Below are 57,671 nucleotides of genomic sequence, written 5' to 3'. Positions count from 1 at the left end.
GCATCGCCGTCGTCGGCCCGACCGTGAAGCTGGAGCTGGACGTCCAGGCGATGTACCGCAGCCACGACACCCCGACGCCGCCCGAGTGACCCCGCCCGAGTGACCCCGCCGCGGGGGGGGGCGGGGGGGGGGGGGGGCGGGGGGCCCGGGCGCGCCGGCCCCCCGGCGGCGAGCCCCCCCCCCCCCCCCCCCGCCCCGCCCCCCCCCCCCCCCCCGCCCCCCCCCCCGGGGGGGGGGGGGGCCGCGCCCCCCCCCCCCCCCCCCCCCCCCCGGGCCGCCGGGCGTCATCCCGCCGCGGCCCGCAGCGCGTCCGCGACCTCACGGAAGAAACGGGTGTGCGCGTGCTTGCTGGACGGGGCCTCGGGGTTCCACGGCACCAGCCGGGCCGTGGACTCCAGGTCGCGCCAGTGGGCGTTGGTGCGCAGCGCGCCGACGGGCGCGGCGTTGGCGCGGACGTCCGTCAGCACGATGTCGGCCCCCAGAGAAGCGGCCTCGGCCCAGCCGACCGTGCACCAGTTCGCGCCTGGCCCTGCGGCCGGCTCCACCAGATCCACGCCGTGCTCGGCCAGCGTCCGCAGATCGGGCCAGGCGCCGGGCCGCGCCAGATGCGCCTGCTCGGGCCCGGCGGCGGACAGCGCCAGCACCCGGGGCCCGCCCCGGCCGCCCGCACTCTCCCGCACCGCGTCCTCCGCCGCGTCCAACTCCACGGCCGCCGACGCCGGTTCGCCCGCGCCGAGTGAGCCGGCGAGCGCGGCGAACCGCTCGCGTACCGCCGCGAGGCCGCGCCCCGGGCCGACACCGAGCGCCACCACCGGGACATGTGCCTCCAGTTCCTGCGCGGTCTTCGACTCCAGGCCGTACACCGCTTCGCCGTCGTAGGTGACGGCCACCACCAGATCCGGCGCCGTCTCCAGGACGGAGTCCGGGTGCAGGGCGCTCCCCGCGCCCAGGTACGGGATCTCCCCGAGCGGCAGTTCGCCGCTCTTCGTCCGGTCGGGAGCCGGGCCGTCGTGCTGGGAGCCGAAGAGCCCGACGGGGCGGATGCCGTGATCCCACAGCGTCGCCCCGGCCGGTATGTACGCGACGATCCTCGACGGGCGGGCCCCGGCCACCACCAGGCGCCCGCGGTCGTCGGAGAACTCCCACGGTGTGCTCCGTTCCATGACGTGCCGCCTTTCTGTACTGATCTGCTCTGATTGCTGCCATGCGCTGTCCCTTGCCGCGCGGTCCCGCCGGTCGGGCGGGGACGTCACCGAGGTGTGAGGGGTGCGTCCGGGCGGCGTCGGTTACCTGCCCAGCCCGTGGCTCCCGCACCCCTCTGTTGCCGCCTTGGTACGTACCGCCCAGTACGCCGGCGTGCACCGGTCCGGTGCGCGGTGTCGCGCTCCGCTCCGCACCCCGCGTGCGCCGCCCCGCGGTTGCACCGGCCGACTGATCGCCGACGCAACACGGGCACCTGACGAAACAGCAGTCACGGTCTTGCCGCCATGGGTGACATGCTTCTACGGTCTCCTTCTTCGCCGGAATCGCCCGGTGCGGACGGATTGTGACGTGGCGTCAGATAGGCGGGCGTGTCCGGGAGACGGCGCACGGCGGGCTCCGCCTTCCGGTGCCGCCCGGTGACGCCGGTGTGGAAGGAGCAGGGACTATGAGCCGTACGGTCATCCTGGGCGGACTTGTCATCACCGCCGCCGACGAGATCCATGCCGATGTCCTGGTGGAGGACGGCAGGGTCGCCGCGCTCGCCGCCCACGGCAGCCAGGCAGCCGCCGGCTGGAGCGGGGCGGCCGACCACGTCATCGACGCCGCGCAGAAGTACGTGATCCCCGGCGGCGTCGACGCCCATACGCACATGGAAATGCCCTTCGGCGGCACCCAGGCGTCGGACACCTTCGAAACGGGAACCCGGGCCGCGGCCTGGGGCGGCACGACGACCATCATCGACTTCGCCATCCAGTCCAAGGGCGGTTCCCTCATGGCGGGAATCGACACCTGGCACGCGAAGGCGGAAGGCAAGTGCGCGATCGATTACGCCTTCCACATGATCATGTCCGACGTGAATGCCTCTTCGCTCAGGGAAATGGACCGGCTCGTCGAATCCGGCGTCAGTTCGCTCAAACTCTTCACCGCGTACCCGGGGGTCTTTCTCTCCGACGACGGGCAGATCCTCCGGGCGATGCAGCGCGCCGCGTCGAACGGCGGCCTGGTGATGACGCACGCGGAAAACGGCCCCGCCATCGACGTGCTCGTGGAACAGGCACTGGCACGCGGTGAGCGGGATCCGCGGTATCACGGCGAAGTCCGGAAGGCGCTCCTCGAAGCGGAGGCCACGCATCGGGTGATCCGGCTCAGCCAGGTGGCGGGCGCCCCGCTCTACGTCGTGCACGTTTCCGCCCAGGAAGCCCTGGCCGAATTGACGCGCGCCCGGGACGACGGACTTCCGGTGTTCGGCGAGACCTGCCCCCAGTACCTTTTCCTGTCGACCGGCAATCTGGCGGAGCCGGATTTCGAGGGCGCGAAGTACGTGTGCTCCACCCCGCTGCGCCCGGCCGAGCATCAGGCGGCGCTCTGGCGTGGGCTGCGCACCAACGACCTCCAGGTGGTGTCCACGGACCACTGCCCCTTCTGTTTCAAGGGACAGAAGGAATTGGGCCGGGGCGACTTCTCGAAAATCCCGAACGGCATGCCGGGCGTCGAGAACCGCATGGACCTGCTCCATCAGGCCGTCGTCGACGGGCACATCACCCGCCGCCGCTGGATCGAGATCGCCTGCGCGGCACCGGCCCGGATGTTCGGCCTGTACCCGAAGAAGGGCACGATCGCCCCGGGATCCGACGCCGACATCGTCATCTACGACCCGCACACCGAACAGGTCATGTCCGCCGAGACGCATCACATGAACGTCGACTACTCGGCCTATGAGGGAAAGCGGGTGACCGGGCGGGTCGAGACGGTGCTCTCCCGCGGAATTCCGGTGATCGACCACCGCGATTACGTCGGCCACGCGGGACACGGGGCGTATGTGCCGCGGGGAATCTGCCAATACGTGGGGTGAGGGATCCGTGACACCGCCGGGCCGCCGCGTTCCGTGCGGTTTTCCGTCCTCGACGGGCGGGCGCGGGAGGGCGACACTGGAATATGAGGAGGTGCCTCATGCGCAAGGTGATCGACTGCCGTAATTTCCCCAGCGAATCGGGATGCACGCTCACCATTTCCGGTGAGGAGGAGGAAGTGGTCCGCGCCGCCACGGAACACGCGGTGTCCGTCCACGGACACACGGCGAGCAGGGATCTGCGTGAGCAGATCAGGGGCGCGCTCAAGAACGAGATGCCGCAGCACGCCTGAGCCCGCGGCCCGCGCCGGCCGTCGCAGCGGTGGACACCGCTCCGGCGGCCGGCGCCGCGTCTCAGGTCAGCGACGTCGCCCTGAAGTCATCCGGGACCAGCTGCAGCAGCTCCTCGCGGCTGGGCGCGGCGTGCCGGCTCAGGCGGCCTGCCTGGCGCGTCACGAGCGACTCGAAGACCTTACGGGCGTAGCGGGCGTTGCCGAAGGAACGGTCGCGCGGGACCGAGGCGAAGTGCTCGTGCAGCAGCGTCTCCAGCTCCGGAGCGCAGGTGTAACCCCCCGCCTTGGCCTGCCGGTTGATGATCACCACCAGCTCGTCGGCGTCGTAGTTCCCGAACTCGACCCGCTGCGAGAAGCGGGAGGTGAGCCCCGGGTTGGAGGCGAGGAAGGACCCCATCTCCTCCTCGTAGCCCGCGGCGATGACGACGACGTCGTCGCGGTGGTCCTCCATCAGCTTGACCAGCGTGTCCACCGCCTCCTGCCCGAAGTCGGAGCCGCCGCGCTCGGACGGCGTCAGGGTGTACGCCTCGTCGATGAACAGCACCCCGCCGCGCGCCTTGTCGAACGCCTCCGTGGTCATCTGCGCCGTGTGCCCCACGTACCGGCCGACCAGGTCCGCGCGGGCCACCTCCACCACCTGGCCGCCGGCCAGCACGCCCAGCGCCTTGAGCAGCTTCGCGTAGAGCCGGGCGACGGTCGTCTTGCCCGTACCGGGAGGGCCGACGAACACCAGGTGCCGGCTCAGGGAGGGGGACGGCAGGCCGGCGGCCTCCCGCTGCCGCGCGTTGGCCAGCAGGTGCACCAGGTCGGAGACCGAGCGCTTGGCCTCGGCGAGACCGACCATCTGCTCCAACTCGCCCAGCAGCACCTCCAGTTGGCCCTCGTCGCCGCCCGCCGCGTGCGCCCCGACGCCGGGCCCCGCCACCTCGCCCAGGTCCTGCGCCAGCAGGCGGACCATGTCGGCGGGGGAGGCGTCGGGCTCGTTCGCCAGACGGAACGCCTGCCGGTCCACCATCTCCTCGAACACGCCGCGGGCGGCCCGCGCGTTGCCGAAGGTCTCGTCCCGCGTCATCTGCCGGAAGAGCGCCGACAGACCGTCCTTGGCGGCCGGGTCGAGGGCGTACTGGTGCCGGGCGCAGATGGTCTCGACGATGGTCACCAGCTCCTCCACCGTGTAGTTGGGGAACTCCACGGTCCGGTTGAACCGCGAGGCCATGCCCGGGTTCGACGACAGGAAGCTGCGCATCTGCGAGGAGTAGCCGGCGGCGATGACGACGACGTCGTCGCGGTGGTCCTCCATCAGCTTGACCAGGGTGTCCACCGCCTCCTGCCCGAAGTCGGGGCCGCCGGAGCCGGACTGGGCGGTGAGGGTGTACGCCTCGTCGATGAACAGCACCCCGCCCAGCGCCTTGGTGAACGCCTCCGTCGTTTTGATCGCCGTACCGCCGACGACCTGCGCCACCAGGTCCTGGCGCGCCACCTCCACCAAATGCCCGTACCGCAGGACCTCCAGCTCGGCCAGGATCGTGCCGTACAGGCGGGCCACGGTGGTCTTGCCGGTGCCCGGCGGTCCCGCGAACACCAGGTGCCGGCTCATCGGCGGCACCGTCATGCCCATCTCCTCGCGGCGCCTGGCCATGCGGTTGAGGCTGACCAGCGTGGTCACCTCGTGCTTGACGGACGCCAGGCCGACCAGCTCCGCCAGCTCGTCCAGCGGGGAGGGCGGCGCCTGCTTGCCGCCCGCGCCCTTCGTGCCCTGCGCGTCCTGACCGGTCGCCGCGGGCCGCTGCTCGCCCGTGTTCCCCGTGCCCCCCGTCGCCTCGTCCCAGGCGGCGCTGCCGGCGCCGGGCACGTCGGCCCCGGCGTTGTCCTCGTCCCCGCGCCCGGCGCGCGGTGCCTCGTCCCGGGTGTCGTCCTGGTCCGTGCCGTGCGCCGCCGCGAGCCCGGCGTCGCCGTGGATGTCCGGCACGCCGTTGCCGCGCGACATGACCTGCTCCAGCACGGCGTTCTCGCTCACCACCGTGCGGTGCACGCCGGCCCGGCCGTTCTCCCACGTCGACACGTCCCGCAGCGCGAACTGCTCGCCCGTGTGCGTCAGGACGCCGTCCCCGCGGTTGCCGAAGACCTCGCAGCCGGTGAACGTGCCCGAGCCGCCGGCCGCCACGAGGATGCCGTTGCGGTCGCCGTCGTGGAAGCGCGAGCGGGCCACCACGACGTGCGCGCCGGAGCCGACCGAAAGGCCGTCGCCGCCGGTCCCGGCGACATCGCAGTCCCGCAGCCGCACCGACGCCTTCCCGGTGACGGCGATCCCGGCCGCCCCGCTCTGCCGTACGACGATGAGGTTCAGGCGGGCGCGGGCCTCGCCGGACACCTGCACGCCGCCCCGCCGGGTACCGGTGATCTCCACATCGTCGAACCGCCCCTCGCTGGTGTCGCACACCTCAAGCCCGTGTGCGCCGCCGCCCGTCAGCACCGCGCGGCGCAGCGTCGGCCGGGCGTCCTCGGCCACCCGCAGACCGACGCCCAGGGGCTCGGTCACCGTCAGCCGGTCCAGCTCGGGTGTGCAGTCCTGGGTCAGCTCCACGCCGGTTCCGCGCACATCGGCGACCCGCAGGTCCATGAAGACCGGCCGGGCCGCGCCGCCCACCCACAGGCCGGTGTCCTCGCTGGCGCCGACCTCGCAGTCCTCGAACCTGCCGCGCGCCGAGTCGGTGACCTTCAGGCCACGCCCTGCGGTGCGCGCCACCCGCAGCCGCCGCACGAGCGGGTCGGCGTGCTCGGTGACCGTCACGCCCTCCTTGCCGGTCTCCTCGACGTGGCAGTCCTCGATCAGCACCTGGTTGCGGCTGGCTATGTGCAGGCCGACGGCCTTCGTGCGGTGGATGCGGCAGCGCAGCAGTCGGGTCGAGCTGTCGTCCTCCAGGGCGACGGCCGGCTGTGCGGTGCCGGAGAAGTCGCAGTCCTCGATGGTGCCCTGGCCGTGGCCGCTGACGAACAGGCCGTTGCCGCGGGCGTCGCGCACGGTGCACCGGCGCACCAGCGGATCGCCGTGCTCCCCGATGACGATGCCGGATGCGCCCAGGTCGGCCAGCCGGCAGTCCTCGACGACGCTCTCGGCCTCGCTCGTGATGACGATGCCGGCGCCCTTCGGGTTGGTCACGTCGCAGTCGCGCATGGCGAGCGTGCCCGCGTCCCTGGCCAGGACGGTGGACCAGGCCGTGCCGCTGATCTCGCAGCCGTCCAGCTCCAGTTGGCCGTCGGCCACGTCCACGGCCGGGCGCTCCTCGTCGCTGCCGTGCACGACGAGACCGGTCAGCTTCACGGCCTCGGCGGCCACGGTGACCGCCGACCCCGTCCGCGGAGTGATCCGCACCGTGCCGCGGCCCTGTGCGGCGATGACGGTCACCACACCGGTGAAGACCAGTGCCTCGGCGTACCGGCCCGGAGCGACGGTGATCAGCGCGCCGTTCGGCGCCGCCTGCACCGCCTCCGCGATGGTGGTGAAATCCCCGGACCCGTCTGGCCCCACGGCCAGCACCTGACGGCTCATCGCCGCTAACTCCCTCCAGGGCCCGGCGCCGTGGCGGCGCCGGACCCGAACGTGCTCACTCTGCGCGGCATTCGGCCTTCACCTGGGAGGCGGCGACGTGTGCCTGCGTCGGCCCGTCATCGTCCCAGTCCTGCCCGGCGTTGGTCAGACGGAGGGTGAACCGGCCGCCCTCCACGTGGACCGTGGTGCCGGGAACCCAGCTTCCCTTGTTGTGCGGCTGGTCGATGTGGAAGCCGGCGAGGTCGCCGCCGTACGCCTTGGTGCCCTTGTGCACCGAGTATCGCGCGGCGGAGCCCCCCACCTCCAGCGGGCTCTTGCCCTGGGGTATGTAGACCGAGATGCGGCAACTGGCCGATTTCATCCCGGAATTGAACTGCCAGTACGCGGTCACGTCCGAGTCCGGCTTGTCCGCGTCACCGGACATCGGCAGCGCCCGCACCCCGCCCTGGCAGCCCCCGGCCGACGAACCCCCGGTCCGCGTCAGCCAGCCGTCCTTGCCGTCGCCGTACGCGCCGATCTCGTGGTACGAGCTGCTGCCGCTCGCGCCGCAGGTCGGACCCGCGTACGCGGTGAACGTGTGGGCCGCCGTGGTCTGCGAGCGGGTCTCGGCGTGGGTGCCCTTGTCGTCCGGCGCGTCCGCCTTCTTCCCGTGGTCGTCCCCGCCGGTGGCCGCGTGGGCGCCCGCGTTGCCGTCGGTGTGCGGGCCGCTCCCGCCCCCGCCGCCACTGGTTCCGCCGGTGCCGCCGGTGCCGCCGCTTTTGTCCCCGGCGCCGTTCCCCGAGGCGTGGTCGCCCGCCTGGGGTGCCCTGCCGCTGTCGTTCTGGGCGGCGCCGGGGACCGGCACGAAGCCCCTGCCGCCGTCGCCGCCGTCGTCAGGCATCGGCAGGGCCGCGTTGCCGGTGGCGCCCGCGTGCGAGGAGGCGAAGGCGTTGCTCAGCGCGGAGATGGCGAACGGGGCGGCCAGCAGGACCACACCGGCCAGTGCCGCGCCCGCCACCACGCCGGGGGAGACCCGGCTGCCGTCGGCCTTGGCGTCCGCCGCCGCACCGGCCGCCGCACCCGCCGCGGCGTCGGTACGGCGGAACAGCCCGAGGCCGCGCCGCCCGCCCGCGGCTGCCGCGCCGCCCTGCTTGCCCGCCCCCCTCCCGGCCTGCTGCGGGGGCGCCTCGGATGCCGCCGCCGCGGAAGCGTCGGACGCGGCAGGCGCGGCCGACGCCTGGGCGGCCTCGTCCCCGGCGTCCCGCACGGCTGCCGGAGCCTCCAACTCCGCTGCTGCTTCGGCTGCTTCCGTTGTTCCCGTCTCTTCCGCCGCGCCGGGCAGGGGTGCATCGGGGCGCAGCACGGTCGTACCGGAGCCGGAGCCGGAGCCCGCCGGTCCGCCCTCCGCGCCGTCCGAGGGCGCGTCGGGGCCCGTGCCCGCAGGTGCCTCCGTCTCCGGCCGCCGCTCCGGGCGCAGGGTCAGGCCGTCGGCCGACCCCTTCACGGTGTCCGCGGACGCGGACGACGTGCGCGCGCCCGAGGCAGCGGTGTGCCGGTCCTGTTCCTGCCGCGGCGCGGCGGCTTCGGACGCGTCGGTCACGGGCGCGGACGCCTCGCCGGTGGCACCGGCGCCACCGGCTTCTTTCGCGCCTCGGGAGTTCGCCGTCTCGTCGGTCATGGTGAGTTCCGCTTCACTCGTCGGGTGTTGGGGGGTAGGTCGCCGTCGAGCGGGGCACGGGGGAGTCCCCCGGCCGACGGCGGCGAGGACGCCGCTCAGGAGTACTTCTGGAGCACCTGGTCCAGATCCACGTTGAGTGCGTCGGCCCACTTCTTGAGGCCGTCCGACCCCTGGCCGGCGTCCTGTTGGCTGGTCTGCTGGTCGGTGACGTCGTGGGGGACGTCGTCGGTGGTGTCCTCCGGTTCCACAGGGGGTGAGGGGTTCGGGGGCTGCGGGCGCGGCCCGTGCCGGCCGATCGCGTCCGTCGGCACGTCGAGGTGGAGGAGCAGCGCCGCGCCCGCCCCGCCGCCCTCCCAGTGGATCAACTCGGCCATCGCATCGGCCTGTTCGGGAGAGAGTCGCGGTCTGAGGTAGCGGTCGGCGAACTCCTGCCGGGACAGGCGCTCGCCGCGCACCAGGACGCCGCCGTCGTCGGTGGCGGTCAGGTGCCAGGTCTGCCGGCCGTCCGTCACCTGTGTCTCCTGGGCCGTCAGCAGGGCGTCGAGCATGGTGTCGAGTTGGGCCCGGTCCGCCTCCTCGGGGCGGTGCGGCGGGAAGTACCAGCCGGAGTCGACGCGGACCGCGCCCTCCCGCACGCCGCCGGTGCCGCGCAGCACCGCCTCCGGGGAGAAGCGCAGTTGCAGGGCGTCCGTGAGGGTGAAGGTCTCCTCGAAGACGTCCTTGCCGGAAATCTTCGGCAGCCCGAGGGTGTCGAAGGTGTCGTAGGTGGACAGCTTCACGACCAGGTCGACGGAGGTCGGCTCGTGCCGCAGCCAGTGCACGGTGCGGTCGACGGAGTTCTTCTGCAGCGCGAGCTGGCCGCCGGAGTCGTGCTCCAGGGACCGGGTCAGCCCCGAGGAGAACGACAGGCCCTGGGTGACAGGCCCGCCGAAGTTGCCGGTGGCGCCGCCGCTCACCTTCGTGCCGCGGCTGTCGACGTACGCGTCGATGTCGTTCTGGAAGTCGTAGTCGGCCCGCTCGCCGGTTCCCTTGTGCCAGCCGTCCGCGTAGCCCTGGTACCTGGGGACGAAAGAGACGCTGAGCTGTCCGTGCGTGAACGTGGCCACGCCGCCCTCGGCCGACAGGCGCACCCGGAACGTCGAGGTCTGCGTCGTCGGGGTGCCGAGGCCCGCCCTGGCCACGTGACGGGCCATCTCGCGGGCGCCCATCAGGTACTTGAGCTGCGTGTGACCGCCGTGCGCGGGGTCGGCGAAGAGCCCGGGGCCGCCCTGGTGCCGGGCGAGCCGTGCCATCAGTTCGGTGAACAGCGCGGGCGCGGCCGTCTCGTCCATGTCCACCAGCACGTCGTGGCGCTGGAAATCCCGCGTGCCGATGGGGGACAGCGGCGCGCGCTCCTCGATCAGCGGGTCCGGCAGCTCGGACCGCGGTACGAGGACGTCCTCCCGCACCGGCAGGGTGATCTCGTGCGGGGCGTCCTTGCCGGGCGAGAGCCAGTCGGTGGCCTTGGCGATGCCCGCCGTGACGACGTGCGCCTTGCCCAGCAGCAGGGCGTTGACCAACTGCGAGGCGTGTGAGGAGGTTTCCACGGACAGCGTGAGCGTCCCGTCGGCTCGGTACAGGCACAGGTCCTCTTCGGATGTCGTGTACGCGTCGTGCCTGCGGATCATGACGCTGCTGTTGTTGGAGCTGCTCGTGGACTTGCTGAACGTGAGGGCGGCCGACCCGGAGCCGCCCTGCGACTTCGTTCCCGACCCGCCGAGCGAGATGCCCTTGGCGCTGGTGCTGCCGTGGGTGAACTGTTCCTCGACCCGGGTGTTCGACTGGAGGTAGCGGGAGAGGACGCCGGGCGCCGTCTTCCCCGCGAAGCGGGCGTCCGCCGGGTCGCGGTCCATCCGGATGGAGACGTCGACGTAGGTGTGGTGGCCGACGCCGTCGGTGCGCACCCGGACGGTCAGCCCGGTGTCCAGCAGCAGGCTGGACAGCGTCCGCAGCGATCCGCCGTCCAGGATGCTGTCCCCCATGGACGACAGCGCGCTGCCCGGCTCGTTGAGGGAGTGGACGGGGCCGAGCGTTCCCGGGGCGGCCTTGGCCAGCAGGGTGACGAGATTGCTGATCACCTGGTGGGTGAGGGTCGGCGGCAGCGCGGTGTGCTGCTCGTCCTGGGACAGCTCGGTGCCGGAGAGGTCCTGCGTGCGCTCCTCCTGCCCGCCCCGGTCCCGGTCGGTGACGGGGGCGAGTCCCGTCGTCATCGACATGACCGGCAGGCGCCGCAACGTCTGCGGCACGCCTGCCTCTTCGGCCGTCCGCACCGTCATCTCGGGGCGCTGGAACGTCGCACCGCCCGGCAGGTGCAGCGTGCTGCTGAGCCCCTTCGTCTGCCAGGTGCCCAGCATGTTGTGCTGCGTGACGGCGACGTTCAGCTGCCAGACGACGTCCATGGCGTAGTGCTTGTTCGGCAGGGTCATCTCGAAGAACTGGCCGGGGTGGGTGTCGTCCACCTCGATGCCGGCCCGACCGGTGGAGCGGCTGCGCGATGCCGTGAAGCCCAGCGAACCGTCGCCCGTGGTGTCGCCGTTCTTCCCCTCGTACGCCAAGCTCGTGCCCGCGCTCTGACCGTTGGCGGTGGTCACCTGCGTCTTCTGGGTGTAGCGGAGCATGTACTCGTTCAGGCCGAAGGTGGACAGCTCCTGCGTCCCGTCGGCGAGCTGCTTCCGGTTGCCGGTGACGGCCTGCGCCACCAGGTACACGTGGGTGTCGGCGAACTCGTGGCCCACGACGAAGCGGCCGGGCAGCGCGTTCGACTCGCTGTGGAGCGCCCCCTTGAGCTGGTCCGTCGTCACCAGGTGCTGGAGGTACGAGGCGACGTACGGGGGCACGTTCAGCTCGGCCATGAGCTGGGCGGCGGACTCGCGCAGGGCGCGTGCGTGGTACGCGTGGTCGATGCGGTCGCTCGGCTGGAGGCGCTCCTGCACGAAGTGCGCGGGCAGTTCGACCGGGGCGAAGGTCAGCGTCCTGCCGTTCCACGTCGGCGCCGGCGCCCGCTGCGGGACCGGCGGCGGTGTGCCCGCGTCGTCCTGGCCCCGCCCGTCCTGCGCGGGCGGCAGCGCGGACAGCGACTTCGGCACCAGGTACTGCACGCCGCCGTGCCGGGTGTCGAGGAGGGGCGCGCCCTTCGACGAGCCGGATCCGGTGACTTTTTCGGCGTACACGGAGATGTCGTAGGTCGCCGGGTAGGAGTCGTGCCACATCGGCCCGGACGCGTTGGTGCCGTTGTGCGCGAACGCGTACGTCGTGATGCTGTTCATCAGCGAGACGTCCCGCCCGCGGGAGAGTGACAGGTCGGCAGGGGTGAACGTCAGCCCGCCACCGGACTCGGACAGGCCGAAGCCCACCGAGAAGGACTGTCCGTTGCCCATGGACGAGGCCATGGCCAGCCAGTTCCAGTGGGTCGGCCAGTTCTGGACGGTGGCGCTGCCGACCGGCAGGCGCCAGGCGGTGTGGTCGCCGTCCCCGTCGGGGTGGCGCGTCCCCTTCACCTCGAAGTGCAGGAGCAACTGTGTGCCGTCGTCGCCGCGCGGGCCCGGGAAGGTGAGGTGGATGCCGTCGTCGAACAGCTCCGTGGTGTTGCGGGACAGCTCGTTCACATGGAAGTTGACCTCCAGGAAGCGGTTGAGCTGTTCCAGGTGCTGCGTCCGGTGCTGGTGGGACCTGTGGGTGAAGCCGACGTTCTTCTCGGCCGTGACCGCGCTGTGCCGGAAGTGGTCCACGAGGTGCGTGAGGCCGGAGACCCCGAATCCCTCGTACAGACCGAACGCCGGCGGGCTCGGCGGCGGCGTCGTCAGCTCCCGGGGCGGCTGCGCGCCGTCGTGCCCCATGGCGTGCGCCAGACGGTATTCGAAGAAGCTCGCCAGGTGCTCGGGGACGTGCACGACCACCCGCACCGGGACGGACTTCGACGGCATCGCCGGCGCACCGACCGGGGTCAGGCCGGCTTCCATGGTGACCCTCACCTCGTACGGGACGCTCTTCCCGTTGAAGCGGACGGTGCTCAGCGTGCCGCCGGTGTTGCCCTCCGTCAGCGACATGGAGTCGTTGCTGCTGAGCCCGAAGGAGAAGGGGAAGGCGAGCGCCAGGCCCTCGTCCGACAGGTCGGGGCCGACGGTGAGGTCCAGCTCGAACGCCTTGCCGCCGCCCTTCGACGTGCTGTGGAACACCGACTTCCACATCCGGACGTTGTTCGCCAGACCCACATCGGTCGGATCGCCGCCCCGCTTGACGGACAGCACGTCGACCCGGACCTCCGATGCGTAGTGGTGCCCCTGGCTGTAGACGGCGGGCAGCTTGGTCGAGCTGAGCATGCGGGAGAAGTTGGCGATCGTGGCCATCTCGCCGAACCAGCTGTCCAGGAAGCCGCGCGCCCGCGTGCCGGGCCCCATCCCCGGGTACGGGCCGGTCAACTGCGGTACCAGGGCGTCCTGTCCGCTGCTCTCCCGGGGGAGGAAGAAGAGGTCCTGGAGCGCGCGGTTCAGCTTGCGCCGCTCGGCCGCGTTCCTGGGAGTGACCTCCCATGCGTGGTCGGTGTGGTTGGCCTCGTGCCCGGTCAGCTCGCGCGGGAAGGACACCTCCACCGGTACGGTCTGCTCGCTCCTGCCCGGCCGCCCGGCCTTCGGGACGCCGTGCAACTCCAGCTTCAGGGTGGCGTCCTGGAACGCGAAGTGCTCGTGGTCGCCGCCGAGCACCACTTCCGGGCGGTCGTAGGAGTTGGTGAGGAAGCTCTGCCCCTGGGACGCGCTCGACGAGCCCGTGATCTTCAGTGCCAGCTTCACCGCAGCGGACAGTGCGGGCGGGGCGACCGTGGTGCTGCTGGTCAGGGAGCGCGCCTCGCCGGTCGTATGGGTGCCGCCCGCCTGGCGGTTGAGGATCGCCTCGCGGTGCCCCTTGATCTTCGCGCCGTACGGCAGCAGTTGGCCGGCCCCCGTGCCGTTGCCCCGGGCCCGGCGGGGCAGGAGGGAGACGTGCTCCCGGGACAGCGCGCCGAGCCGCAGCGTCGCGTGGTACTTCGCCTGCCGGTCGTCGCCCAGGTCGAGCTTCAGCCCTTCCTTCGACAGGAGCTTGCGGGCCAGCAGCGGGCCGTCCGTACCGGAGATCTGCCGCCACACGTCGTCGGCCAGCTTGTTGGCCAACGCCTCCTGGCTGCCGTCCTTCAGCGTCGTACCGGACCGCACGACCGCGGACTTGACCAGATCCTTGAGCGCGTCGGGACGCCGGCCGGGGGAGCCGAAGGGAATCTCCCCGACCCGCAGCACCCGGCCGAACTGCCCCAACGGGTAGTGCCCTTCGTGCCCGAAACCGGAGGGGACTTGCGGGGTGTGGGTCGTGAGGGAGGAGTCCTGGCCGGGGGCGGAGCGGGGGCCGGGGTCAGGGTCCGGATCGGGGGCGGGCCCGGAGTGGGGGCTCTCCTGTTGCTGGTCCTGCTGGTCCTGCTGGTCCTGCTGGTCCCGGTCGTCCTGGTCGTCCTGGTCCCGGTCGTCCCGGCCCTGGTCTTGGTCCTGCCTCTGCTCCTGCTCCTGTCGCTGCTCCCGCGCCTCGTGCCCGGTGTGATCGTCGTGGCCTTCGACGTGGAACCGGCGCGGCGAGCCGTCGGTGTCCGCGCCCTCCCACCGGGACAGTTCGCTCAGATGCGCGTACTGCTCCGGCGTCAGGTGCGGGCGTACGTACTGGTCGATGAAGTCCTGCCGGCTGAGAAGCTGATCGCGTACCCGGACGTTGCCTTCGCCCGCGCCGGTGACGTGCCAGGTGCTGCCGTTCTCCGTGGCCGTCGTCTCCTGGGCGGTGTGGAGGGCTTCGAGCATGGTGGCGTTGTGCTGCTCGTTCGCGCGGTGCGGTGCGAGGTACCAGCCCGAGTCGACCCGGATCGCCGCCTCGGTGATGCCGCCGACCTCGCGCAGCACCGCCTCGGGCGAGTACCGCAGTTGGAGCATGTCGTCGAGGACGAAGCTGTCCCGGTAGACGTCGTCGTGGGTGAAGGATCCCAGGTCGAAGCGGTCGAGGTTGCTGTCGGCCGACAGGTGCACGTCCACTTTGACCGCGGTGGGGCTGTGCCGCAGCCAGTGCACGGTGCGGTCGACGGACATGGTGGGGCGCGAGGTGAAGCCGCCGCTGTCGTGGGACTCGGTGCGGCCCTGGCGGAACTTCCCCGACAGGCCCTGGGTCATCTTCCCCGTGGCGGCGGTGAAGTTGGAGGTGACGCCGCCGCCGATGCCGGCGTCCTTCCCGGTCGCGTACGACTGGGTGTGGTACTGGTACCGGTAGTCGGAACGTTCCGCGGTGCCCTTGATCCAGCCGTCCGACGAGCCGAGCCCGAGCTGTGTGAAGGTGAGGCGCAGCTTCCCGTAGGTGAGCGTCGTGACACCGCCTTCGGTCGTCAGGCGCGGGGCGAGGGTGCTGTCCTCGTCGGTGGCGCCGCCGAGACCGGAGCGGTGCAGGTGCCAGGCGAGTTCGCGGGAGTTGAGGAGCTGGCGGAGCTGTTCGCGGCCCGCCTGCCCCTTCTCCGCGAACTTCTGCGGCGCGCCGCCGTGCTCGCTCAGCTTCTTCATCAGGTCGTCGAAGAGCTTCCGCGACGCGGCCTCGTTCATGTCCACCAGCACGCCGTGGTGGCGGAATTCGTCCTTGCCGATGGACGTCGGGGTCTGCGGCTGTGGCTGCGGCTGCGGCTGCGGCGGCTGCCGGACGTCGAGCCCGTCATCGGGCACGTCATTGGTGTCGGTGTCGGTGTCGGTGTCGGTCTCGTCGACGTCGGTGTTGTCGTGCTGCTCGGCCTCCTTGAGGAGTGCCGGGGGCAGTTCGGAGCGGGCGACCACGACTTCTTCCCGTACGGGGAGGGAGAGGGTGTGCGACCCGTCGTCGTGTGCCGTCACGTACCGCCACAGTGAATCGGCGCCGCTCTTGAGTGAGGCGGCCTGGCCGAGGAGGAGGGCGTTGACCAACTGGGAGGCGTGGTGGGCGCTTTCGACGGCGAGGTCGATCGTGCCGTCGACCTCGTAGACGTACAGCTCTTCCTCGGCGGTCGAGTAGGCGTCGTGGCGACGGATCATGATGGCGTCGCTGTTCGAGAGGCTGGTGCTCGTGGACTTGCCGAAGGGGAGGGAGGGCGAAGCGCCGTTGCTGCCGAGACCGCCGGAGCCGCTGCCGCCCGCCGTGCCGGAGTTCTTGACGGAGTGGACGGTCGCTTCCTCGCTGCGCGTATGGGACTGCGTATAGCGGGAGATCATGCCCTTCGACGTCTTGCCGGTGAAGCGCGCGCCGTTGTCGTCCCGGGTCAGCTGGGCGATGACGTTGGTGTAGGTGTGGTGGCCGAAGCCGTCCGTCCGCATGCGGACGTGCACGCCCGTACCGCGCAGCACGCTGCTGAGGCTTTGCAGGGTGCGGGAGTCGAAGAGGGTGTCACCCATGCTCGTCAGCGTGGTGCCGGGCGAATCCAGGTGGTGCGCGGGGCCGAGGGCGCTGGGTGAGTTCTTCTGGAGGAGCTGCCCCAGGTTGTGCAGGATGGTGCCGGTCAGGGGCCGGGGGAGTGCGTCGTCCTGCCGGGGGCGCGGTTCCCGGCCCTCGTGCTCACTCCCGTCCTCCCGGCCTTCCCGGGCCTCCCGTTCCTCCCGGCTTTCGTGGTCGTCGCCGTCGGTGGTGCGGGGAGCGAGATCCACGGTCATCGCCGTCAGCGGGAGGTGGGGCAGCTGCTCGGGGACCTTGGCCTGATCAGCCGTCAGGTGGGTGAACTCGGGGCGCAGATACGAGACGCCGCCCTCGACGTGCACGTCCTTGACCAGGGTCTGCGGCTCTCCCCACGAGCCGAGCATGTTGGTGTCGCGCTGGATGACGCTCAGCCGCCAGATGACGTCCGCCTCGTGCTGGCGGTGCGGCAGCGTCTGGTCGACGAACTGGCCGGGGTGGATGTCGGTCACCGTGACGGTGGCCTTGCCGTGCGAGACGGCCTTGCTCCCGGACGCGTCGCCCGAGCCGCCACCGGATCTGTCACCGTCCTCACCCGTGCCGCTCAGCGAGATGCCGAGCCCGTGGGAGTTGGTGCGTACGGTCTTGTCGGTGCTGGTGAAGCGGCTCATGCCTTCGTCCAGCGTGAAGTTCGACAGTTCCTGGGTGTTGCCGAAGGTCTTGTCGTTGACCGTGATGGCCTGGACGACGAACTGCACGTTGTTGTCGGTGAACCGCTTCTCGCGCACCAGACGTCCGGACGACGCCTGCGCGTCGCGGTTGAGTATGCCCTTGAGCTGGTCGGGCGTGAGCAGTTTTTCCACGTAAGGGACCGCATCCTGCCGGGGGATGCCCATCTTCCGGAACATCTCCGCCGCCTCGCGCTGGAGCTCGCGCGCACCGTGGACGTGGTCGATCCGGTCCTGGGGCCGGATGCGGTTCTCCGTCGCGTCCTGCGGCGGCTTGAGCGGCGGGTACTTCTTGTTCCTGCCGAACGCTTCGGGCGCCACGTCCACGGAGGTGACCTGGTGCTCGTCCTCCGTGGCGGAGGCGTTGTTGTCCTCGACGGTGAGCGACTTCGGCACCAGGTAGTCGGCGCGGCCGTCGACGTGCTTCTTCAGCACCTGCTTCTCGTCCAGCACCGTGGTGCCCGACACGTGCTCCGCGTCCACGCTCAGCTCGAAGACCACCGGGTAGGAGTCGTGCCACATCTCCCCGGACGTGTTGGCGCCCATGTGGGAGAAGCCGTAGGTGGTGATGCCGTCGGACTGGGTGTGCTCGCGGCCCCGGGAGAAGAACGCGTCGACCGGGGTGAGGGTGAGGCCGTCGGTGATGTCGCCGGACAGCGTCGTGCCGATCGTGAACGACTGGCTGCTGGTCCGGCTCTGCGAGTCGGACAGCCAGGCCCAGTTCGTCGGCCACTTCTGCACGGTGGCGTCCTTGACCGGCAGCCGCCAGGCGTGCGCGTGCGCCTCCTCGCCGGGCCTGGCGGGGCGTGCCGTGACGCCGAAGTGCAGCAGGAGCCGGCCCTTCTTGCCCTTCGGGCCGCGGAAGGTGCGCTGGACGCCGCCGTTGAGTACATCGGGCGCCAGGTGGGAGACCTGGTCCGGGTGGAACTGGGTGTTCAGGAACTCCTTGAGCGCCTGTCGGGACTCGCGTTCCGTCTTGACGCCGCTGTGCTCGAACTTCAGGAGCGTCTCGGCGCGCCGGCCGGCGTGGAGGAAGGTCTGCGGCAGGTCGGCGAGCCCCTTGAGGCCGAAGACGCCGAAGAGCCCGCGGGACGGGGGCGTGGGCGGCGGGGTGTGCTGCTGCCCGTCGGTGGAGTGCTCGCTTCCGGCGTCGTGCTCCTGGGTGACCCGGCCGCCGCCCTCCTGCGCCACGGTCGCCAACTGCTGCTCGAAGTGGTCGGCGAGGTGCTCGGGGACGCGGATGACGACGACGGCCTCGCGGGTGTGGGAGAAGTCCCCGCGGCCCACCGGGTTCAGGCCGGCCTGCACGTTCAAGGTCAGCTCGTAGGGGACGCTGGGGCCGTTGAAGCGGGTGGTGTTGACCATGCCGCCGGTGTAACCCTCGGTCAGCGAAGCCGAGTTGCCGGTACCGAGGCTGAATCCTGCCGAGAACGACAGCGGCAGCATGTCGGGGCCGAGGACGACCGTGCCGTCGACCGACTTGCCGCCGCCCTTGGAGGTGGTGTGGAACACCGAGTTCCAGTCGCGGGTGTTGCCGGCCACCCCCACCTTGGTGGCATCGCCGATGCGCCGTACGGACGTGACGCCGCTGCGCACTTCCGAGGTGTAGTGGGTGCCCTTGTGGGCGAAGGACGGCAGCGACGTGCCGCTGAGCATGCGGTGGACGTTCCACAGCGTCGACTGCTCGCTGAGCCAGTTGTCCAGCAGGCGCCGCGGCCCCGATTCCGGCCCCATCGAGGCGTACGGCTTCGTCAGCTCGGCGGCCAGCGGCGCCTGGCCGTAGCTGTCCTGGGCGATGAAGAAGGTGCTCTGCACGGCCTCCGCGAGCTTGCGCCGCGCCTCCTGGGTGCCGCCGCTCTCCACGCCCCAGGGGCGGTCGGTGTGGTTCGCCTCCGGGTCGGTCAGCTCGGTCGGGAACGACACCTCCAGGGTGCCTTCCGTGGTGCCCGTCCAGGTGGGGCCGCCCGCGGTGCGGCGGATGTCGACGGAGAGCGAAGCGCCGTCGAAGCCGAAGTGCTCGCGGGTGCCCGCGAAGTTCAGCTCCGGGCGCACATAGGTGTTGGTGAGGTTGCTGTGCCCCTTCGACGCGCTGGCGGAACCGGTCAGGGTGACCTTGGGTTTCACCGCCACGGCGTCCGCGGGCGAGGCGTGCGTGGTCGTGACCGACACGCTGCGGCTGTTGCTCACCGTCGTGCTGTCGCCGGCGTTGTAGTTGACCGACGCCTCACGCTGGCCCTTGTCGCGCTCGCCGTGCAGCAGCTGCTGGGTCGCCTTCGTGTGCGTGGCCGAGCCCGCCGCCGGGGTGGCCGAAGCGGCGTGCTGCGGCGGCGCGTTGAGGTGCTCCGCCGTGTTGCGGTCCACGTCGGACAGCCGCAGGGTGACCGTGTACGGGTTGCTGAACCGGCCCACCGGCGCGGTCAGCGTCACCCCGCCCTCGTCGAAGAGCTGCCGGGCCAGCTCCTGCCCGTCGTCGCCGGACAGCTCCCGCCACAGCCGGTCGGACAGCTGGTTCGCCAGCCGCTCGCGGTTCTTGGCCGACAGACGCCCCGGCCGGCTGTCGATGGCCGACTTGACCAGCGAGTGGAGCCCGGCCGGACGCTCGCCGCCCCCGCCGAAGGCGATGTCCCCGAAGCGCAGCACGTGCCCGAACTGCCCCAGCGGATAACGCCCGTCACGACCGAAGCCGTACGGGACCTCGAAGGACTTCGGGGCGGATTCCTGCTGCCCGCCCTCGGGGGTGCCGTCGCCGTCCTCGTCGGTGGGGTGGGTGTGCTGGGGGATCTGGTCGTCGTCCGCCGTGTTGTCGTCCGCCGCGTCGTCGTGCTCGGTGTGCTGCGCTTCCTGGTGGCCGTCCTGCTGTGCCTGCGCCTCTGGCTGTGGCTGTGGCTGTGGCTGTGTTTGAGTCTGCGCCTGCTGCTGCGACGGGCCTGGCTGCTCGTGCGGGGCGTCATCCGACGACGTATCGGACACGGTCCTGGTCATGGCCTGGTAGTGCGAGCCGCCGCGCGCGGAGTACTCGAAGAACACATACAGCGGGCCGTTCGCGGCGTCGGGGGCCGTCGAGTAGGGCGGCCGGCCGTTCTCGACGACCGTGAGGTCGACATCGAGCGCGTTGGACACGAGCTGCGGGAGGCTGTCGGCGAACGGTGAGTTCCACAGGCCGGTGTCCGATACGGCCTGAACGATGAGCCCTCCGGTGCCCAGCCGCTGCGCCGCGCGCGGCGTCGGCGCGAGGTCAAGCAGGTGCGGGTAATTGCCGGTCGCAAGCAGCTCCCGCCACTTCTCCCGCGCGGCACGGCTCTCGCCATCGCCGTCGTCCAGAAGCGCGCGAGCATCCTCCCGCCGCTGCCCCTGCCGGGCCCGGCCCTCGTCCAACTGCTGCCGCTGCTCGGGCGTGAGCGTCCCGGGGGGCCTCTGCGGGTCGGGAAACAGGTCGTGCAGCACGACATCGACGGGATCGCTGTGGAAGTACCCGGCCTGGTCCGTCCCGTCGCTGTCCGTCGTGTCCCTCACATGCGTGGCCACGCGGTCGCGCAGATCCTGGACGGAGAGGTGCCGGATGTCGGGCAGCACGTTCTGCCGGTGCGCGCTCACCAGGACGGACGTGAACAGGCAGTCGCCGTTCCCCGGTACCTGCAGCACGTGGTACGCGTCGCCCGCCACCATGTGCTCGGTGACGACGTGGCGTTCCTCGGTGGCTACGGGGTGCGGCAAAAGCGGGTCCGGCGTGTGCGGGACGTTCTGGGAGTGCTGCTCCGTGGCAACGGGTGAATTCAGATCACTCCACTTGTTGCCGGACGGCGGCGTCCTCTCCTGCAGCGACTGCGACTGCGACTGCGGCTGCGGCTGCGGCTGCGACTGCGGATCCTGCGCTTGCTCATCGGAGGTCTTCTCGGACGTCGCCGATGTGGTTGACGTGGTCGACGCCGTCGAGGTCTGCTGTGGGGCCCGGCTGTCCTCGTGGTCCGTGGGCCGGTTGTTGTCGGTTTCCGAGGACGAGGACGTGACGACCTTTTTCGGCTCACCGGTTTCGTTCGTGGCCGGTTCCGTGCCGGTCGTGGCGTCCGTTTTTGAACTGTCCTGCTTCTGGGACGTGTTCGGGGTGTTGGCAGTGTTCGCCGCGTTCCCCGGGTTCGTATGGGCCGGCGTGGTGGCCGTCTGCTGCCCGGTCAGGGACGTGGCGTGAGCGGTGGCCGTGTTCTGGAGATCCGTGCTCTCCTCGCTCTGCGGCGCGTGGTCGTCCTGCGATGAACGGTCTTCCTGCGGCGTCCAGTTGGCGCGATCCTCGCCGCTGCCACCGCCCTCGCTGCCCTCGCCGGCCTCGCTCCTCCCGCTCTCACTGCTGTGCGTGGACGCGGTGTCCTCGTCCTCGACGTAGTGCCCGCGGCCCGGCTCGTTCCCGCCGTTCCCGTTCCCGTTGCCGCCACTGCTGTTGTTGCCGCTGCCGCTGCCGTTGTGCTGCGAGGAGTTGGACTGTGTGGGCGTGGTGTGGCCGTTCGTCCCCGATCCGCCGGAGCCCGAGTTCGTGCTGGAGGTGTGCTGCTGTTCGTTGCCGGTGCCCGAGGAGTCCTGCGTGCTGTTCTGCTGTCCGTCGCCCGCGGTGTCCTGGGCGGGGTAGGTGTTCTGGTCGGTGGTCGTGACCAGGTTGCGGGTGTCGGAGATGGCCTCTTCGGATGCGGTGGGAACCGGTGCCGGTATCGCCGTGCCGTGGACGGCGCCGGTCAGTTTGGACGCCGCGGCGATGCCGCCGATGGTCGCGCCGTGCGTGGCCCCCTCGGCGAAGGCGGCCGATGCGCCGGTCATCGGGGAGACCTTGAAGCTGTGCTCGTCGGAGAAGAGCAGGTTGTAGAAGCCCTCGGACAGGTAGCCCTGGCCGGCCACCGCGGCGCTCATCCCGGCGAAGTGACTGCTCTTGGTGATGACGTTGTCGTGGTGCTGCTGGATGCTCTTGAGCGTGGTCTCGGGCAGCTTCGCCAGCGAGTGGTGCACCGCGGGGTCGATGTGCCCGCCCCCGTTGTTCTTGAGGGTGTCGCGCAGCGTCTGCCGGCTCTCGGTGCCCCAGTTCTTGGCGAACGCGTTCCCGTAGGCGTTGCCGAGACTCCGGGCGCTCTGCTCGCCCAGCGTGTCCTTGAACGCGTGGGCGAAGGCGTCCCCGAAGTCGTCGCTGAGCTTCTTCGTCGCCGCCGCGCCGAGATGCTTGCCCTGACCTGAGCCGCCGAGGGGCCGGAGCAGGTCGTCGGCGTTCTTCGTGATGACGTCCTGGATGCCGTGCGTCAGCGACTTGACGGTGGCGTCCTTGGCCGTGTCGATGGTGTGGGACAGGTCCTTGGTCACCTGCTGGGCGACGTCCTTGGCCACCGTGCCGCCGAACAGGTCCGCCAGCTTGTTGCCGACCTTCCCGCCGAACATCGACAGCGGCCCCTCCAGAAGCCCGTCGAGCAGTCCGCCGAACGCCGCGTCCTTGGTCAGGCTCTTGTCCCAGACGTGGCGGGTGCCCTTGCCCATCTGGATGCGCTGCGCCAGGCCGTCCAGGGCGACGCCGATGGTCTCGTTGATGACGACGTGCATGACCAGCTGCTGGAACAGGGTGCGCATCAGCTGTTGCAGACTGAAGCCGGCCTTCGCCTTGATCTCCGGGATCCGCTCGTACTGGAACGTGACGATCGCGATCAGGATCTCGATCAGCATCTCGGTGATCTGGAGAATCGCCATGATCTTCATGTACTCGACGTTGACCGCGGTGGTCTTCGCCATCTTCTCCAGGCCGCCGGTGATCTCCTGACCGGCCTTGACGTAGTTCTGCCCGCCCGAGGTGAACTGTGCGACGGACTCCGCGTACGCGTTGGCGGTGTCCATCTCGAAGCTGTCGCGCACGGACTGGGTGACCCGCACCACGTCGTGCGGCAGCTGTTCCAGGAGCCGACGGGTGTGCCCGTAGATCTCGCCCATCGCGTTCAGGGCGTCCTCGTCCGCGTTGGGGAGCGGGGAGCCCGTCAGGACGAGGGCGATGCCACGGAACGCGTCGGACACATGGATGGTCATGGGGTCACCGCATCCGCTGCTTCATGCGGTTGGCCTCGGCCAGGTTGAGGTCCTCGGCGTTGACGAGCGACTTCTGCGTGCCGAGGGTCTGTTCGGCGGTCTGCTGGAAGGCGATGGACAGGTTCGTCAGCAGTTCCTCGCACGCGTCGGCGGCTGGCACGAGCGTCTTCCTGAGCTGGTCCGCGGTGTCGTCGCCGTAGCCGCAGGCGGCGCTGGTCAGGCGGTTGGCCGCCTTCGCCTGGGTGAGGATGTCGCCGGTGATGCGGGACAACTCGTCCGTCTGGAAGGCGCCGTGCGCCATGCCGCCCAGATCGGCTGCCATGTAATCGGCCATGACCGTCTCCCTTCGTCCACATCACATCCACTCCTATGTCCGGCATCCGGGTGCCGGTCCGCCGTGCCACGCGGGTGCCGCCCGCGCGGCACGGCCGCTGTCTCTTCCGGGGCCGGGGTGCGGCCACCGATGTGCTATCCCTGCTGGCCCGGCAGGGCCCCTCGGGTGAACGCCGCGATCACGTCGTCCAGGGTGGAACGCCCCTCGGCCGCCGCCCGCAGGTCGAGACCCTCGGGCATGTGCGGCGCCATGGTCCGCTGCGCGGCTTCGGAGGCTTCCTCCTGCGCCCGCTGGACCGTCTCCAGCAGCGCCTTCGACAGCTCAGCCGCGGCCATCGACCGGTAGCGGGTGCTGTGCAGCTTGATGCCCGTCACCCGGCCACGGGCGTCAGCCGTGACGCTGAGCAGATGATCCTTGGCCGTGGCCGTCACGCTGACCCGGCCGAGGCTCTCCCGTGCCTCCTTCGCCTGCACGCGAGCCGCCTCCAGACGTTCCAGGGCGTCCTCCATACGGGCCTGGAGCGGATTGCCACTCATCGGTCTCTCCCAGGTACGAGGTGTCGGCATACAGTTCGGCGCCGGTGCCTGGCCGGCCCAGCACGGTGGGGGCGAGTTCCGGGTCGGTGCCCCACACGGAGGCGTCCTCCGCGAGCCAGGTCGTGCGCTCGCGCTCCTGGTTCTCCTGGCCCTTCCCGCCCATCCCGTTGGCCATCGGAGGGAACAGCGGGACGCCCGAGCCGCTCTTGCCGGTCGACGAGGTGGACATCGGCCCGCGGACGCCGTTGGAACCGTTCGTCCCGGAGCCGCTGTTGCCGCTGGAGGTGGTCGGCAGGCCACCGGATCCCGTTCCTGTCCCCGTTCCGGTGCCGGTCCCGGTGCGGCCTGAGGAGAGCGGCGGCGGCGTGTAGTTCTTGATGTCGTGGGGCGTCCACCGCTTCAGGTCGGTCTGCCCGGGACGGGGCGGCTTGTAGGTGATGGTCTTGTTGCCGTTGCCCGTGCCCCTGTTGGGGTTGGTCAGGCCGCTGTTGGGGTTCCGCCGGTTGATGTCGTTGTTGCCAGGGTTCAGGTTGCGCAGGTACGGCGGTATGTAGTGGTTCTGGTCGTTCTTGGTGTCGGTCTGGCCCGGGGGCAGATCCTGCTTGTCGAGGTCGCCCGTGCCACCGGTGCCGTTGTCGCCGGAACCGTGGTTCAACAGGTTCTTCAGCGCGTTGCCGTCGCCGTTGCCGGTCTGTCCTTCGTCGAGTCCGTTGCCCTCGCCGGTCCGGTCTTCACCCAGTCCGTTGCCGTCCCCGGTCTGCCCCTTGTCGAGGTCGCTCGAACCGGGAGGCTGGTCCTTGTCGAGGTCGCTCGAACCGGGAGGCTGGTCCTTGTCGAGGTCGCTCGAACCCGGCGGCAGGTCCTTGTCACTCGAACCCGGCGGCTGGTCCTTGTCGTCCGAGCCGGGCGGCAGGTCCTTGTCATCCGAACCCGGTGGCAGGTCCTTGTCGCCCGAGCCCGGCGGCTGGTCGTTGCCGCCCGGCGGATTGCCGCCGTAGCCACCGCCGTTGATGGCGTTCTCGATGCTCGTCGGTACGGGCTTGAGCGAGAGCACCGCCCCGTTGTACGCCTGCGACAGCTTGATGTGGACGTCACCCACCATGCCGTCGAGGTACTGCTGGGCGGTCTTCAGCCACAGGTCCTTGGCCTTCTGCTCGATCAGGTCCCAGGTGCCCTGCTGGTCGACGTAGCCGATGTCCTGCCCGTCGAGGGTGAGCTTGGTGGTGCCCAGGCCGCCACCGGGATTGTCCTTGTGGTCCACGTTCAGGCCGGACAGCACCTGTTGCAGCGCCCCGGCGGGCGACCACGTCGGCTGGGATCCCCAGGTGCTGTAGATGTTCTGCATCTCGTTCACGGCGGCCCGCAGCCCGTCGCGCGCCTGGGCGATGCCACCCAGGTAGCCGCCGGAACCACTGGGGCCGCCGGTGAGGGTGTTGATCTCCTCGAAGGCCCGGGACAGGCGCAGCAGGACATCGGCGAACGCGGAGGACGCCGACCCCTTCCAGCCGCTCTCCGGGGAGTCCAGCTTGGCCCGCCACTGGTCGATGCCGATGTGGAAGTTGTCGAAGTACTGGATGGCGGCCTTGAGTTGCTGCTCGGCGTTGGTGAAGCTGGGCTGCGAGGTCACATCGGTCCCCGAGCCGGCCAGCGCCTGGAGGATGTGGTAGGCGCCCATGTTGAACTTGGGCCAGGCCGCGTCCTTGCCGTCCGGCCCCTCGTCCCCGTCGAGCATGGCGATGCCCGCGGTGCGCGAGAGGCCGCGCCCGTCGTCGTACCGCGTGACCCACTGGCCCTTCCACGGGTCCTGTCCGAGGGCGTAGTTCCAGTAGGCATGGGTCCAGCGAGGTGCCGTCACGTCGGTCGCCTTCGGGATCTGTCCCGCGGTCGCGCCGGCCGACTGCCCGTCCTTGACGAACTTGTTCAGCAGGTCGGCCCAGTCCATGGGGTCAGCCAAGGGTCTGCTCCTGAGTGAGTTGCGGGCGGGAAGCGGAACGCGGTCCAGGCGCCGTTACCGGTGCTGCCGTTGTGATGGGTGATCAGGGAGTGGTCTGGCCCTCGGGGTTCGTCTGCCCGGAGTTGTTGCCGGAGGTGCCACCGGAGTTGGCGCCCGACCCCGAGCTTCCCTTGCCGCCCGCGGCCAGCGCGCTGCCGATGATGCCCTGGAGCTGCTGGGCCGTCAGCTCGGTGTTCTCGTCCTCGATGTTGCTCATGGCGGCGCTGGTGTTCATGAGCTGCACCATCATCTTGTCCGAGAGGGTGTACGCGGTGTTCAGCTCGGTCAGCAGCGCGTTCGCCGCCTCGTTGAAACGCGTCTTCAGGTCGACCGCCGGCTGGTAGTTGTCACCGCCGGGCAGCAGCTTGTTGGCGCCCTGGAATGCCTTGAGGATGACGCGTGCCTGGTCGGCCGCGTCGCGCAGGTTCGTCAGCTCGTTCGTCCGGAAACCCTCCAGGGTCGCCTTCGAGAACGTGATGGTGCCGTGGTCATCCGCCATTTTCGCTCCTGCGGGGTGAGAGCGCGCACGCGGCGCGGGCCGCGGTGATCAGCGCGGAGTACGAAGAGTAGGGGGACAGGGCCCGTAACGGAATGGGGGCCGGGTGCGGGCCGGCGTGCGGAACCCGGGTGGCCCGCACGCCGGTCGCGGGGGAGGTCAGACCGTGGTGTTCTGCCACTGCTTGTTCTGGTCGCCGTCCACCTGCTGGTAGTTCTGCGCGACGCGCGTCAGCGTCTTGTGGCCCATGCCCAGGGTCTCGCGCATGTCATCGACCTTGGCCATCCACTGCTGGTGTGCGTTGTTGTACGCCTCGATGGTCAGACCGTCCATCTCGCCCCGCACGGTCATGACCTGGCGGGACAGTTCCTCCAGGTAGTTCTCGATCTGAATGGTGTAGTTGACCAACTCCTGGCGCGTGTTGTCCATGACGCCGTGGTTGGCACTGAAATCCGCGAAGCTTCCGCCCATGGGGACATCCTCGATTCGATGGGGTGGTGGGAAGGGAGCAGCCGCCGGCCGACGGCTCGGGGGCGGACCGCCGGGTCAGACGCCCGGCCAGCCCTTGCCTTCCGCCGCGGCCTGCTCTTCGTTGGTCACGAAGTCCTTGTGCGTGGCGCCGAGTTGCAGCCCCATCTGCTCCAGGGAGTCCATCAGCGACTTGAGCTGCGTCTGCCAGGTCTCCAGCGCACCGCCGAACCCGTTCGACGCGTTGCCCGTCCAGCCCCCGGCCAGCGTCATCTTGCTGTTGGTGACGTTGGTCTGGATGTTGTCGCAGCTGTGATGCACGTTCTCGATGGCGCGGGCCGCGACCTGGAGGGCGTGCTCCGTACTCGTGAACTGGGCAACCATGCGATCACTCCTTGAGGTTGGTGCCGGATGCGGAACGGGGGTCCGTGCCTCGGCAGCGTGAATCGGTGAACGGCGTCGGGTTCGGGCACGGCCGGTGGTGGCTGATCATCCGGCTGCCTTCGTGCCCTTGCCCGAACCCGCGGTGGAGCTTCCGGAGGCGCGGCACTCGGGGTCCTGCGGCGCCTGCGGAGCCGCCAGGGCGGGCCGCGCGGCGGCCGACGGATCGAGCACGGGGCCCGTCGGAAGCAGTCGCAGCAGCGCTGACGGCAGTCGAACGGCCTCCTGCTCGGTGTACGACAGCTTCTTCAGCACCGAGTCGTCGGCCAGCGGATATTTGGTTCCGTCCCCGGTGACCAGGTACGGAGCACCGGCGCCCGCGCCGCTGCCGTCGCCGCCACGGCCAGGCACCGGCCGTGCCAGCACCGCCGTGCCAGGCTGCGCGGTCACCAGACCCGGCTGCGGGCAGCCGGGCGCGGTGCTCTGCCGCGGCACGATCTGCCGGCCGCCGGCCAGCTTCCGGTCGGTCAGGGTGATCTGCTGCCGCGGGGAGCCGCCGTGCGGGGCCACGGTCAGGCAGGGGACGGCGCCGCCCACCGTGAGCGCGCGGGGTGGCGCGGCCGGCAGCCCGGCGGTCACGTCCGGCTGCTTGCCCTTCGCCAGCGCCGACTTGACCTGGTCGGGGGTCAGCTCGACGGCGGTGGGCGCGGCCCCGTCGTACGCCTTGCTGCGGGTGGCCGCGTCACCGCGCAGGAGCTGGGTGCCGGTGAGGGTGAAGGGGACGAGACCCGACTTGGTCAGCAGGTAGTACTGGTCGGCCGAGCTGGGTGTGTGCACCACGAAGAACTGGCCCACCAGCCGCTTGTGGCCGGCGATCACCGGACCCGCCGAGCCGCGCCCGGGAACGTCGGGCGCGCTCAGGTCGGGGCCCGCGGGTACCGCGGCCAGGAAGGACTCGTCGACGGATACCGGGTCGGTGGTGCCGTAGCCGAGCGCCTGCACGGCGCCGCTCTTGCCGTCCAGGCGCAGCCGCTGGCCGTGCCACAGCAGGTAGGCGTTCTCCTTGGCGTCCTGGACGAGCACCGCCTTGCCGTCGGGCAGCGGCGGGCTGCCGGCGCTGACGCCGATGCCCACCGAAGTGGTCGCCAGATCGCCGCCGTCGTCGCCCGGCCTGCTGGTGGCGCACACCTGCCAGGTGCCCTGCGAGAGGGCGTCACCCGCGGGCAGTGAGTCGGGTGCGTCGGGGATGCCGATGGGGGTGCCGCGCGGCACCCCGTCGAGCGAGTCCCGCGACACCTCCTGCACCAGGCCCTTCTCACCGGCGGCCAGCTTGGCGGACGCGTAGTTGAGCACCGGACGCAGCTCACCGTCGCCGTACAGGTACCTGGCGCCCGTCTCCTTCTCCACGATGATCGCGTTGGCCTGGCGCCAGGCGGTGGAGGCGCCGGGGAAGAGGAGTCCTGACAGGGCGAAGCCGACGCACAGCAGCAGGCCGATGACCAGGCCGATCACGGTGCCGCGCTTGGTGCGGCCCAGGTGCGTGTCGACGGCGTCGGGGTCGGCGGAGAGCATGCTGGAGGTCAGGCGTCCCACCACGAAGGAGTACGCCTGGACCTGGTCCCGCCGTGACTGCATGTGCTCTCCTACTACCGTGCCGTGCCGTCGGTGACCGGTCGGCGTCGCCCGCGGGGCGCGGTGACGCGGGGGTGCGTGAGTCGCGCAGCGGGGCCGGTCGTCCGCCGCGCGCCGCGGACGTCAGCTCAGCCAGCCGCGCAGCGCACCGAGCGCGCCCAGGTCGACGAGGACGAGCGGGAGCAGCGCGATGGCGCAGGCCGAGTGGAGCAGGTCGGCGGCGCGTCCCCAGTACGGGACGAGACGGCGGCCGGGCAGCGACCACGAGGCGATGACCAGGCCGGTGCCGACGACGAGCAGGGCCAGCAGCACCAGGGCGCGGGCGCCAGGGGAGCCGTCCCAGGCGAAGCCGAAGGCGGGCAGCAGCAGCCCGAGGCAGCCCGGCAGCGCCACCGAAAGACGCTGCCGGGTGCCGGCCATCGCGCGGGCGTGCAGGATGAGCAGCACGCTCAACACGGCGCCGAGCGCGACCGGTTCCCAGCCGTGTCCTGTGGACAGCGCGATCAGGCACCCGGCGCAGATCAGGCCGCAGGCGGCGTAGAGCGCGGTCATGTAGCGGTCGGCGACGCGGGTCCGCTCCAGGACGTCGGACGAGGGGACGGGGTCGATCCCCTCCTGGAGTTCCTGGGCGTTGGTGGGGAGGGGCGGCAGCCGCAGTCCGGAGAGGCGGAAGGACAGCAGGGGGACGAAGGTGCCGAGCACCACGGTGACGGCGGCGACCGGTCCTGCCGCCTCCGACGGCGCGAGACCGGCCGTCAGGCCGAGGACGCCGCCCACCGCTCCGAGGAGGAACGCGAGCAGTACCGCGGTGAACAGCGGTGCCGCGGACGCCGCGGCGGCCAGGGCCAGGATCGCGCCGCCCGATCCGGCCGCGCAGCCGGCCAGCAGCCGCGCACCCGACAGGGCGTCGCCCGGCGGTCCCGCGGGTATGAACCAGCCGGCCACGAAGAGGAACGGCACGGCCAGCAGGCCGAGCACGGTCCCCGCGACGGCGTCGCCCACCGCCCGGGAGGCGCAGACCGCGCCGAGGAGAAGCAGCAGGGCGACGACCGCGGTGCCGCCTGAGCGCAGCAGGGGCAGGTCGCTGGTGGCCAACGGGACGAGTCCGGCGAGGAGTACGGCGGAGCCGAAGCCGAGTGCCAGCCTGCGGGTGCCCTGGGGGCCCCACTGGTCGGCGCGCTCCCGGATGCCGGTGGCGACCCCGTCGACGAGGTCGTCGAAGTGCACGGGAGGCAACTGCTCGCGGCGTGGGCGCAGATGAAGCGTTTCGCCGTCGCGCAGTCCCAGGTCGGCGGGTGTCGCGTCCTCGTCGAACGCCGGGTGGCCGAGCCGCTGGAGCACCCAACCGCCGTGCTCAAGACCGGTCTCGTCCAGGTCGCCGCCCGGCACCGAGCCGTGTTCCAGCAGGGAGGGCAGCAGCTCGGCAAGGGGCATGTCGGCCGGCAGACCGATGTCGAAGGAGCGCTCAGGTGCCTTGACGACGACCTTGCAGATGTCGGCAACGATGGTGCTGCTCACGTCGGTTCCCGCCTTCCGCCTCGACGTTGAGGGGCATCGGTCGGGACGCCCTCCGTGCCGAGGCAACAGTTGCTTCGGACGCAACGATGCGGAAGGAGTGGACGTTCGGAGGCTGTGCCGGTGCCCTCGTCGTCGTCGAGCGGGAGCCCCTGCACAGGCCGCGGAACGTCACGCTCTCGGCGCGACAGCATCGCTCTGCCTGCGGGGAGGGCGCCCGGGTGGAGAGGAAGTTAACACAAGTCGGACGGGTATTGGCCGGTTGCAAGGAAAGTTGTGTGATCTTCGTGAGAGCGGGGCCGCTGGGGCCCGTGAGGCGCCATGGCATCATCGGGGCCCACTAGCTCGACGCGCCACCCTCCGACCGTCTTGAGCGGCCGGCCCCTGCCCGTATGTCTCCCGTACGGCCGGCCGGTCCCGGGGGCGGTCGCACCCCGTACGCACCGAGAGGACCTGTGTGAGCCTCATCCTCTTCCGCCGTCCCCCGCGCCGGCCAGGACCCGAAGTTCCCGGCGGCGAGCTGGAGTTGCAGGAGCCTCCCGTCCTGCCCGAGCGGGTCAGCAGCATGTCCGCGCTGTTCACCTACCTGCCGATGGCCATCGCCTCCACCGGCATGGTGCTGATCTTCCTGCGGCCCGGGGGCGGCAGCGGCGTCTTCACGTACATGGTCGGCGGCATGATGCTGATCAGCACGCTCGCCATGCTCATCGGCCAACTCGTGCGCACGGCAGGGGAACGCAAGCAGCGCCTCAGCGGTGACCGCCGCGACTACCTGCGCTACCTGTCGCAGAACCGGCGGCGCGTCCGTGAGGCCGTCGTCGGCCAGCGCGACGCCCACTCCTGGCGCAACCCCGACCCGGACGCCCTGCGTTCGCTCGTGCGAACTTCCCGGCTGTGGGAACGGCGCACCAGCCACGAGGACTTCGCCGAGATCAGGCTCGCCGTCGGCGACCAGCGGCTCGGTATGCGCGTCGCCCCCATGGAGACCAAGCCGGTCGAGGACCTGGAACCGCTGGCGGCCCACGCCCTGCGCCGCTTCATCCGCGCCTACACCTCGGTCGCCGACCAGCCCATCGCCCTCTACCTGCGCGGCTACGCACGCGTCCAGATCCGCGGGGACGACGAGGCGGCTCGCGCCATGATCCGGGCGGTGCTGGGCCAGCTCGCCGTCTTCCACGCCCCCGAGGAACTCCGCATCGCGGTGTGCGCGGACGAAGGCGGCCTCAAGCACTGGGAATGGCTCAAGTGGCTGCCGCACGCCCTTCACCCCACCGAACACGACGGCGCCGGCCAGCGCCGTCTGGTGACCGACGACACCACCGAGTTCACCGAACTGCTCGGCAGCGTCCTCGGCGACCGCCCGCGCTTCGACCCCCAGGCCACACCCGGCAAGGAAGAACCGTTCACCGTCATCGTCCTCGACGGCGCGCACGTACCGGCCGACGACCGGCTGGCCGGCGGCGGCTACCGCAACAGCGTCGTCATCGACATCGCAGGCAGCATCGACAGCAACGGCGGCCCGCACACCCTCGGCCTCGAAGTCGAGCCAGGACACCTGCGTGTCGTGGGCCGCGACCGCAACGGACGCGAGACCCTCTCCCGGCTCGGCAGCCCCGACAGCCTCAGCATCGTCAGGTCCCGCGCCCTCGCGCACCTGATCGCGCCGTACCGCATGAGCGTCACCACCGAGGTCGCCGAGCCGCTGGAGTCCAACTTCCAGCTCACCACCCTGCTGGGCATATCGGACCTGCACACCCACGAGCTGGAACGGCTCCACGAGCACCGCGGCCCCGGCGAACGCGACCGGCTGCGTGCCCCCATCGGCGTCGCCGCCGACGGCTCGCCCGTCGAACTCGACCTCAAGGAATCCGCGCACAACGGCATGGGCCCGCACGGCATGCTCATCGGCGCCACCGGCTCCGGAAAGAGCGAACTGCTGCGCACGCTGGTCACCTCGCTCGCCCTCACCCACTCGTCCGAGATCCTCAACCTCGTCCTCGTGGACTTCAAGGGCGGCGCCACCTTCCTCGGCCTGGAGGACCTGCCGCACACCTCCGCCGTCATCACCAACCTCGCCGACGAGGCGGCCCTGGTGACCCGCATGCACGACGCCGTGCACGGCGAACTGATCCGCCGCCAGGAACTGCTGCGCAGCGCGGGCAACTACACCAACAACCTGGAGTACGAGAAGGCCCGCCTGGCCGGCACCCCGCTCGCGCCCATGCCGTCCCTCGTCATCATCGTCGACGAGTTCAGCGAACTGCTCGCGGCCCACCCCTCGTTCATGGATCTCTTCGTCATGATCGGACGGCTCGGCCGGAGCCTGGGCGTGCACCTGCTCCTCGCCTCCCAGCGCCTCGACGAGGGCCGCGTCCACCAGCTCGAATCGCACCTGTCCTACCGCGTCGGACTGCGCACCTTCTCGGCCATGGAGAGCCGCGGCGTCCTCGGCGTCCCCGATGCCCACCAGCTGCCGCCCGCCCCGGGCAACGGCTACCTCAAGAGCGACACCGCCACCCTCACCCGCTTCAAGGCCGCGTACGTCTCCGGGCCCTACGAGGCCAGGCGCCGCAACGCACCGAGCGCGCAGGGCGGCGGCGTGGCCGTGCCGTACCGCTCCGGCTACGTCCCGCCCACCCGGCCCGTCGTGCCCGTCGAGCCCGAGACCGAGGGGGAACAGGAGAAGCTCACCCTCCTGGAGGCCGCCAACCGGCGCCTGCTGGGCAGCGGCCCGCACGCCCGCCGCATCTGGCTGCCCCCGCTGGACGTGCCGCCCACCCTCGACGAGATGCTGCCCGCCCAGCCCGATGACGTGGCACGCCTCTACGACCCCGAGCGCAAACAGGCAGGGCCCCTTCGCGTGCCCGTCGGCGTCATCGACCGGCCCTTCGACCAGCGCCGCGACCCGCTGATCGCCGACCTGTCGGGCACCGGCGGCCACCTCGGCGTGGCCGGCGGGCCGCAGACCGGCAAGAGCACCCTGCTGCGCACCGTCATCACCGCGCTCGCCCTCACCCACACCCCGCGTGAAGTGCAGTTCCACGTCTTCGACTTCGGCGGCGGCAACTTCAACGTGCTGTCAGGACTGCCGCACGTGGGCACCATCAGCAGCCGCGTCCACACCGAGCGCGTCAACCGCACCGTCGGCGAGCTGCACACGCTGCTGACCCGCAGGGAGGAACAGTTCGCCGAAGCGAACATCGACGGCATCGCCGACTACCGCAGGCGCCGCGCCGCCGGGGAGTTCGCCGACGACCCCTGGGGGGACGTCTTCCTCGTCGTCGACGGCTGGTCGACGCTCCGCAACGACTTCTTCGACCTCAGCCAGGACATCGCCCAACTCGGGGCGCGCGGACTGAACTACGGCATCCACCTGATGATCGCCTCGCCGCGCTGGGCCGACATCCAGTCCGCACTCCGCGACCAGATCGGCAGCCGCTTCGAGCTGCGCCTCGGCGACCCGGTGGACTCCGTCGTCAACATGCGCAAGGCCAAGGAGGTCCCGCGCATCCCCGGCCGTGGGCTGACCGAGGACACCTACCACTTCCTCACCGCGCTGCCCCGCGCCGACGGCGACGGCAACCCCGCGGGACTCACCGACGGCACCCAGGAACTCGTCAGGTCGGTGCGCGACGCCTGGGGCGAGAGGCCGGGCGCCCCCGCCGTGCGGATGCTGCCCCACCTGGTGCCGGCCGCCGAACTCCCCGAGCCCGATGGCCGCGCCGTGGCGCTCGGCCTGGAGGAGAACGAACTGGCCGTCTTCCGGCAGGACTTCGACACCAGCCCGCACCTGATCGTCATCGGCGACACCGAGAGCGGCAAGACCAACCTGCTCCGCCTCGTCGCGGACTCCATCGTCCGCACCCACACCAGCGCCCAGGCCAAGTTCGCCTTCGTCGACCTGCGGCGCGAGCTGTACGACGCGGTGCCCGACGACTACCGCCTCGACTACGCCGTCTCCCTCGACGCGGTCCGCGAAATGGTGCGCAACGCCTCCGCATCGATGCGGCCCCGCGTCCCGGGCCCTGACATCACCCCGGACCGGCTGCGCAAGCGCGACTGGTGGAACGGCCCGCAGGTCTTCCTCATCGCGGACGACTACGACCTCGTCGGCGGGGGCGGAATCGGCGCGCAGTCGCCGTTCGAGCCGCTGCTCGAACTCCTCAGCCAGGGCGCGGAGATCGGCTTCCACCTGATCATCGCGCGCTCCGCCGGCGGCATCAGCCGCGCCATGACCGACCCGCTGATGCGCCGCCTCGTCGAGGCGAACACCAACCGCATCCTGCTGTCCTGCCCGCCGTCGGAAGGCGTCCTCTTCGGCGACATCAAGCCCCGCACGTTCCCGCCCGGCCGCGCCCAGTGGATCTCCCGCCGCCGCAACGTCCAGGTACAGACAGCCCTGTTGGGGGAAGGCGAGGGACGGTAGCGCCGGGTGCCCGCTGTCGCCGCCGACGAGGACGAGGCGCGAGCCGGGCCCGCCTGCGAGGGCGGGCCCGGCTCGTTCGGCTCAGAGGCCCGTCCGTCTCCGGCACGACGCCCGACTACGACGCCCGGCTACGACGCCCGGCTACGGTGCGCGCCAGCCCCGCGCCCGGCCCCGCGGAATCAGCACCGCCAGCATCGCCACCACGGCCGCCACCGCGGCGACACCGCCCACCAGCGTCCACACCGGCCCGGACGCGACCTTCGCGGGCGCCGGGTCCGCCCGGTAGGCGGCGGTCTCCTCCCGCCCGCCGGCGGACGTGCCGCCACCGGCCGCGTCGCCGGCCCGCAACGCGCCCACGGCGCCCTCCGGGTCGACCGTCCCGTAGCCCGTCACCGGGTCGGGGACCGCGCCTGCGCTGCGCACCGCGGTGGCCCGCAGCCGTTCCCGTACCGCGTCCGACGACAGGTGCGGGTCGCGCGCGCGGACCAGCGCCGCGGTGCCCGCGACGAACGCCGCCGCCACCGAATCCCCGCTCCCGGTGAAGTGCCCGCCGCCGGGCCCCACGCTCAGCACCCGGTCACCGGGCGCCGTCAGATCCACCCGCGCCACCGCACCGCCGTCCGCCGCGCTCCGGCCGGTGCTGCCGCCCGTGCCGAGCGGGGCACCCGCCACGTCGACGGCGGCCACGCTCACCACCTTCGGATAGGCGGCGGGATAGGCCACCTTGCGGTTGCCCGAGTCGGTCGCGCCGGCGACCACGACGACGTTCTTCTCCTGCGCGTACGCGACGGCCGACTTCAGGGCGCCGCTGGAGCGGACGGCGCTCGTGCCCACCAGGACCACCCGCGCACCGCGGCCGATCGTCGAGCGGATGCCGGCGGCCACGGAGTCGGGGTCGGCGTCGCCGCCGTAGCCATCGGGCTTCGCCGTCGCCCCGATGACGCGGGCCCGCGGCGCGACGCCCTCGAAGCCGACGCCCGGGGCGCGGGCCGCCGCCACGACACCGGCCAGGAAGGTCCCGTGCCCGGAACAGTCCGTATGCGCGCCCGACACGCGTCCCGACAGGGCCGGCACGTCGCCGTCGAGCCCGCCGTCCACCACACCGACGGCCACGCCGCCGCCCTCGCTGAGCGGGTGCGCCCGCTCGATGCCGATGAGCTTCTGCGGCCACGGCGTCGCCTTGGCCGTACGGGAACTGTGCTTGACGCACTTCGTACCGTCGAGCGACGGGACGACCTGCGGCAGCACGGCGGAATCGGCGAGCGGGGCGGCACCGGCCGCCGTGGCCGGTCCCAGGCCGACGAGCAGTACGCAGCACACCGTCGTGGCCCGCAGGGGAAGCTTCCGCCGTCGGTCGGACACGAACGTGCCTCCTGGAGCATTCGTCGAACAGCCGCCGTCACAGGACAGCCGGCCTCGGTATGCCGGGATCATACGCAGAACACACCGGCGCGCGAACGGCCAGGTGGATCACGGCGGTCACGCCGTCCCGGCACCGTGGAGAGCCGCAGCGGGCGTGATCTACTCTGCGCAAGTGTGCGGCACTTAACGGACGTTGACGAGCCCGGCGGGTACCGAGCGGGCCGGTCAGCGGAGAGCGGGAGCCGGACCGTACGCCAGGCCGTCGTGCCGGCGGGCGGCTTCGGGCGGCGGATGTGGCCGCTCACCCGCAGCCGGCCCAAGCCGATGGTCGAGGTGCACGGGACGCCGGAACGCTGCCGCATCCGGACGAACCGTGGCTCGCCGCGTACGGCGACATCTGGACACACTTCCCGCCGACCGACATGGACGCCCACCACCGGCGGTACGCCCCGCTGGCCACCGTCGCCCTCGCCCGCCCCTGGCTGCCCCGGGGCAGCGTCGACTGCGACGAGCACGGCCGGGTGCCGGCCCGCACGACCTGGCAGACAGCGAGCGTGAAATCGCCGCACCGCAATGAGGGCCATCGGCCCCGCGGGAGACACCGCCACCAGGAATTCGGACGGCCAATGCGAAGGCCCGCTAAGGCGCATCCGGACGGGGGAAATGGCGGTGCGGAACGAGAACTCCGAAGAGTGCGCGACGGCCCCGGAAATCGCTTCGTAAAGGCGGCGGCAATAAGCAGCCGAATCAGCGAACTACCCGGTCCGGCCCCTCGGAAACGGTCAGGATTTCGCGCCCTGACCGTCCGGGACGGCCTCTTCCCAAATTCCGGAAAGCGGTCCAGGATTGTCCCTTCGCGACTCGCGTCAGAGCGTCGTTGCGCACGGCTCGGCACGGCCTGATAAGGAAAGGTGTCCCGGGGATGTCATGCGTGCGACCGGCGCGATGTCGCCGGGCGCGCGGGCGGCCGGTCCCTCCCGCGCGGCACCCGCCCGTACCCCGACCAAGGAGCGCAGCGTGGACTTCGGAGTTGTCCTACAGGCCGACCCGCCCGCATCGGCCGTCGTGAACCTGATGCGCCGTGCCGAGCACAACGGCTTCCGCTACGGCTGGACCTTTGACTCATCCGTGCTGTGGCAGGAGCCGTTCGTCCTCTACAGCCGCATTCTGGAGCACACCGAACGGCTGATCGTCGGGCCGATGGTGACCAACCCCTCCACCCGTACTCCGGAGGTCACCGCATCGACCTTCGCCACCCTCAACGACATGTACGGCAACCGCACCGTCTGCGGTATCGGCCGCGGCGACTCCGCGATGCGGGTGGCGGGACGGCCACCCAACACCCTTGCCAGGCTGGGCGAGGCGATCACCGCCATCCGGGACCTCGCCGAGGGCAGGGAGACCGACGTCGGCGGCCACATGCTGCGCATTCCCTGGGTCAAGGACGGCAGGCTGCCGGTCTGGATGGGCGCGTACGGCCCCAAGGCGCTGGCCATGACGGGCCGGCTGGCTGACGGTTTCATCCTCCAGCTCGCCGATCCGTTCCTGACGGAGTGGATGATCAAGGCGGTACGGGACGCGGCGGCCGAAGCCGGGCGCGACCCGGACGAGATCACCATCTGTGTCGCCGCGCCCGCCTACGTGGGCGATGACCTGGCGCACGCCCGTGAGCAGTGCCGCTGGTTCGGCGGGATGGTCGGCAACCACGTCGCCGATCTCGTCGGCCGCTACGGCGAGCACTCCGGAATGGTGCCGGACGAGCTGACCGCGTACATCAAGGACCGCAGCGGCTACGACTACGCGCACCACGGCAGGGCGGACAACCCCGACACCGCGTTCGTGCCGGACGCGATCGTCGACCGGTTCTGCCTGCTCGGTCCCGCCGAGGCCCACATCGACAAGCTGCGGCGGCTGCGGGAGCTGGGTGTCGACCAGTTCGCGCTGTACGCCATGCACGACGCGAAGGAAGCCACCATCGACAGCTACGGGGAGCGGATCATCCCGGCACTCGACGGCTGAGCAGGGCGCCGCCGGGAACGCCGCGGCGGTCACGATGCGAGGCACCGTGACCGCCGCGGAGCGGGGACGTACGCGTCCGGCCTCAGACGCCCGGAGGCACCCGGGACGGGCGCCCGCGGCCCCGGGTGAGGCGGTAGCCCGCGATGCCGCCGAGCGCGGCCAGCACGCCGCCGGCCGCGGTCCAGATCCAGCGGTCGGACCAGCGGCCCGACGACCAGCCGCCGTCCGGTTCACCGGCCGCCGCCTGCGGGCCGGGGGACGCGCTCGCCGTGGCGGAAGGCGAGCTGTCGTCGTCCGCCGCGGGCGAGCTGTCGTCGTCCGCGGCGTCGGCGGTGCCCGCCCCCGGGACCAGCGGTGCGGCCAGCGCGCCGTCCACGGCGTGCGCACCGCCCGCGTCGGAGACGGTGGCCTCCACCTCGGCGTGCACCGGCTGGCCCAGATCCTGCGGCGACAGGTCGGTGGACGTCAGGCGCAGGTAATACCGGCCGGGCAGCGGGTCGTTGGACCACGGCTCCGCCCAGGAGCGGACGGTGCGCAGGGTGCAGGCCAGCTCCACCGAGCCGGCGTCCGCCGCGGCCTTGCGGGCCTGCATGCCGTAGCGGCACGACTGGCGGCGGCGCAGCCCGTCGTACACGTCGAGCTGCCAGGTGGCGGCGGAGTGCCCGGCGGTCTCCGGCAGCTTCACCTTCGCCCGTACCGTCGCGTCCTGCCCCTGGTCGAGCGGGACGGCCCAGTACAGGTAGTCGCCGGTGGAACCGTCGGCGGTGGCCCGCTGCCCGGCCGCGAGCAGGGTGGCGGTACGGAACGAGGTGCCCGCCTCGGTCGGCGCGGGCGGGGAGTCCGGGTCGGACCCGGGGCTCGGCGTGGCGCTGCCGGACGCCGGGGGCGGGTCGTCGGCGAGGGCGGGCCCCGCCGTGGCGAGCAGGCCGCCGGCGGCCAGCAGGGCGGCCGTCACGGTGCGCAGGGTCCGCATCAGTTGGTCCTCCAGACGGAGATGCGCCAGCGGGAGATCCAGCCCCACACGAGACCGCCCACCAGACCGGCGAGTGCCAGGGTGATCAGCAGCCACCAGCCGCGGCCGAGGCCGAAGGAGGCCGGGTCGGCGGCGTCGTGGGGCGCGTCGACGACATCGACGGCCAGCTCGACGGGCAGTCCTGGATCCCGCTTCACCGACGCGGGGGCCGAGAAGGAGTTGCTGACCTGGAGGCAGATCATCTGGGCCGGCGGCTCACCGCCGCCGTCGGGCGTGTCCGCTTCCGGCAAGGGATAGCGCAGACCGGTGGAGACGACATCGGTCCGCCCGTCGCCCGCCTCCGAGCCGCGGACGATCTCCCGGCCGTGCGTGGACACCGCCCGCAGCAGCACGCCGTAGTCGTTGTCCACGGCGCGGTCGGCGCCGATGCTCACCGACGCCCGCAGCTCCTGGCCAGGACGGACGCCGACCCGGTACCAGCGGTGCTCGGCGAACTTCTCCCGGTCGTTGTACAGACCCGGCTTGAGTTCGGGCGCCGTGCTGCACTCCTGCGCGCCCCGCGTCGCCACCGGCGTGACGACGGGATCCGCCGCCCGGTCCACCAACTGGTGTACCCGGTCCCGCAGTTGGTCGGTGTGCTGCACCGAGGTGTAGGTGCCGCCGGTCGCCTCGGCGATGCAGCTGAGCTGCTTGCGGGTCTTGTCGTCCGGCAGCAGGCCGAGGGTGTCGACGGTCAGGTGGATGCCCTTGGCGGCGATGTCCCTGGCCACCTCGCAGGGGTCGAGCGGCTGGCAGGTGTCCTCGCCGTCGGTGATGAGGACGATCCGGCGGGTCGCGTCGCCGCCCTTGAGGTCGTCGGCCGCGGCGAGCAGGGACGGGCCGATCGGCGTCCAGCCGGTGGGTGTCAGCGTCGCGACCGCGGTCTTGGCCTCGGTGCGGTCGAGGGGGCCGACGGGGTAGAGGAGCTTGGTGTCCTTGCAGCCGACCTTGCGGTCCTGCCCCGGGTAGTTCGCGCCGAGGGTGCGGATGCCGAGCTGTACCTCGCCCGGCACTGCGTCGAGCACCTCGTTGAACGCGGTCTTCGCGGCGGCCATCCGGCTGCGCCCGTCGAGGTCGCGGGCCCGCATGGAGCCGCTGACGTCGAGGACCAGTTCCACCTTCGGGGCGGGTTTCGCGTCCGGCTCACCGGCCGCTGCGGGTGTGGGGAGCAGGCCGATGGCCAAGGTGGCGAGCAGGCCGCACACCCCGGCCGCCAGCCGCTTTCTTATGATCATCGACGGATCGTATGGAGGATCGGCCGCCAAGCCAAAACGGGACGTCAGATGCCGGACACCGGCCCGCAGTTCCCGGCAGCCGCCGCCCTACGGAACCCGGCCAAGCCACTCCGGCGAGCTGAACTTGCCGGCCGCCAGTTCCTGGGCGCGGGCCAGCTCCGACGGGCTCACCGCGCCGTCCGTGCCGCCGTAACGCGACCGGAACGACGCGATCATCCGGTCGATGACCTCGGCACGCGGCAGCCCGGTCTGCCGGCGCAGCGGATCCACCCGCTTCTTCGCGCTGGTGGTGCCCTTGTCCGACAGCTTCTCCCGGCCGATCCGCAGCACCTCGACCATCTTGTCCGCGTCGATGTCGTACGACATCGTCACGTGGTGCAGCACCGCGCCGGACGCCACCCGCTTCTGCGCGGCGCCGGCGATCTTCCCGGCGTCGGTCGCGATGTCGTTGAGCGGCTTGTACCAGGCGTTGATACCCATGTCGCCGAGTGCGGCCAGCACCCAGTCGTCCAGGTACGCGTAGCTCTCCGCGAACGACAGTCCCTGCACCAGGGCGTCAGGTACGCACAGTGAGTAGGTGATGGTGTTGCCCGGCTCGACGAACATCGCGCCGCCGCCGCTGATCCGCCGCACCACGCTCACGCCGTGCCGGGCGGCGCCCTCGGGGTCGACCTCGTTGCTCAGCGACTGGAAACTGCCGATGATCACGGCGGGGCGGTCCCACTCCCACACCCGCAGCGTCGGCTGCCGGCGGCCCGCCGCGACCTCCTGGGTGAGCACCTCGTCGAGCGCCATGTGCAGCGCCGGGGGCTGCGGGGCCTCGTGGACGATCTGCCAGTCGAAGTCGGTCCAGTCGGCCGCGTCCGCCACGGCCCGGCGTACCGCGATGCCCACCGCCTCGCTGCTGAACCCGAACAGCACCGCGCCGGCCGGCAGCGCCGCGTCGATCCGGGCCGCGAGCCCCCGCGCGTCGGTGTCCGAAGGGGCACCCTCCAGGGCGCCGTTGATGGCGTCCAGCGCCTCGTCGGGCTCCAGGAAGAAGTCCCCGGCGACCCGTACCCCGCACAACGCGCCGCCCGCCACGTCCAGATCGACGACGACGAGCTTGCCGCCCGGCACCTTGTACTCACCGTGGTGCTTGCCCTGCACGGCACATCCTCCTGTTGTCGCCCGTCGTCCCGCAGCCGGCCGGTGCCCCGCGGTCGTCACCAACGGTAATGCGGGACGGGACATTCCCGGCGTCCCCGCGCGGGCCCGGGTGCATCCGCGGCCAGGAGGCCGCCTGTCGCCCCTGGCCAGCGGTAACCCGAAGCTCCTACGATGCGGTCATCATGGGGGAGGGATGAACACGTGGCACAGCAAGTGGGACGCGTGGAGACCGGCGTGGCCTGGGTGATCAAGAACCTGGACGTGGTCATCGCCGTCGGACTCGGTCTGACCATCGGCATGATGGACGTCTTCGGCGACGTCATCAGTGACGACGTCTCGTCCGGCGCGACCTTGCTGGTACTCGGCACCCTGGCGGTCGGTTCGATGACCGAGCGCCTGCGGCGCAAGTCCGACATCCAGGAGGCGAACGGCGAGACCCGCCGGGCCCTGGAAGACCTCGCCATGGTCCGCTCGCTCTCCGGCGACCAGGTCGGCGAGGCGCTGGAGAAGGCCAGACAGCAGACGAACCGGTGGTACTTCAAGGGCGGCACGGGCACCTACCTGCGGGCCGTGACGCTGCCCCGCTGCGTGGAGACCGCCACCCGGCAGCGCGCCCAGCTCAGCGTCAAGATCGACATCATCAACCCCGGTGACGAACGGACCTGTTCGGCATACGCCCGCTTCCGCCAGACGTTCGCGCGCCAGCGCAACGTCGCCGCGGCCAACGCCTGGACGACGGACCGGACGCGCAAGGAGTCCTACGCCACCGTGCTGGCCGCCTGCTGGTTCCGGCAGCGCCTCGACACCCTGGAGATCAGCGTGCACCTCTCGTCGGGAGTGCCGACCCTCCGCTTCGACCTGTCCGAATCCTGCCTGATCATCACCCAGGACGACCCCAGCCGCGTCAACCTCCTGGTCGCTCGCGACCAGCCGCTCTACGACTACTACGTCACCGAGCTGCACCAGAGCAGGGAACAGGCCGTCAAGCTCGACCTGCGCGGCATCGCACCGCTCGGCGAGGAGCCGACCGTCGACGAGGTCCGCACGGTCTTCGACGACGTGGGCCTCTCGCTCCCGACGGTCTTCACCGACGCCGACGTCGGCGAGATCATCGAAAAGGCCCTGCACGCCGAGGACCCCTACCGGAGGTGAGACGCCTCGGGCGCGACCCATGGACTACGACACGCTCGACCACCTTCTCCGGCCCGGCGGTGAACAGGGCGCTCCGCGCGAGCGCGTCACCGGCGTACTGGAGGACATCGCCTCCGGCAAACGGGAGTTGCGCGCCGTGCGGCACCCGCTCGGCTTCCTCTGCCTGCCGCTCCACCGCGACGGCGCCCGCGGCGTCTGCGTCCACCTCTTCGAGAGCGGCGCAGCCGACACCGAACCCACCGCGGCGCCCATGCACGCCCACAGCTGGGAGCTGCGCAGCTACGTGCTCTACGGCCGGGTCGGCAACCTCCCGGTGCGGGTGACCGACGGCGGCGAAGACGCCACCCACCGGGTCTTCGAAGTCGTCAGCGCGCCGTCCGGCGTCGACGAACTGCGGCCCACGTCCCGCCTGGTGCGCTGCGAACCCGGCCCCGCCCACTCCAGCGTCAGCGGTGAGACCTACGCGCTGCCGGCCGGCGAATTCCACGCCACCGTCGTCGCCGAGGGCGAACCCACCGCGACCCTGGTGCTCGGCAGGTCACTGCCGGGCCACACCGATCTCTCCCTCGGGCCCGTGCACGGCCGCAGGCACCGCACGGTGCGCCGGCTGTGCGCGGCGGAACACACCGAACGGACCGTGCGCACCGCACTCAGGAGGATCCATGCCGAGCAGCGAGAGTGACCCGGGCGGCGCGCCGTACGCCCGCGAACAGCGCGTGGCCGTCGCTGCCGCCGAGGAGGCGGGCGCGATGCTGCGCACCCGCTTTTCCGGAGCGCAGGCGGTGGGCGTGAAGGACGCCGCGGGCGACGTCGTCACCGACCTCGACCTGGCCGCCGAGAAAATCGTCCTGGCCCGGCTCCAGACGCACTTCCCGCACGACCGGATCCTGTCGGAGGAAGCCGGGCTCTTCGACGCGGTCGGCCGGCGGACCTGGCTGGTTGACCCGCTCGACGGCAGCAACAACGTCGCGATCGGGCTGCCCTCGTACGCCGTCGGCATCGGCCTGTGCGTCGACGGCGAGCCCGTGGTCGGGGTGGTGCACGAGCCCGTCACCGGCAGCACCTGGCGTGCGGTGGCCGGGCAGGGGGCGTACGGCGCGGGCGGCGGGCTGCCGGGGCCCGCCGGGCGGGTGCCGCAGGCAGGGCCTGTGGTGGCCTGGACCCAGGGGCACGCCGTCGGCCGGGACGACACCGTCGCCGCGGGCCTGCGCCGCCAACTGGAGCGCCGCTCCCGGCGGGTGCTCCAGCTGTGGGCGCCGCTGCTGGGCTGGAGCATGCTGGCCCGCGGCACCATCGACGGCTTCGTCGGCTACTGCGCCGAGGGCATCGACTTCCCGCCGGGCGCGCTCCTGGCGTCCGAGTCGGGTGTCGCCTTCCGCACGCTGACGGGCGGCGACTTCCGCGTGGGCTTCGCAGGCCCCGACTCGGACCGCAGCTTTGTCGCGGCGCGTGCGGACACCCTGGCGTACCTGCTGGACGTGGTCGCGGCGGCGGAGGTGTCCTGAGCGGCGGGCGGGCCCCGGGTCAGGCCGTGACGGCCAGTGCCGCCGTGGCCGCCAGCGTCGCCGTCACGGCGAGGACGAAGCCGGTCCCCATGAAGCGCCGCAGCGGGATGGCGGTGCCGTGCCCCCGGCAGCGTTCGAACCAGAGCAGCGTCGCCAGCGACGCCCAAGGGGTCACGAGCGGGCCGACGTTGGTGCCGATGAGCAGGGACAGCAGCTGGTCGTGGTTGCCGACCGGGACCGCCGCCTCGCCCGCCATGTAGACCGGCAGGTTGTTGAGGACGTTGGAGAGCCCGGCGCCGACCCCAGCCGAGCGCAGCATGCCGAGCAGACCGCCGTCCGGGCCCACCGCGGCCGTCAACAGCTCGTGCAGGCCGTGCGTGTTGACCGTCTCCACGACCAGGAACATCCCCGGCACCAGCACCAGCAGCCGCCAGGGGACGAGCGAGAGCCGCAGGTCGGCCCGGCGCCGGAACGCGAAGGCCAGCACGACGACCAGCATCGTGGTCAGCGAGGCCGACCACAGGGGCACGTCGGCGACGAGGATCGCCACCAGGAACCCCGCACAGGCCACGGCGCAGATCCGGAACAGCACCGGGTCGGCGGGCTTCAGCGGGGGCGGCGGCACGTACACCGCGGCGCCGCGGCGTCCGCGCCGCCAGTAGAAGCCCCACAGGCAGGCCATGGTCACGACGATGGCGGCCAGTTGCGGCAGCCCCATCCTGGCGGCCATCTCGGTGGGGGTCAGGCCGACGCGGTCCGACGCCAGCAGGTTCGTCAGGTTCGACACCGGCAGCAGCAGGCTCGCGGTGTTCGCCAGCCACACCGTCGTCATCGCCAGCGGCACCGGCGCGATGCCGACCCGGGTGGCCAGCGCCAGCATCACCGGCGTCAGCAGGACCGCCGTGGTGTCGAGGTTCAGCGCGATGGTGGTGACCGAGGCGAACAGGACACAGAGCCCGAACAGGAGCAGGTAGTTCCCCTTGGCGGCGCGGGACACCCAGGACGCCACCGCGTCGAACACCTGGGCCTTGCCGGTCAGTTCCGCCATGACGATGACGGTGGCCAGGAACACCAGCAGCGGCCCGATGCGCGTCATCGCGTCCCCGGCGGGGCCGGTCGGCAGCAGGCCCGTGGCGACGAAGACCAGGCCGCACGCGAGCAGTCCGGCGGCCAGCCAGTCCAGGGGATGCAGACGCTTGAGGAATCGCACGGCAGACAGGGTCGCACACCGGCCACAGGCGGCACGGCGGGAGGCAGGCGCCCGCCCCGCACCGTCCGTGCCACCGCCGCCGCACCGCCGCGACGTGCTGATGATCCGTAAAGGGCCTGCCCAGCCGCGGCCGCAACTCCTACGATGGGGGCATGGCGACTGACGGGGAACTGATGGACCACGCACGTGACTTGGACTTCTTCATCAGCTACTCGCCTGCGGACGAACAATGGGCCTCCTGGATCGCCTGGACCCTGGAGGAAGCCGGATACCGCACGGTGATCCAGGCGTGGGACTTTGTCGCGGGCACCAACTTCATCGACTTCATGGACCGCGGCGTCAGCGAGTCCGTCGCCGTCATCGCCGTACTCTCAGGACACTACGGACGCTCCACCTACGGCCGCATGGAATGGCAGGCCGCACTGCGCGCCGAGCCCGAGGAGCCGGAGCGCAAGCTGCTCACCGTCCGCGTCGAGGACATCCCGATCGAGGGCCTGCTCGCCACCATCACCTACGTCGACCTCGTCGGCGTCGCCGACCCGGAGACGGCCCGCGGCATGCTGCTCACCCGCGTCGGACAGGCCGTCGAAGGCCACGCACGGCCGGGACAGCGCCCCGGCTACCCCGGCAGCCTCACCACCGGACGCCCCAGGATCCCGGCGCCCAACGGGCACTCCGACGCACGCCAGCGCCCGCTCGGCCGCACCGGCTGGTCGGGGCGCCGCCGCCCGGCCAGGGCGCCCCAGTACCCGCAGGCGCCGGGCGCCGCCGGCCCGCCCGATGCCCTGACCGTGCTCCACCTCGCGGGCCCCGACTTCGGCCGCGGCCGGGAACCCGACGCCCTGCGCCGGGAGATCCGCAGCGACCTCGTCGAGCTGAAGGACGCCGGAGCCCCGTCCCCCGACCTCCTCGTCGTCACCGGCGACCTGACGGCGTCCGGCAGCCCCCGCGAGTGCGACCAGGCCCTCAGCTTCCTCACCGGCCTGCGCTCCCAGCTCGACCTGCCGCCCCAGCGCGTCATCGTCGTGCCAGGCAACCAGGACGTCAGCCAGGCCGCCTGCCTCGGCTACTTCCACACCTGCGAGGCGGACGAGATCCCGCCGCAGCCCCCGTACTGGCCCAAGTGGCGCCACTACACCCGGCTCTTCCGCGGCCTCTACGAAGGTCTCGACACGGTCTTCGACAGCGACCAGCCCTGGACGCTGTTCCCGGTGCCCGAACTCCACACCGTCATCGCCGGGTTCAACTCCTCCATCGCCTACAGCCACCGCCCCGACGACCAGTACGGTTACCTCGGACGCGACCAGGCCACCTGGTTCGCCGAGGCGCTGCGCGGCTACGAGGACGAGGGCTGGCTGCGCATCGGCGCGCTCCGGCACCCGCTCACCGGCCGCAGGCGCCCCGGCGACGCACCCGGCGGCCCAGGACCGCTGCGCGACGTCGACACCTTCACCCGCCTCACCGCACCCCGGCTGCACTTCCTGCTGCACGGCCCCAGCGGCGGCCCCCGCACCAGCACCGCCGAGCCCGCGCACGACCTGCTGCCGCTCACCGGGGGCGAGTTGCCGCTGTTCGGCTCCGCGGCCCCGGCCCGGTTCGAGCTGCTGCGGGTCACCGCCGACAAGGTCACCCGCTGGACCGGCGAAGAACCCACCGCACCCGCCGAGTTCCCCGTCTCCTGGCGCAGCGCCCACCGCATCTTCACGCCGCCGGGCGAGCCCACCACACCGCCGCCCGCCGCCGCGCCCGCCGACAACCGCTCGGTCGAGGAGCCCGCCGACTCGCTCGCCGAACGCGTCAAGGAGGTCTGCCGGGCCCGGCAGGAAGGCGTACGCCTGCGGGACGTACCGCGCGGCGCCCCCGACGACCTGACCCAGATCATGGTCACCTGGAACGACGAAGGAGTCGTAAGGCAGCAGCGGATCGCCGTCCACCCCGGCACCCCCACCGACGACGAACTCGACCGTTTCCTCGCCCAGGCGCACGCCACCGACACCGGATCCGAGGCCGAACTGATCCACGCCGGGCCGCCCCCGGAGCCCGCGCTCCGCGAACGGGCGGGCCGCCGCGGCATCCGGGTGCGCAGCTTCCTCGAATTCCAGGGCCTGCTCGACCTGCGGGCCTACGTCACGGCCCAGACCGCCAGGCTCGGCAACGACGACAGGTACGCGCCCGACCTCTACCTCCCGCAGCGCTACCGCGACGCCGAACGCCCCGACGGCGAGGAGCGCGAGGGTCTCGTCGAGGCCATGCTGCAACTCCTGGAGACCGACCACGGCCGCTTCATGCTGCTGCTCGGCGACTTCGGCCACGGCAAGACCTTCGCCCTGCGCGAGCTGGCCCGCCGCATCCCCGAACGGCTCCCGCACCTCACGCCCCTGCTCATCCCGCTCAACACCCTCGACCGCGCGCACAGCCTCGAAGGTCTGGTCGCCGCCCACCTCGCCGGGCACGACGTCGACACCATCGACCTGCGCGCGCTGCGCTACATGCTCGGACAGGGCCGCGTCGTGCTGCTCTTCGACGGCTTCGACGAACTCGTCAACCGCGTCAGCTACGACCGGGCCGCCGACCACCTCCAGGTGCTCCTGAACGCCGCCGTCGACAACGCCAAGATCGTGGTGAGCAGCCGCACCCAGCACTTCAAGTCACGCGACCAGATCCTCACCGCGCTCGGCGAACGCGTCGGACTGCTCCCGCAGCGCCGCATCCTCTCCCTCGAAGGGTTCGTCCCGGCCCAGATCCGCGCCTACCTCGTCAACCGCTACGCCGACGAGGAGGCCGCCGACCGCCGCTTCCAGCTCCTCCAGAACATCCCCGACCTGCTCGCCCTGTGCGCCAACCCCCGGCTGCTCAGCTTCGTCGCCGACCTCGACCAGGACCAGCTGCGCGCGGTCGCCGGAGCCGGCCGTGCGCTGAGCCCCGCCCGGCTCTACGAGGACGTGTTCACCTCCTGGCTCGCCCACGAGGAACGCCGCGGCCAGGGCGGCCCCGGCGCCGCCCCCGGCCTGGGCATCGACCACCTCTGGACCGCGGTCACCGCACTCGCCGGGCGCCTGTGGGAGAGCGGGCGCAGCGGCCTGCGCCTCGACGAGCTGACCGACACCGTCTCCGCCGCGCTCAGCGAACTGTCGGCCGGCACGCTGTCCACCCAGGAACGCGCCCAGGCCGTCGGTGCCGGCAGCCTCCTGGTCCGCACCGACGACGGGCTCTTCCAGTTCATCCACGGCTCCGTCGTCGAATGGCTCGTCGCCCGCGAGGCCGCGGCACAACTGTCCGGCGGCGACGACACCTTGCTCTCCGCCCGCCCCTTCAGCCCGCTCGCCGTCGAGTTCTTCTGCGACCTCGCCGACCACGACCTGTGCACCGCATGGGTCCGTACCGTCCTCAACGCCCCGGGCCCCGGCACCAGTGACGCGGCCCGCGCCAACGCCGTCCGGATCATCGACCGGCTGCGGGTGCCGGCCAACGCCGACCTGCGCGCCGCCCGGCTGTCCGGCGAGGACCTCTCCGGGCGCGACTTCTCCGGCGTCGACCTCACCGGCGCCGACCTCACCGACACCCGGCTGATCGGCGCCAACCTCTCCGGCGCCGTGCTCAAGGACGCCCGGCTGAACGGCGCCCGCCTCGACCACGCCGACCTGAGCGGCGCCGACTTCACCGGCGCCGACCTGCGCGGCGCCCGCCTCACCCGCGCCGACCTGCGCGGCGCCCGCCTCACCGGCAGCCGCTGGAACCGCGCCGCGCTCATCGACCCGGTACTCGATGCCCAGGTCCGCGCGGCCCCCGAACTGAGCACCGCGGCCCTCGCACCCGGCATGCCGGTGGAGGCCGGTTTCCGCCCGGCGGCCGTCGGCGTCCCGTACGGCTTCGACATGCGCACCAGCCGGCTGCCCGAGCCCCTCTCGTACAGCCCCGCAGGCGAACTCCTCGCGGTGGGCAGCGAGGACGGCGGGGTCCTGGTCTGCGCCGCGGACACCGGCCGCGCGCTGCGCACCCTTCATGGGCACGAAGGGCGGGTCTACGCCGTCAAGTTCCGCTCCCGGGTGCTCGCCACCGGCGGCGCCGACGGCACCGTACGCCTGTGGGATCCGGTGTCGGGCAGCTGCCTGCACCGCATCGACGTCCACCCCGGCGGCGTCTGGCCGGTCTCGCTCGACGAGGACGGCACCGTCGTCGCCACCGGCGACGCCGACGGCATGGTGACGCTCTGGGACACCGCGAGCGGCAGACCGCTGCATCACCTGCCTGGTCACACCGCGCCCGTCTACACCGCGGTGTTCAGCCCGGACGGCCGCACCCTGGTCACCGGTGACGCGGCGGCGGGACTGCGCATCTGGGACACCCGCACCGGAACCTGCACCGGCCGCCTGCCCGGCCACGAAGGGGCCGTCTACCGCGCCCGGTTCAGCCCCGACGGCACGTTGCTGGCCACCGGGGACCAGGGCGCCGAAGGGCACGGCACGGTCCGCGTCTGGCGGCTCTCGGACGCGCGCCTGCTGCACGAGTTCACAGGACACACCGGACGCGTCTACACCCTCGACTTCCACCCCGACGGCAATCTGCTGGTCAGCGGCGACACCGACGGCCAGGTCCGGCTGTGGGATCCGGTGGTCGGCGCACCGGCGGGCACCCTGGAGTGCTGCACCGGCGCGGTCTACCAGGTGATGTTCGGCAACGAAGGCAGGCTGCTCGCCGCCTGCGACAGCGACGGCACGGTCCGGCTGTGGCGGGTCTCATCGGGCGACGGTCACCGCAACGTCACCCTGCTGCGTCAGCAGCCCGTCGAGCACCGCGGCTCCGCCTGGGCCTGCCGTTTCCGCCCGCAGGACAGCCAGCTCGTCACCGTCGGCAACGACGGCGGCGCCCAGATCTGGGACGCCGACACGGGCCAGGGCAAGCGGATCCTGCGCGGCCACGGCCGCCGGGTGAACACCATCGCCTTCAACTCCGACGGCAGCCGCCTCGCCAGCTGCGGCAACGACGGCATCGTCCGGCTCTGGGACGCGCGCACCGGCCGCCGGGCCGCCGAACTCTCCGGCCGCGGCGACCGGTTGATCTCCGCCGCCTTCAGCCCGGCGGGACCGGTCCTGGGCACGGCGAGCAACGACGGCGACGTCTACCTGTGGAACGCCGCGAACGGCGAGTACCTCCGCGAGATCGATGTGGAGACCGACCACACCTGGGCCGAGGCGTTCAGTGCGGACGGCGAACTGCTCGCCACCGCCAACGACGACGACTCGGTCCGCCTGTGGTGGCGCAGCACCGGTGCCCATGTCGCCACCCTCAACGAGCACCACGGCCGGGTGCGCTCCATCGCCTTCCGCGGCGACGGCGAACTCCTCGCCACCGGCTGCGACGACGGCCGCGTCCGCGTCTGGAACGTCGCGGGCAGCCGCCTGGTGACCGAACTCGAAGGCCACACCGACCGGGTGTACGCGGTCACCTTCGGCGCCGACGGCGAGTGGGTCGGCAGCGCCTCCTGGGACGGCACGGCCGTCATCTGGCAGGACGGCGCGCTCCGCCACGTCCTGCGCGGCCACCACGGCAGGCTGTGGGCGGCCGTCGCCCACCCGGACCGCCCGCTCCTTGCGACCGCGGGCGACGACCGCACCGTCTGCCTCTGGGACACCGTCACCGGCACCCGCATCGCCCGCCTCACCGGCCACACCGGACGCATCTTCTCGCTCTCCTTCCACCCCGACGGCTCGCGCCTGGCCAGCTGCGGCGAGGACGGCACGATCCGCCTCTGGGACGTCCCCGCACCGGACGGCACGGGCAGCGCGCCCGAACCGTCCCTGCGCGCCACGCTGATCGGTGTGCCGGACGGCTGGGCGGCGCTCACCCCCGAGGGCGGCTACAAGTACGAGGGCGATGTGGCGGGCGAGTTCTGGCACGTCGTCGGCATGGCCCGCTTCACCCCGGGAGAACTGGACGACTATCTCCCCGGCGTCCACCGGCTGTCCCTGGACGCGGAGTTGTAGGGGCGGGCGGCGGATTCACCGGGGGCGGGCCCGTCCCGCATTCCGGGCACCCTTGCCGCCCGGGTGCGGCATGCGATCTGCTGGGTTCCTGGAGAGCCTGTGTCTGAACCCCGGCCGGGATGCAGACACAGGCTCTGATCGGTCCCGTCCGCACCGCCGCAGCGCACAAGGAGCCCGCCCGTGTTCACCACCCGCCCGACCCTGCACGGCACCTTCGGGATGGCGTCCACCACGCACTGGCTGGCGTCCCAGTCCGCGATGGCGGTACTGGAGGACGGCGGCAACGCCTACGACGCGGCCGTCGCCGCCGGCTTCGTGCTGCATGTCGTCGAGCCGCACCTGAACGGCCCGGCGGGCGAGGTCCCGATCATCCTGGCGCCCGCGGGCGGCCCCGTGCGCGTGCTGTGCGGGCAGGGTCCTGCGCCGGCCGGGGCGAGCGTGGCGCACTACACCGGACTCGGCCTCGACCTGGTGCCGGGCACAGGACCGCTGGCCGCCGCCGTGCCCGGCGCCTTCGACGCCTGGATGCTGCTGCTGCGCGACCACGGCACCAAGACCCTCGCGGAGGTGCTGCGGTACGCGATCGGCTACGCGGAACACGGGCATCCGGCCGTCGAGCGGATCGGCGAGACCATCGAGACGGTCAGGGAGCTCTTCACGACGGAGTGGACCTCGTCCGCCGAGGTGTACCTGCCGGGCGGCAGGTCCGTCGCCCCGGGCGGCCTGCTGCGCAACCGTCAGCTGGCCGCCACCTGGCGCCGCCTCACCGCCGAGGCGCAGGCCGCTTCGGCCTCCCGCGACGGACAGATCGACGCGGCCCGCAGGATCTGGCGCGAGGGCTTCATCGGCACCGCACTCGCCGAGGCAGCGGCCCGCCCCGCCATGGACACCTCGGGCGAACGGCACGCCGGCACCCTCACCGGCGACGACCTCGCCGGCTACGCGGCGTCCTACGAGGACCCCGTCACGTACGACCGGCACGGCTGGACCGTCGCCAAGGCCGGCGGCTGGTCCCAGGGCCCGGTCTTCCTCCAGCAACTCGCCCTGCTCTCCGATGAGTTGCCCGCCTACGGCAGCCCCGAGTACGTGCACACCCTCATCGAGGGCTGCAAACTCGCGATGGCCGACCGCGAGGCGTGGTACGGCGACGCGGCCGACGTCCCGCTCGGCACCCTGCTCGGCGACGCGTACAACGCCGAGCGCAGGAAGCTGATCGGCGAGAGCGCCTCGTACGCGCTGCGGCCCGGCAGCCCGGACGGCCGCACCCCGCGGCTGAGCCGGCATGCGCTGGCCGTCGCCGAGGGGCGGGCGGGGGCGGCGGGCGGCGGGCGGGCCGCGGGCATCGGCGAGCCGACCGTCGCGCCCAGCGCCGCCGACGCGGACGACCTGCCGGCGCAGAGCGTCGCACCCGAGGTCGACCGCAGCGGCGCCACCCGCGGGGACACCTGCCACATCGACATCGTCGACCGCTGGGGCAACCTCGTCTCCGCCACCCCGTCCGGCGGCTGGCTCCAGTCCAACCCCGTCGTGCCCGGCCTGGGCTTCCCGCTCGGCAGCCGGCTCCAGATGGCCTGGCTGGAGGAGGGGCTGCCCAACTCGCTGACCCCGGGCCGTCGGCCGCGCACCACCCTGACGCCGTCGCTGGCGCTGCGCGACGGCGTCCCGGTGATGGCTTTCGGCACCCCGGGCGGCGACCAGCAGGACCAGTGGCAGCTGCACTTCTTCCTCGCCGTCACTCTGCGCCCCGAGGTACGCGGCGGCCTCGATCTCCAGGGCGCGATCGACGCCCCGAACTGGCACAACGACGCGTTCCCCGGCTCCTTCTTCCCCCGGGCGATGCAGCCGGGCGCCGTGACCGTCGAATCACGGATCGGCACCGGCACCGTCGAGGAGCTGCGCCGCCGCGGGCACCGCGTCACCGTCGGCGGCCCCTGGTCGGAGGGGCGGCTGTGCGCGGTGGCCCGCGACCCGGAGACCGGAGTGCTGTCGTCGGCCGCGAACCCGCGCGGCATGCAGGGCTACGCGGTAGGCCGCTGACCTGCGGCGATACCGGGCGCACAGGTGTGGCGGGCCGCCCCGCCGCACCTGCGATTGGCCCCCGGGGCATCCGGAATTCACCTCTGGTCCAGGCGCCGTGTCAGTGGGGCGTGGTTCGATGGATGCATGATCGAAGCACTCAGTACTCATCAGGGAGACCTCACGCACAGCACCGAAGCCGCGCCGGACGCCGTGAGCGCGGCCGACGCCGCGGCGGCCCCGGCCCCCGACCTGTCGGCGCTCGACCTCGCCGCCGTCGAGGAGGCCGTCCGCCGGGCGGCGGCCGAGGAGATCCTGCCGCGGTTCCGGCAGCTCGCGGCGGACGAGATCGTCGAGAAGAACGGCCCGCACGACCTCGTCACGGTCGCCGACCGCCGCGCCGAGGAGCACCTCACCGCCGCGCTCACCGCCCTGCTGCCCGGTTCCGTGGTGGTCGGCGAGGAAGCCGTGCACGCCGACCCCGCCATACTCGAAGCCCTGCGCGGCGACGCCCCGGTCTGGATCGTCGACCCGGTCGACGGCACCCGCCAGTTCGTCCACGGCGACCCCGGCTTCGCGACGCTGGTCACCCTCGCCCACCGCGGCGAGCTGCTGGCCTCCTGGACGTACGCGCCCGCGCTCGACCTGATGGCCGTCGCCCGCCGTGGCGCGGGCGCCACGCTCAACGGCGAACCGCTGATGCCCGGCCCCGCCGCGTCCACCGCGGGCATCGACGTCGCCATCTCGCACTACGACTTCACCACCGACGAGCAGAAGCGGGTGCTCGCAGCCCTGGACACCGGCGGCATCGCCCCGCGCCCCTGCGGCTCGGCGGGCCTGGAGTACCTGCACATAGCCAGGGGCGAGATCGACGCGGTCGCCTTCAGCTGGGAGAACGCCTGGGACCACGCGGCCGGGCTGCTCCTCGTGCAGGAGACCGGCGGCGCGAGCGGCACCGTCGCGGGCGAGCCGTTCCGTATCGCGGGCGGCAATGCGCTGCCCTTCACCGCGGCGCGGGATGCCGACACCGCGCGGCGTATCCTCGGACTACTGGCAGCCGCCAACTGATCCTCAACGACGAGGACCGGACACGAGGGGAGTGGCGCAGGTGCCGAGGATGCTCGATGCCGTGGTGATCGGGGCGGGGCCCAACGGCCTGACGGCGGCCGTCGAACTGGCCCGCCGCGGAATGTCCGTCGAGGTCTTCGAGGCCCGCGACACCATCGGTGGCGGCGCCCGCACCGAAGAGCTGACCCTCCCCGGCTTCCGGCACGACCCCTGCTCGGCCGTGCACCCCTTCGGCATCGGCTCACCCGCCTTCGCCACCATGCCGCTCGCACGGCACGGCCTGGAGTGGCTGCACCCCGAGATCCCGATGGCGCACCCCTTCCCGGACGGCACGGCCGCCGTGCTCGCCCATTCCGTCGGCGAGACCGCGATGTCCTTCGGCCCGCGCGACGCGGGGACGTACCGCAGGCTCGTCGCGCCGTTCCTCGGCAAGTGGGACAGCATGGCCCACGACTTCCTGCGCACCCAGTGGCTCGGCCTGCCGCAGGACCCGGTGACGTACGCCCGCTTCGGGCTCACCGCGATGCAGCCGGTCACCTTCCTCAACCGCCGTTTCCACGACGAGAAGGCCCGCGGCCTGCTGGCCGGGATCGCGGCGCACGCCATCGCCCCGCTCGGCGGCTTCGGCACCTCCGGGCTCGCCCTGATGTTCGCGCTGGCCGCGCACGCACGGGGCTGGCCGGTGCCCCGCGGCGGCTCGCAGGCCATCTGCGACGCGCTGGCGGGCCTGCTGCGCGCCCACGGCGGCGCCCTGCACACCGACTTCGAGGTCAAGCGGCTCGACGACCTGCCGCCCGCCCGCGCCTACGTCTTCGACACCTCGCCGACCGCGCTCGCCCGGATCGCGGGCCTCGGCAACGCCTACCGCAACGTCAAGTACGGCCCCAGCGTCTTCAAGATCGACTACGCGATGTCGGCCCCGGTGCCGTGGACGGCCCCCGAGGCGCGACAGGCCGGCACCGTCCACATCGGCCCCACCAGCGGCGAGATCTCCGCCGCGCTGAACGCCGCCGCGCACGGCCAGGACCCCTCCGTACCCTTCCTGATCACCTCCCAGCCCAGCCTGATCGACCCCACCCGCGCCCCCGAAGGCCGGCACACGTTCTGGGTGTACGGCCATGCCCCCAACGGCTGGGAGGGCGACGCGACGGAGGTCATCGAGCGGCAGATCGAACGCTTCGCCCCCGGCTTCCGCGATCTCGTCCTGGCCCGCGCCATCGCAGGACCGCCCCGGATCGCCGCCCGCAACGCCAACTACGTGGGCGGCGACACCGCCACCGGCTCCGCGGCCGGCCTGCGCCTGCTCATCCGCCCCAAGCTCACCCGCGTCCCCTACACCACCGCCCACCCCGCCGTCTTCCTCTGTTCCCAGGCCACCCCGCCGGGCCCCGGAGTGCACGGCATGTCGGGCCACTACGCCGCGAAGCAGGTCTGGCGCAGGCTGCGGGCCACCGCACGCTGACGGTCCCCGGCCGGGATGCGGACACAGGCTCTAAGCTCCGGCCCATGAGCCCCGCACACCCCGCACCTACTCCGTCCGGCCCGGCCCTGACGTTCGTCCGCGGCGACATCACCGAGCAGGACGTGGACGCCGTCGTCAACGCCGCCAACTCCTCGCTGCTCGGTGGCGGCGGCGTGGACGGCGCCATCCACCGCCGCGGCGGCCCGGAAATCCTGGCCGCCTGCCGCGAGTTGCGCGCCTCGCACTACGGCCGCGGCCTGCCCACCGGCCAGGCCGTCGCGACCACGGCGGGCCGCTTGCCGGCCCGCTGGGTGATCCACACCGTCGGCCCGGTCTTCGCCTCGGGCGACGCGGCTCTCCTCGCCTCCTGCTACCGCGAGTCGCTGCGCCTCGCCGACGGACTCGGGGCCAGGACGGTCGCCTTCCCCGCCATCTCCACCGGCGCCTACGGCTGGCCCGTCGACGACGCCGCACGGATCGCCGTCGAGACGGTGCGCCAGACCGAAACGGCGGTGGAGGAGGCCAGGTTCGTCCTCTTCGACGCGCGCACGTACGCGGCGTTCACGGCGCAGGCCGGGTAGCGAACGCGGTCGCCGCCGTCCCGCCACCGCGCGGCCTTCCGTACCGCCTCCCGCCGGATGGCCGGAAGTCGACGGAGTGATCCGCCAACGGGCCTATGAGGAGGCCGGGTTGAGGTGTGATACTCGGCCCGCCGGTGGGGCGGCGGGCAGCGCGAGCGGAGTCGAGGAGCGGGCATGACCAGGCAGCAGGACGAGGAAACCCTTCTCGACGCGGTGACCGCCCGGCTGGCCGCGCGCAAGGTACCGACGGATCTGCGGGCACCGGGCGCGGCGAACGTCACCTGGCGGTCGCTGCTCGACTGCCACGTCACCCGGTGCATCGAGACCCGCAGGGAAGCGGAAAGGGAACAGCACGGGCACGTCGACCTCTCCAAGTACGCCACCTACCAGGACCTGTCGGCCCACCCGGTCCCCGAGCCGTCCGCCCCGGAGGCCCAGCAGGAGTGGACGCTGGTGCGCGAGGACTCGGTACGTGCGCACCACTGCGCCTGCGGTAACGGCCGCGTGCCCTGCGACCGGTGCACGGGGCACGGAGAGCTGGTCTGCGAGCCGCTGCGTGCCTGCACGGGCTGCGCCGGCGCCGGCTCCTGCGCCACGTGCGGCGGCAGCGGACAGCGCGGCCACCACAGCGCCGCCGCCCCCGCGCACGACGAGCGGGAAACCTGCGTCAAGTGCGGGGCGCCCGAAGCTGCTTGCCCCGCCTGCCGTGGCGCGGGACGCGTCCGGTGCACCGACTGCGACGGGAGCGGAAAGGTCGCCTGCCCGGGGTGCGAGGGCGAGGGCAGCGTCGGCCACAAGGCGTGCGGCGGTGCCGGCCGGACCACCACCTGGACCGAGGGCACCATCAAGCACCGCAGCGTGGAGAGCAAGGTGCCGACGCCGACCACGCCGCCGCCCGTCCTCGTCCGGCTGATCGCGTCGGGAGCCGGCCAGTGGCGCACCGCGGACTGCGGCTACGGCGACCGGCTGCCCGCCGACCTGTCCGACACCCATCGCGATGCCGTCGAACGCGGGCTCGTCAAGCGGCCGGGCGAACTGGCCAGGCGGGCCAGGCTCCGCCACCTGCCGATAGCGCGGGTGGCCGTCCCAGGAGAGCCGGGGCTGGTCTTCTACGCCTTCCCCGAGAGCGTGGGATGCCGGGTCCTGCCGCTGCCTTCGGCCCGCCGCGTCGCGCTGCTGACCGCCGCGGCCATCGGTCTCGCGGCGGCGGTCGAGGCGGTCTTCCTGCTGCTGGGCTGAGCGCCGGTTCCTGCACCCGGGCCGGTCCCGCGCCCGCCGGTACGAGAGGGTGGACGCAGTACCCGCCCGCATCAGGAGTACGCCATGCCACACATCCTCGTTTCCTACGACGCGCCCCTGCACGACGT

The 57,671-nt window shown here is 72.0% G+C and carries 33 protein-coding genes (2 of these 33 cut by a window edge); 16 read left to right on the top strand and 17 right to left on the bottom strand.

What is annotated here, in order from left to right:
* Nucleotides 1-89, top strand: the end of a protein-coding gene (locus ACGFNI_RS09075; RefSeq protein WP_393681992.1) for a YceI family protein. It extends 823 nt beyond the left edge of the window; 89 of the gene's 912 nt are visible here — the last part of the coding sequence; its start codon lies beyond the left edge, outside the window; its stop codon occupies nucleotides 87-89.
* A 195-nt stretch (nucleotides 90-284) separates the two neighbouring features.
* Here ACGFNI_RS09075 and ACGFNI_RS09070 read toward each other — a convergent pair whose 3' ends face one another.
* The gene (locus ACGFNI_RS09070; RefSeq protein WP_393681991.1) at nucleotides 285-1,163 is read right to left on the bottom strand and encodes an ABC transporter substrate-binding protein; all 879 of its coding nucleotides are present in this window, start codon (nucleotides 1,161-1,163) and stop codon (nucleotides 285-287) included.
* Nucleotides 1,164-1,648: 485 nt separating this feature from the next.
* Between ACGFNI_RS09070 and hydA the strand changes: the two genes are divergently transcribed.
* Nucleotides 1,649-3,055, top strand: a complete 1,407-nt coding sequence (gene hydA / locus ACGFNI_RS09065; RefSeq protein WP_393681989.1) for a dihydropyrimidinase — start codon at nucleotides 1,649-1,651, stop codon at nucleotides 3,053-3,055.
* 98 nt (nucleotides 3,056-3,153) lie between these two features.
* Nucleotides 3,154-3,345: a DUF1059 domain-containing protein gene (locus ACGFNI_RS09060; RefSeq protein ID WP_393681988.1), complete on the top strand. Its 192-nt coding sequence runs from the start codon at nucleotides 3,154-3,156 to the stop codon at nucleotides 3,343-3,345.
* A 61-nt stretch (nucleotides 3,346-3,406) separates the two neighbouring features.
* Here the strand turns inward: ACGFNI_RS09060 and ACGFNI_RS09055 are convergent, their stop codons facing one another.
* The 11 genes from ACGFNI_RS09055 to eccD all read right to left on the bottom strand — a co-directional run bounded on the left by ACGFNI_RS09055 (nucleotide 3,407) and on the right by eccD (nucleotide 30,126).
* Nucleotides 3,407-6,895 (bottom strand): right-handed parallel beta-helix repeat-containing protein, encoded by a 3,489-nt coding sequence (locus ACGFNI_RS09055; protein ID WP_393681987.1) that lies wholly within the window; start codon nucleotides 6,893-6,895, stop codon nucleotides 3,407-3,409.
* A gap of 55 nt (nucleotides 6,896-6,950) precedes the next feature.
* A complete protein-coding gene (locus ACGFNI_RS09050; protein WP_393681985.1) occupies nucleotides 6,951-8,552 on the bottom strand; it encodes a hypothetical protein in 1,602 nt (533 codons plus the stop codon).
* A 95-nt stretch (nucleotides 8,553-8,647) separates the two neighbouring features.
* Nucleotides 8,648-22,768, bottom strand: a complete 14,121-nt coding sequence (locus ACGFNI_RS09045) for a hypothetical protein (RefSeq protein WP_393681983.1) — start codon at nucleotides 22,766-22,768, stop codon at nucleotides 8,648-8,650.
* A gap of 4 nt (nucleotides 22,769-22,772) precedes the next feature.
* Nucleotides 22,773-23,102, bottom strand: coding sequence for a hypothetical protein (locus ACGFNI_RS09040; RefSeq protein WP_393681981.1), 330 nt, complete (start codon nucleotides 23,100-23,102; stop codon nucleotides 22,773-22,775).
* A gap of 134 nt (nucleotides 23,103-23,236) precedes the next feature.
* Nucleotides 23,237-23,533 (bottom strand): YbaB/EbfC family nucleoid-associated protein, encoded by a 297-nt coding sequence (locus ACGFNI_RS09035; protein ID WP_393681979.1) that lies wholly within the window; start codon nucleotides 23,531-23,533, stop codon nucleotides 23,237-23,239.
* Nucleotides 23,490-25,592, bottom strand: coding sequence for a WXG100 family type VII secretion target (locus tag ACGFNI_RS09030; protein WP_393681978.1), 2,103 nt, complete (start codon nucleotides 25,590-25,592; stop codon nucleotides 23,490-23,492). Before ACGFNI_RS09030 ends, ACGFNI_RS09035 begins: the two co-directional genes overlap by 44 nt.
* An 82-nt stretch (nucleotides 25,593-25,674) precedes the next feature.
* On the bottom strand, nucleotides 25,675-26,130 hold the full coding sequence (locus ACGFNI_RS09025) for a hypothetical protein (protein ID WP_393681976.1): 456 nt from the start codon (nucleotides 26,128-26,130) through the stop codon (nucleotides 25,675-25,677).
* A gap of 156 nt (nucleotides 26,131-26,286) precedes the next feature.
* Nucleotides 26,287-26,598 (bottom strand): WXG100 family type VII secretion target, encoded by a 312-nt coding sequence (locus ACGFNI_RS09020; protein WP_393681974.1) that lies wholly within the window; start codon nucleotides 26,596-26,598, stop codon nucleotides 26,287-26,289.
* Between the two features lie 75 nt (nucleotides 26,599-26,673).
* Nucleotides 26,674-26,979 carry a WXG100 family type VII secretion target gene (locus ACGFNI_RS09015; protein WP_393681973.1) on the bottom strand — a complete coding sequence of 102 codons (306 nt, stop codon included), beginning with the start codon at nucleotides 26,977-26,979 and terminating at the stop codon, nucleotides 26,674-26,676.
* 105 nt (nucleotides 26,980-27,084) lie between these two features.
* Nucleotides 27,085-28,611, bottom strand: a complete 1,527-nt coding sequence (gene eccB, locus ACGFNI_RS09010; protein ID WP_393681971.1) for a type VII secretion protein EccB — start codon at nucleotides 28,609-28,611, stop codon at nucleotides 27,085-27,087.
* A gap of 120 nt (nucleotides 28,612-28,731) precedes the next feature.
* Nucleotides 28,732-30,126 (bottom strand): type VII secretion integral membrane protein EccD, encoded by a 1,395-nt coding sequence (eccD, locus tag ACGFNI_RS09005; RefSeq protein ID WP_393681969.1) that lies wholly within the window; start codon nucleotides 30,124-30,126, stop codon nucleotides 28,732-28,734.
* Between the two features lie 454 nt (nucleotides 30,127-30,580).
* Between eccD and eccCa the strand changes: the two genes are divergently transcribed.
* Entirely contained in the window at nucleotides 30,581-34,549 is a 3,969-nt protein-coding gene (gene eccCa / locus ACGFNI_RS09000; RefSeq protein ID WP_393681967.1) for a type VII secretion protein EccCa, read from the top strand.
* A gap of 141 nt (nucleotides 34,550-34,690) precedes the next feature.
* Here the strand turns inward: eccCa and ACGFNI_RS08995 are convergent, their stop codons facing one another.
* Nucleotides 34,691-35,911 (bottom strand): S8 family serine peptidase, encoded by a 1,221-nt coding sequence (locus ACGFNI_RS08995; protein WP_393681965.1) that lies wholly within the window; start codon nucleotides 35,909-35,911, stop codon nucleotides 34,691-34,693.
* A 135-nt stretch (nucleotides 35,912-36,046) separates the two neighbouring features.
* On the opposite strand from ACGFNI_RS08995, the gene ACGFNI_RS08990 reads away from it, so the two are divergent.
* Nucleotides 36,047-36,469: a sugar phosphate nucleotidyltransferase gene (locus ACGFNI_RS08990; RefSeq protein ID WP_393681964.1), complete on the top strand. Its 423-nt coding sequence runs from the start codon at nucleotides 36,047-36,049 to the stop codon at nucleotides 36,467-36,469.
* A 459-nt stretch (nucleotides 36,470-36,928) separates the two neighbouring features.
* Nucleotides 36,929-37,930 carry a TIGR03842 family LLM class F420-dependent oxidoreductase gene (locus ACGFNI_RS08985; protein WP_393682199.1) on the top strand — a complete coding sequence of 334 codons (1,002 nt, stop codon included), beginning with the start codon at nucleotides 36,929-36,931 and terminating at the stop codon, nucleotides 37,928-37,930.
* An 82-nt stretch (nucleotides 37,931-38,012) separates the two neighbouring features.
* Here ACGFNI_RS08985 and ACGFNI_RS08980 read toward each other — a convergent pair whose 3' ends face one another.
* The 3 genes from ACGFNI_RS08980 to ACGFNI_RS08970 form a co-directional block, all read right to left on the bottom strand.
* Entirely contained in the window at nucleotides 38,013-38,903 is an 891-nt protein-coding gene (locus ACGFNI_RS08980; RefSeq protein WP_393681963.1) for a hypothetical protein, read from the bottom strand.
* Nucleotides 38,903-40,177 (bottom strand): VWA domain-containing protein, encoded by a 1,275-nt coding sequence (locus tag ACGFNI_RS08975; protein ID WP_393681962.1) that lies wholly within the window; start codon nucleotides 40,175-40,177, stop codon nucleotides 38,903-38,905. Before ACGFNI_RS08975 ends, ACGFNI_RS08980 begins: the two co-directional genes overlap by 1 nt.
* Nucleotides 40,178-40,264: 87 nt before the next feature.
* Nucleotides 40,265-41,326 carry a biotin/lipoate A/B protein ligase family protein gene (locus tag ACGFNI_RS08970; protein WP_393681961.1) on the bottom strand — a complete coding sequence of 354 codons (1,062 nt, stop codon included), beginning with the start codon at nucleotides 41,324-41,326 and terminating at the stop codon, nucleotides 40,265-40,267.
* Between the two features lie 201 nt (nucleotides 41,327-41,527).
* Between ACGFNI_RS08970 and ACGFNI_RS08965 the strand changes: the two genes are divergently transcribed.
* From ACGFNI_RS08965 to ACGFNI_RS08955, 3 genes are read left to right on the top strand one after another with little or no spacing between them, the layout of a single operon-like run.
* Complete coding sequence (locus ACGFNI_RS08965) at nucleotides 41,528-42,478, top strand: hypothetical protein (RefSeq protein ID WP_393681960.1); 951 nt, start codon at nucleotides 41,528-41,530, stop codon at nucleotides 42,476-42,478.
* 19 nt (nucleotides 42,479-42,497) lie between these two features.
* Nucleotides 42,498-43,160, top strand: coding sequence for a hypothetical protein (locus ACGFNI_RS08960; RefSeq protein WP_393681959.1), 663 nt, complete (start codon nucleotides 42,498-42,500; stop codon nucleotides 43,158-43,160).
* Nucleotides 43,141-43,983 carry an inositol monophosphatase family protein gene (locus ACGFNI_RS08955; protein WP_393681958.1) on the top strand — a complete coding sequence of 281 codons (843 nt, stop codon included), beginning with the start codon at nucleotides 43,141-43,143 and terminating at the stop codon, nucleotides 43,981-43,983. Before ACGFNI_RS08960 ends, ACGFNI_RS08955 begins: the two co-directional genes overlap by 20 nt.
* A 19-nt stretch (nucleotides 43,984-44,002) precedes the next feature.
* Here ACGFNI_RS08955 and ACGFNI_RS08950 read toward each other — a convergent pair whose 3' ends face one another.
* The gene (locus ACGFNI_RS08950; RefSeq protein ID WP_393681957.1) at nucleotides 44,003-45,193 is read right to left on the bottom strand and encodes an SLC13 family permease; all 1,191 of its coding nucleotides are present in this window, start codon (nucleotides 45,191-45,193) and stop codon (nucleotides 44,003-44,005) included.
* 152 nt (nucleotides 45,194-45,345) lie between these two features.
* Here ACGFNI_RS08950 and ACGFNI_RS08945 point away from each other — a divergent pair, with 152 nt between their 5' ends.
* The 7 genes from ACGFNI_RS08945 to ACGFNI_RS08915 all read left to right on the top strand — a co-directional run.
* Nucleotides 45,346-51,177, top strand: coding sequence for a TIR domain-containing protein (locus tag ACGFNI_RS08945; RefSeq protein WP_393681956.1), 5,832 nt, complete (start codon nucleotides 45,346-45,348; stop codon nucleotides 51,175-51,177).
* 180 nt (nucleotides 51,178-51,357) lie between these two features.
* Nucleotides 51,358-53,214, top strand: coding sequence for a gamma-glutamyltransferase family protein (locus tag ACGFNI_RS08940; protein ID WP_393681955.1), 1,857 nt, complete (start codon nucleotides 51,358-51,360; stop codon nucleotides 53,212-53,214).
* Nucleotides 53,215-53,340: 126 nt separating this feature from the next.
* Entirely contained in the window at nucleotides 53,341-54,261 is a 921-nt protein-coding gene (locus tag ACGFNI_RS08935; protein ID WP_393681953.1) for an inositol monophosphatase family protein, read from the top strand.
* 40 nt (nucleotides 54,262-54,301) lie between these two features.
* Entirely contained in the window at nucleotides 54,302-55,723 is a 1,422-nt protein-coding gene (locus ACGFNI_RS08930) for a phytoene desaturase family protein (protein ID WP_393681952.1), read from the top strand.
* A gap of 44 nt (nucleotides 55,724-55,767) precedes the next feature.
* A complete protein-coding gene (locus ACGFNI_RS08925) occupies nucleotides 55,768-56,304 on the top strand; it encodes an O-acetyl-ADP-ribose deacetylase (protein WP_393681950.1) in 537 nt (178 codons plus the stop codon).
* A 174-nt stretch (nucleotides 56,305-56,478) separates the two neighbouring features.
* Nucleotides 56,479-57,543, top strand: a complete 1,065-nt coding sequence (locus tag ACGFNI_RS08920; RefSeq protein ID WP_393681949.1) for a hypothetical protein — start codon at nucleotides 56,479-56,481, stop codon at nucleotides 57,541-57,543.
* Between the two features lie 84 nt (nucleotides 57,544-57,627).
* Nucleotides 57,628-57,671: the start of a 5-carboxymethyl-2-hydroxymuconate Delta-isomerase gene (locus ACGFNI_RS08915; RefSeq protein WP_393681947.1), read on the top strand. The gene runs 343 nt beyond the window's last position; only the first 44 of its 387 coding nucleotides appear in the window; it begins with the start codon at nucleotides 57,628-57,630; its stop codon lies off the right edge, out of view.

It is taken from the genome of Streptomyces sp. NPDC048644, from assembly GCF_043199105.1.
Taxonomy (GTDB): Bacteria; Actinomycetota; Actinomycetes; order Streptomycetales; family Streptomycetaceae; genus Streptomyces.
Note: the sequence above shows the minus strand (reverse complement) of the source record. Positions and strands in the feature narration are given on the sequence as shown.

What these genes read in the sequence shown, in the direction of transcription:
- ACGFNI_RS09070 (WP_393681991.1), bottom strand. Translation starts at nt 1,163, where the DNA reads ATGGAACGGAGCACACCGTGGGAGTTCTCCGACGACCGCGGGCGCCTG.
- hydA (WP_393681989.1), top strand. Translation starts at nt 1,649, where the DNA reads ATGAGCCGTACGGTCATCCTGGGCGGACTTGTCATCACCGCCGCCGAC.
- ACGFNI_RS09060 (WP_393681988.1), top strand. Translation starts at nt 3,154, where the DNA reads ATGCGCAAGGTGATCGACTGCCGTAATTTCCCCAGCGAATCGGGATGC.
- ACGFNI_RS09055 (WP_393681987.1), bottom strand. Translation starts at nt 6,895, where the DNA reads ATGAGCCGTCAGGTGCTGGCCGTGGGGCCAGACGGGTCCGGGGATTTC.
- ACGFNI_RS09050 (WP_393681985.1), bottom strand. Translation starts at nt 8,552, where the DNA reads ATGACCGACGAGACGGCGAACTCCCGAGGCGCGAAAGAAGCCGGTGGC.
- ACGFNI_RS09045 (WP_393681983.1), bottom strand. Translation starts at nt 22,768, where the DNA reads ATGACCATCCATGTGTCCGACGCGTTCCGTGGCATCGCCCTCGTCCTG.
- ACGFNI_RS09040 (WP_393681981.1), bottom strand. Translation starts at nt 23,102, where the DNA reads ATGGCCGATTACATGGCAGCCGATCTGGGCGGCATGGCGCACGGCGCC.
- ACGFNI_RS09025 (WP_393681976.1), bottom strand. Translation starts at nt 26,130, where the DNA reads ATGGCGGATGACCACGGCACCATCACGTTCTCGAAGGCGACCCTGGAG.
- ACGFNI_RS09020 (WP_393681974.1), bottom strand. Translation starts at nt 26,598, where the DNA reads ATGGGCGGAAGCTTCGCGGATTTCAGTGCCAACCACGGCGTCATGGAC.
- ACGFNI_RS09015 (WP_393681973.1), bottom strand. Translation starts at nt 26,979, where the DNA reads ATGGTTGCCCAGTTCACGAGTACGGAGCACGCCCTCCAGGTCGCGGCC.
- eccB (WP_393681971.1), bottom strand. Translation starts at nt 28,611, where the DNA reads ATGCAGTCACGGCGGGACCAGGTCCAGGCGTACTCCTTCGTGGTGGGA.
- ACGFNI_RS08980 (WP_393681963.1), bottom strand. Translation starts at nt 38,903, where the DNA reads ATGCGGACCCTGCGCACCGTGACGGCCGCCCTGCTGGCCGCCGGCGGC.
- ACGFNI_RS08975 (WP_393681962.1), bottom strand. Translation starts at nt 40,177, where the DNA reads ATGATCATAAGAAAGCGGCTGGCGGCCGGGGTGTGCGGCCTGCTCGCC.
- ACGFNI_RS08960 (WP_393681959.1), top strand. Translation starts at nt 42,498, where the DNA reads ATGGACTACGACACGCTCGACCACCTTCTCCGGCCCGGCGGTGAACAG.
- ACGFNI_RS08955 (WP_393681958.1), top strand. Translation starts at nt 43,141, where the DNA reads ATGCCGAGCAGCGAGAGTGACCCGGGCGGCGCGCCGTACGCCCGCGAA.
- ACGFNI_RS08945 (WP_393681956.1), top strand. Translation starts at nt 45,346, where the DNA reads ATGGCGACTGACGGGGAACTGATGGACCACGCACGTGACTTGGACTTC.
- ACGFNI_RS08935 (WP_393681953.1), top strand. Translation starts at nt 53,341, where the DNA reads ATGATCGAAGCACTCAGTACTCATCAGGGAGACCTCACGCACAGCACC.
- ACGFNI_RS08925 (WP_393681950.1), top strand. Translation starts at nt 55,768, where the DNA reads ATGAGCCCCGCACACCCCGCACCTACTCCGTCCGGCCCGGCCCTGACG.
- ACGFNI_RS08920 (WP_393681949.1), top strand. Translation starts at nt 56,479, where the DNA reads ATGACCAGGCAGCAGGACGAGGAAACCCTTCTCGACGCGGTGACCGCC.